Raw genomic sequence first — 57,671 nt, 5'->3', positions numbered from 1 at the left:
TCGTAGACGAGATTGGCAATGGAAGTTAGCCCATGAGTTAACCGATCGGTTTGATGTTTTGTACTTTGAAACCTTAAACCTGAAAGGGATGCAACGACTTTGGGGTAGAAAGATCGGTGATTTAGCACTGGCTGAATTTCTTTCCATTCTTGAATGGGTAGCTGCCCAAAAATCTAAGCGTGTAGTTTATATTGATCGATGGTTTCCCAGTTCTAAAACTTGCTCGGAATGTGGACATGTACTCAATGAACTGAACTTAAAAGAGCGTCAATGGTCTTGTCCTTCATGTTCAACTAAGCATGATAGAGACTTAAATGCGGCTTTAATGATTAAATCAGTTGGGGCATCAACTGATTCGTTAGGCGATGTCAGACAGTCCTAGACTGCTATTGCTGTTTGAGCGGAGAATCCCCTTACCTTCAGGTCGGGGAGTATGTCAATCTTGTGTCTATTATGAGCATAGCAATGGGGGAATGGGGAGTGGGGAGGATATCGCGATCGCCGTCTATGAATTTCACGGTATGATCAATAAATCCTATCAATCAATGGTGAAGCAATCGGGAGTTAGCCTATGCAAGCAATCCTTTTAAGTCGTGAAGAAGTCGCTCAACGTGCCCATCAATGGTATGAAAGGAAAATCCGGCCACAAGTAGAAATTGAAGAAAATATCGGTAAGATGGTCATCATTGACATCGAGACCGGTGATTACAGAGTTGATGACAACGGCTTACGTGCTGCTGACGACTTGACTGATAAACATCCTAATGCCAGACTCTTTGGGATCAAAATTGGGTATAACGTTGCGGCGGCTTTTGGTGGCGGTATTATGGAACGTATAGTCAAGTGATTTCAGGTATCGTAGCTGACGGACACGCAATTATTACGATCTCATTTCGGATTCCCAATCGTGCTGACTTTCCGATTCAATTTGTAGTAGACACAGGATTTACAGATGAGCTTTGTTTACCACTAGAAGCAGTCGCATTATTAAATCTTCCTTTTAAGTATGATATGCAGGTAAATTTAGCAGATAACAGCCAGGTAATGCTTCCCGTTCACAAAGCAATGATTCTTTGGGATGGGGAAGAGCGAGAAGTTCGTGTGTTGGCGACAGGGCGACGACCTTTAGTTGAAACGGCTTTACTCGGTGACTATGAACTGGATCGCCAGTTCATAGAAGGTGGATTAGTAACGATTGATGCGTTGTAGTGATGAACACTTGTAAGGAATATTCTGATGACAACTAATGTAGAACAACCGATTTATCAAGGTCAATTTGGTAGCTTTACCATTACTGAAGAAGACCGCCAAGAGGTGGTTATTTATCGTGCTGGGTTAACCGTTTCGGCTGTGTGTATGGCGATCGCCACTACCCTCACTCTCTGGCCGAATCATAACCCAGAAACTCTCTTCTGGCTCACTCCCCTCTATTTCCTCTTCTGTCTCGCATTAGGGGTTAGCCTGCTCACCATCCATATTTATATGGCCTTTCTCCATCGTCTCTTACAATTATTTCTGATCGTTGGCACAATTTCTGGCTTAATCCTCACCTTCAGCAGTTCCCAACCCCTTGCCCTTACGGTATATACTCAACCCCTGACCTTATTCGGTATTGGATTTACTTTTGCTGCCCTCACCGGCATTTACTTCAAAGAAGGATTCTGTTTCCATCGTCTAGAAACTAAACTACTCACCCCCCTAGTGCCCATTCTCCTCCTGGGTGTTCTCTTTGGTACTCTTCCCCTGCAAGCTCAACAAATTATGTTAGCGGCCTGGAGCTTCCTATTTCTGATTTTTGCCGGGCGAAAACTAATCCAACCCATTCCCCCAGACATTGGCGATAAATCGGTTTTTGAATACCTGAAAAATAATTAATACAGCGTCTCGCTGTTCGTAATTAGAATTAAAGAAATGACTAAGATCGATCAATTGAGTGATCTTTATGAGATCGATAATGAGGAATGGTTCTCTCAAACCTTGAAACTCTTAAAAAACAAAAAACTCGATCGTCTCGATTTAGATCATCTGATTGAGGAATTAGAATCCGTGGGTCGCGGAGACAGATTAACTGTTGAGAGTTTTCTTGAACAAATTGTCAGACATTTACTTCTTCTCCAATATTGGCAAGAAAAATATGATTATAATGCCAATCATTGGCAAGCTGAAATTATGAGTTTTAGAACCCAACTTCACGAATATTCAACCCAAAATCTACGAAATCATTTGGAAGAAAACCAGTCAAAAGTTTATCAAAAAAAATTAAAATATGTCAGGGAAATACAGGAATGGCAGTCAATTTCCCTGAAGACTGTCCTTACAATCTTGAACAATTACTCGATCAAGACTGGCTTCCTTAGATTTACGAGGAAAAATTCTGAGATATTATTTCGTAAAACGATCGCTCCTTTGAGGGGATTTTCTCCTTCAATTGACCGAAGTTCGGCTTAAGGGCCTTACGACAAAAAAACCAGCTAAAATCTAGCTGGCATTGAATCGATATCATCAATATCAATTGTCGTTTCCGAAAATCCTGACTGCGCGTTCCCACAACACGAGGAGGATCGGTCTCTTTTGTCTCTCTTTACCAATCGTAACAGAGAATCCGATTTTTTTTAATAAAAGTTCATACTTAACGGTTTCTCTTTCGATAACTATTTATAATCAGAGGTTGGGGTTATGATTCGAGCGCTGCTTCTTGGGGACACCCCCAAAGAATACGCTCATGCTTATAGACAACCATTCCAGGTTGAGCGCCTTTCGGTTTATACACCGATTTCGGTTCTGTGTAAACCACTGGAACCTGCTTACTTTGCCGTCCTTGGCTATAATGGGCGGCTAGATTAGCCACAAACTGGAGGTCTTCGGTATCCGGAACCTGTCCTGGATCGACTCTCATCAACACATGACTGCCAGGAATCTCTTGGGTATGAAACCATAGATCGTATGCTCCAGCTAGTCTAAAGGTTAAGCGATCGTTTTGGCGATTATTGCGACCGACGAGAACTTCAAACCCGCTAGGGGTTTGGTAACGATGGGGTTGGGAGCGGTTGGAGTTGCGTTGATAGTCGGATGCTGGAGAGTCTAAATACTTCTGTTCAATTAATTCTTCGCGCACTTCCTCTAGAGTCGATAAATCCTCAGCCGTGCCATACTCCGCAAGTTGCAGTAGGGTAGTTTCTACTTGTTCGAGATAGCGTTGTTCGGTTTCAACTGCTTCTAAAAGGGGTTGGACGGCAAGTTGAGAGCGCTTAAGTTTTTGGTGTTTTTTGTAGAGCGCTTGGGCATTTTGTACGCCATTTTTTTCGAGATTGAGGGGAATTTTAACCGGTTTTCCGGTTTCAAAATCGGCTAATTCGATCGCCTGCATCCCCGGTTGCCACTGGTGTAAATGAGCCATCAATAAGTCGGCTAAATACCGGTAGCGATCGGCATCTTGGGATTGATTTAACCGTTCTCGGAATAGGAGCGCCTTTTGATGGAGCTTGCCTAAATGCGATCGCACCTTTTGCTGCAATTGATAATGTAATTGACTAAATTCTTGGCGATCAAGATGCTCGTTATAATACCCACTAATCAAATTCTGTACGGATTCGACTACCTCCACCCGATCCCAAGGCATCACCGTATACCCTTTTTTTGTCCATCCCGGTGTAAACGTTCCCTGCTGCAAGCTGTGTAACCAATGCTGCCAGCGATCATACAGCAGAGACCAATCAGCATCACTTAAAGTATCTGTGGGTTGATGGAGAGCGATCGCCGTCCCGGATAGCCAAGATTCAATCAACCGGGGACTCAACCCCCGATAACTTTGCAGTAATTGCCGCTTGAGCGGCCCCGGAATCAATCCCACCCGCCCCCGAAAATCACTGAATGACTCTTCTAGACTAGGTATCCGATTCTTTAGAGCTGGAGGATTCACATAGGGTTGTCCCGTCAAAATGGGGCGTACACTCGACTGTTGTTCGCTCACCTGATGGGCAGCGGTAACAATTATATTTTCCTGATTGACCAAAATCACATTACTATACTTCCCCATCACCTCCACAATTAAGTGCCAGCGAATCGGATCGCCTGGTCTTTGGGCAAACTGCAAATCAATTGCCCGCTCCCAAGGGGCAATTTCGGCAATGGAAACCAGAGCTAACCCATTAAGCTGATGGCGCAACTGATCGCTAAATGTAAACGTATCCGGTGCTTTTGGGGGAGGGCTGCTCATGGCGATATGGGCTGCCTGTGGATGCCAACACAGCGTTAACCATCCCCGCCCCTGAAGCGTCCGCAGGGCAAGGGATAGCCTGAAGCGATCGCGTTGAAAAACCTGCTCTAAGCGAGCCGGTAAAGAGCGATCGCGCAAATCGGCACAAATAGCCATTAAAGTCGTAAAATCAACCGGTTGCACAATGAATTGTCTAACTAACCAAGATTTCTAGTATAGCCCGTTCCCCGAACCTATATTTCTTGGGCCAAAGTTAAAACTTGTTCATAGAGATGATTTGAAATCCTTGTACCCCGATTTTGCATCTGCTCTAGAACATCCTTAACATTAGGAATCAGGCTCTGGCGCTTTGCCAATACTAAAACACCCATGGTTCCAATTAAGGGTAACTTTCTTTCTAGTGCCACTCGTCTAGCTGCCCGTTCATCAATCAGTAATTGATCGGCTTTAGTTTCTTCAGCTAAGGCGATCGCTTCTGACTCTCCTAAGTCTAAATGAAAAGACTCCTGTAACTCCTCTACAAGCCGCTGATTATTGACGGTGACCACTTGTAGCCATGACAAATCCTGTACTTGTTGCGCTGCTGGATGATCTCCCACAAGCAACTCATTAAAAACGCCCTGGGGAATCATCAGTTTCCCAAAGAGTTCAGGTAATAAATACAAATAATTGACCTTAGCTAATTCACTAATAGAAGTAGTATCTGAAACAATAATTATGGATTAAATTGATTGATTTAATCTTAACTCAGCTTGCTCCACTTCCTGACGGAATTCCTGTAAATCTTGTGAATCATCAAAGACAGAAATTCCCCATTTATGCATTCGATCGATCATCTCTAAGCGGGAAATGCCTAGGATTTTTGCAGCCCGTCCGCTACTGATTTCTCCAACTTCCAACAGCGCCATTACATAACCTTCTTTGGCTTTCTCCATAGCTCTTTGGCGGACTTGCTCCGAAAGCTCAATATTGGCTAATTGCTCATCTAAAAAGGTGAAAATCATAAGCGGTTGTGTGGTGATCCATACTATGACTATAGTCTTTCCTGTGGATTACCGCAAGCAGACATGGATGCAAACAAACAAGGGCTTGTAGAGTACGATAAAATCAAGAGCAACTGCAAAGTAAACAGATAAGGTTTACGCTTATCCTATGTTCTCTGGCAAGAGGAACAAGTAAGGAGAGTCAACAAGATTGCGCCGATCGCGCAAAAGCAGTGGTTGAAGAAAAAGATCGCACTATTCAACAGCTAAGAGAGAGCCTAGCGCAACTGGGTATCAATCCAGATACTCTCAGTTAGAGGAGTAAGCTATCGCCGTGTCTCCGTGTCTGTGCGTCCCCCGATCTTCCCGACTCCCCACTGTTTACTCTTTGTTAAGACAGATTCTTATACTGTGGGCAGGTTGCATAATCTCGGTTAATCTAAAATAGAGTAGAGCGGCTCTCTCTTAGGCATGTTGCATAATGTCCCCTAATTTATCTGGTCGTAAACTTAAATTCAAACGCCGTCCCCACTTGGCGATCGCTGTGCTTCCTGATGTCGATTCAGCATTTGCTGCCTATCGATTACTCTATAGCGAAGGGATATCCCCCGAATACTTAGCCATTGTGGGGCGAGAATTTAATCCTCCCGAATGGGTAGGATTGTATAAACCCATGAAGATTATCTTTGCTAAGGCCTATCGACTGGCCCTATTATCCGCCTTGGCTGGGAGCGCGATCGCGGCTATCCTCCTATGGGTCTTAAAGCTGGAGATTTCCAATTTTGCTCACCTCCATATCGCTCTAGTCATTTTATCAGCCGGACTCATGAGTGGTCTATCGGGTAGTCTTGTGGGCGCACTGATTGGCTTTTTTGGTGAAGGAAATACTTCTAGTATCTATCGCCATCACCTGCAACAGGGGCGATATCTGCTGATGATTGAAGGACCAGAACACATGGTAAGGCGCTCCAAAGAAGTGCTAAGTCAATATTCGACTTCGCCCTCTTGAGCCATGGAAAAGGGTGGATCGGCTATTCTAGTATTTTCAGATGACCTACCCACGCCCAGATTCCAGAGAATATTGCCATCAATGCCATGCTTCGTGTTAAGCAACGGTTTCATCGACTGTTCCAAACTGTACCCTTAGGAGTGGCCTTAATTGTGCCTTTTCTCCTGCAAATTGCGATCGCAGTGGGCTTAACTGGATATTTCTCTTGGTACCATGGCAAAGCAGCCGTTGAAAATGTCACCAGTCGCTTACAAGCAGAAATCACGGCTCATCTCGACGATCGTCTCGTTAATACTCTTTCCATTGCGCATCAGATTAATCACGTTAATGCTAATGCCATTGCTTGGGGAGAAACAGACCCAAACAACCTTGAGCAGTTAAGCCAAAAATTTTACGAACAACTCCAGTTATTTCCCCAGATCCGTGAAATTCAATTTGCCAATTCCCAAGGCGAATGGGTGAGTGTGCGTCATTCTCAGAAGGATAATTGGAGCCTAGAACTGGCGATCGCGTCCTCTACAACCGATGGTCAATTCCATATTTATTCCCTCGATCGAGGAAAACGGGGAGCGCTGTTGCGATCGCTTCCCAACCGCGATCCTCGTAAATCGTTTTGGTATCAAGAAGCCACTCGCAACGCCATTATCAACAACAATTCTCGCCAATCTTGGACAACGCCCTATCTCTCAAATACGGGACAGATGAGTCTAGATGCCGTCTTACCGATCTATGGCAGGAATCAAACCCAACTGGGTGTCCTATCTACTTCCATCTGGCTTTCTAAACTTCAGCAGTTTCTACAAACCTTGAATAAGCGACTAGATGCGCAGATTCTAATCTTTAGCAATACAGATGGAAGTATTGCGCCTGTAGTCACCCCTTTGGAGTCAACCTATCCTCTGATCAATAGTGCGACGGACTATCTCCAAACCTATTTAGTCCAGCACCCTCAAATACAAGAAGCCATTGACCTCCAGGTTAGCCTTCTTGATACTCCCTACACTCTGCACTTGAGTGCCCTAAGCGATCATCAAGACTTAAATTGGCTCATGGCGATTTTTGTCCCCCAAGATCCCTTTCTGGAGGATATTCACCAAGGAGGCCATGTTACCGCGATCGTCGGTTTACTGGCGTTGATCGCTGCCACTGTACTCGGTTGGCTTATCACTCGTCACATTATCCGACCGATTAAGCAACTCTCGCAAGTGGCGATCGCCCTTTCCGAAGGGGACTGGTATCGCACAGCCGATCCTTGGTACAATCGCACCGATGCCCTAGGAACTCTGGCTCTAGCCTTTGAGCGAATGCGCTATCAGCTCAAGCGCTCCCATCGTCAACTGCAATCCTATTCTCGGTCTTTAGAAGCTAAAATCCAAGCCAGAACGGAAGAACTCGAACAAGAAATCCGCGAGCGGCAAACGATGGAAATTGCTTTACGAGAATCGGAAGAAAAATTCTCCAAAGCCTTTCGTCGTACTCCCCACCCCATTACCATCACTTGTTTAAGCAGTGGCAAACATCTGGAAGTCAGTGATAGCTTCCTCAGTTTAACTGGCTACAGCAATGACGAAGTGATTGGTCGTACCGCGTTAGAGCTAAACCTTTGGGTTCATGTGGAAGAGAGGATGCACTTGTTTCACCTGATTCAGCACAAGAAGCAGGTGAAAAACTATGAATTTACTTATCGCACAAAGGCTGGAGAATATCGGGTGGCTCTACTCTCATCGGATGTGATTACGGTGAATGACAAACCCTGTTTACTTTCGGTGACCACTGATATTACCGATCGCAAACAGCTCGAGGAAGACTTACGGCGATCGCAACAATTCCTCGACAGCATCATTGATCATATTCCCCTAGCCATTTATACTAAGGATATTACCCACAATTTCCAACATCTAATTTGGAATCAAGCCAGCGAAGCGATTTTTGGTTTAGGGAGCGATCGCGTGATTGGCAAAACCGATGCCGAAATCTATCCCCTAGAACAAGCAACCCAATACAGTGCCTATGACTTGCAAGCCGTGCAACAAGGGAAACTTCTAGAGATCGCCGAGCATCCTTTTCAATCCCTCACGCGGGGCAAAATTCTACTCAGAACCCTCAAATTGCCCCTCTATAACCGCCACGGAGAAGCCACTCATTTACTCTGTATTTCTGAAGATATTAGCGATCGCAAACAAGCAGAAACTGCCCTTCAACAAGCCAAAGAAGCTGCGGAAATGGCTAACCGCGCCAAGAGTGAATTTTTAGCCAATATGAGCCATGAATTACGCACACCTTTGAATGCTATTTTGGGCTTTAGTCAATTAATGGCCAATAACCCTAAATTTGCGGCTGGAGCTTCAGAAATTAATATCATTAACCGCAGTGGAGAACATTTACTTGACCTGATTAATGACATTCTGGAAATGTCTAAAATAGAAGCAGGTCGGATGACATTTGTGCCAACCGCTTTCGACTTAGAGCAATTATTACAAACTTTAGAAGGAATGTTACATATCCGGGCAACTTCTAAAAGGTTAACGTTGACCTTCGATCGCCCCCCGGATTTAGTACAATATATTCAAACTGATGAACAAAAATTACGCCAAGTGTTGATTAATCTCTTGGGAAATGCAATTAAGTTTACAGAGCAAGGGACAGTCGAATTACTCATATCTCAGGTACGAGAAGATCCTTTAATTCGTTTGCAGTTTGCCGTTCAAGATACGGGAATTGGGATTGCAGAAGATGAATTGGAGCAATTATTTAATCCTTTTGTACAAACTGAGTCGGGAAGACGATCGCATCAAGGAACCGGATTAGGGCTTTCCATTAGTCAAAAATTTGTCCAACTCATGGGGGGTAACATTGAAGTTCAAAGTATCCTGGGGGAAGGCAGTTGTTTTCGATTTGAAATTCAAGCTACCCTTGCTAGTGCGGAAGGAGTCGATCCCGTTATTGTACGCAATCGAGTAATAGGTTTAGCACCTGGACAACCTCGATATCGGATGCTAATTGTCGATGATATCCCCGAAAATCGTCTGTTATTGGTACGCTTATTACACCCTTTGGCATTGGAGATCCTTGAAGCCGAAACGGGAGAAGAGGCGATCGCCCATTGGCAGCAGTATCATCCCGATCTGATCTGGATGGATATCCGCATGTCAGGTATGGATGGATACGAAACCACTCGACGGATTCGGGAACTAGAAAGTCAAGCCTCCCCAACCCAAAAAAGCATCATTATTGCCCTGACTGCCAGTGCCTTTTCCCAAAAACGAGAGCTAGTCTTTGCTGCTGGATGTGATGACTTTATTGCTAAACCTTTTCAGGAAGAAACGATCTGGAATACGCTAGCCAAACATTTGGGTCTAGAGTACATCTATGAGGAAGCCTTACCCCCAACTGATAGCCCTGAGCCATTTACCCTTACGCCCAATCAGCTTAAAATAATGCCATCGGAGTGGATTGAGGCCGTACATCAATCGGCTTTAAGTGGCGATGATGAGAGGATTATCCAACTCATTGCCCAAATCCCTCCCCATTACCAGGGTTTAATTAACACCCTGTCTGATTTGGTGCATCATTTCCATTTCAATACTTTGTTGGAATTAACGGATGAACAGTAAAGTTCTAGCCGATGTGTTAATTGTAGACGATACGCCCAACAATTTGCGTTTGTTATCGTCGATGTTAACGGAAAAAGGTTATAAGGTGCGTAAGGCGATCGATGCTAAAGGGGCGCTCAAAGCCATTGAGGTGCTAAAACCGGATTTAATTTTGTTGGATATTCGGATGCCGGAAATGGATGGGTATCAAGTATGTCACATTTTGAAGGCTGATACTCGGACTCAAGATATTCCAGTAATTTTTATTAGTGCTTTAGATGAGACGGTGGATAAGGTGCGAGCATTTAATGTGGGGGGAGTAGATTATATTACAAAACCCTTTCAAGCGCCGGAAGTGTTGGCGAGGGTAGCGACTCATTTGCAGATTCATCAATTACAACAGCAGTTAGAGACTCAAAATACTCAGTTGCAAGCGGAAATTGTGGAACGGCAAAAGGCGGAAGCCGGATTAAAAGTTTTGTTACATGCGGTTTCCCATGATTTGCGGAATCCGGTAACCGGGATGTTGATGGTGTTTAAAAATTTGTTGAAGCGGGATTCGTTTGCTTTAACCCGATCGATGGTAGAGCGGATGGCAGATAGTTGCGATCGCCAGTTAAATTTAATTAATTCTTTGATTGAAACCCAACACAGTGAGATTTGGGGGGTGTCTCTCAATTGTGAATCCTTATCATTATCTACATTAACTGCTCAGTTGGCAGCAGATTGGGAACCGATATTGAGTCAAAATCAGGCGACTTTAGAAGATCGGATAACGTCTACTTTACCCCTAATTAACGGCGATCGCCAGCAACTGTGGCGGGTATTTGAAAACCTGTTCGCCAATGCCCTCAAGCATAATCCCCCTGGTTTAAGCCTGACTCTCAGCGCTAGAGTAGAAGGGGATTGGGTGCGGTGTACCGTGGGAGATAATGGTACAGGAATGAGCAAAAAACAGTGTGAAACGCTGTTTCAACCCTATACAAGGGGCGATCGGGAAACACGCAAAACCGGATTAGGCTTAGGATTATATTTATGTTCCCAAATCATTCACGCCCATGGCGGCGAAATCGGAGTAGATAGTGTTGTGAATGAAGGCACCAATTTCTGGTTTACGTTGCCGACGCTATAGCGCTTCGTGCTGGGGAATAGGCAATAGGCAACAGCCAATAGAGAACGAAAATGTCTGAACTCTCTCGTCTCTTGCTATGAGAGTAAATCTACGGAAAAAAGCAATAAATTCTGCTCTTAACTAAGCATATTTATTGATTTAAGTCAGGGACGACAGGATGGACAATCCGCAGGCCAAAGGTGCAATATCGATCGCCAGCATTGCGGTGGTTGCGATCGGCACTACGACGGAATATTGAATAGGTGAGAAACCAAGACCCCCCTCGTATTACCCTTCTGGTCCATTCATTGCTATCGAGCCATATACTACCATCGGCAGGAGCGCGATCGTAACGATCATGCCAATGGTCGGCACACCACTCCCACAGGTTTCCATGCATATCATATAAGCCAAATCCATTGGGCGGAAAACTGCCGACTGGGGTGGTCTTCGCACGATTTTCACCTTCCGGGTCATCTATATCACTATAGTTGCCATCATAATTAGCCAGGTCAGTCGTCAGGGTTTCGCCAAAATGAAAGGGCGTTGTTGTTCCTGCCCGACAAGCATATTCCCATTCTGCTTCAGAAGGCAAACGATAGGTGTTTCCCGTATATCGAGATAGCCGGGCGCAGAATTCTTGGCAGTCGTACCATGAAACTTGTTCTACAGGCAAATTCTCTCCCTTAAAATAAGACGGATTAGACTCTAGGGAAATATTCACCTGGGGAAATGAAGCTACCCTGTGCCATTGAGCCTGCGTGATCAAAAACTTCCCCATATAAAAGGGGGGCACAGTTACTAAATGCTGGGGTTTTTCATCATCCGATCCTTCTCCCTCTAGTGAACCCATGAGGAACTCTCCCCCAGGAATAGCCACCATATCTAAAACTATTCCTTCTCCCAAGTCCTCCTGGAAATACTGCGCTTCTCGATTTTCCTGCTGAATGATTTTGCCCCAAGCATTAACTGTCACGACCTCAAAGCTAAATTTAGAGAGTGACCCTTGGTAAGGTTGGGGTACAGATAGGAGAGTAGACTTTAAAGATTCGAGTTGAACTGTTTTGAGATGAGCTTTGTCAATGACTTGGGTTGACTCTGGTTTGAGTTGCACCATATCCATAGCTGGAGTCGGTACTGTTGAAGTCTGGAGTCTGTTAACTTCTTCTAAAGCTTCCTGAGCTGAAACATAGCGATTATTGAAGTGATACCGGATCATATTCTGTAGGACTTCCCGCAATCTTGGACTGGAATGAGTAGCAAAGGGTTGCCAGATGATTTCTAGAGTTTCTGGGTCTGCTGGTAGACTGAGGGCTGGTTTTCCCGTGAGTGCTTCAATGGCGATCATGCCCACAGCATAGATATCGCTACAAAATTTAGGCTGTCCTACCGCTTGTTCACTGGGCATATATCCAGGTGTACCAACACGAACTGTCCGTTGATTTTTCTCTCCCAATTGAGTTAACTCAGACAGGTGTTGCTTGACTGCGCCAAAATCAATCAGTACCAGGGTTTGATCGGGCTTACGCCGCATCAAGTTATTGGGTTTAATATCCCGATGAATGACTTGATGATCGTGCAAAAACTTTAAGGGAGTGAGGATATCTTGTAATAACTGAATCACTTGCTCCTCTGACCAAGGTTGTCCCGGGTGTATTTCCTGGCTTAACTCATGACCTTGGATATATTCCTGAACCAGATAAAATTCTCCTTCTTCCGTAAAATAGGCCAGAAGTTGGGGAATTTGAGGATATTTTCCTAATTTTTGCAGAGCCTTTGCTTCTGTCTCAAATAAGCGCTGGGCTGTCTTTAGTTGTTTTGGACTCTTGAACTGGGGCTTCAGTTGCTTGACAACACAGAGGGGATATCCTGGAAGGTGCAAGTCTTGTGCCAGGTAGGTGAGGCCAAATCCTCCTTTACCGAGTTCCCGTTCTATCTGGTAGCGACCCGCAAGCACTGGTGACATGGTTCAATTCAAAATTCAAAATAAATTGAGTTGTGGGTGGGTGACTCCAATTGTAGTATAAGATGATCGCCCTTAATCGAGACCATTGCCAATTAAAATAAATGGGGCCCAATAGTAGGGATGTTGAAAAGAGGTGGGATCGAGGTTATCTGTTTGGGGAAGTTGAGCGTTAATGAAGCTCAATTGGGCTTGGCGAATGGCTTGGGCTAGGGTGATATCGGGATCGGTATCGAGATATTCATAGAATTGATCCATTAAAACTTGGGTTCCTCGATCGTCAACGTGCCATAGGGTGGCGATCGCCGCTTTTGCACCTGCTTTTTGCATCTGATAGCCTAAACCGAGGATTTCTTCGCCATTCCCCAGAATTTCACTAATCCCTGTCTGACAAGCACTGAGGACAATTAAGTCCACGTCGGAAAGGTTCCAATGCTCAATATCTCGTAGGGTAATGCGATCGCCATTTCCTAATAAAATAAATGATTCTTCTGGCTCTCCTTGAACGAATGCTGCATGGGTGGCTAGATGCACGATCTGATGTTGCGGGAGTTCTGGCACGGTGGCATCCCGATTAAAGTCTTGATTCCACAGGGTAGTATGATCGGGGAAGCGCTGGATCAAATTTTGTACTTCCTTCTGGGCAAAGGGTAATCCAGAAAAGTCAAATTGGCGATCGCCGACTTGGACGTGATAATTGCCTTGGGTAAACGCTCCGGCTAAAATTTTTCGTTCTCGATGGGTTTGGGGGGCAAAGTTTTGTAAGCTGGTGGCTGTAATATAATTAATCTCAAACTGTTGAATTAACCAATTCTGACCATCATATAAAGCACTGAAGGGCAAGTGGCGCAATTGACCATCTGGTGCGTACACTAAGGCCTCAATTCCAGCTTGATTTAAATCCTCTTTAATGGGTTGCACTAACCATTCATAAAGCTGTTGACCGAGTAATTGTACCCGGGGTAAGGGGTATTTGCGCGTAATCGTTGTTCTAAATTCAGTAATTTTTTGTTCAAGTTCCGACTGACTCACGGGTACCGTACGTCTGATTGGTGGGCGATCGGCAAAAACCACGATTATTTCTAGCCGATCTTCCCACATGAATGGATAGACAAACGCTGTCTGATGTTCAAACTGTTGGAGTAGACTCTTCAATCCTTGAATATGAGAATTCCACTCTGGATTTGCCGAGTTGTAATCAGCCATTCTCTGCCTAATTGGGTTGATACGAGATGATTCTAGAAACGGCTTGAAATTCTGATGTAGACTCTGATACAATAAGTTAATTTGGTTTAATTTTTCAGTTTCCTCCACCGTGCGATCGCCTTCTGGAATCGCCCTTAATTCTTCTAAGTCTTCAATCCAATCTACACCCTGAGTCTCGGCTTCAAGGAAATCGTTGAAAATATCCTCTTCCACGGGATGTAAACTTAAGGTTGGCAATTGATGATCCCCTTTAACACTGTGTAAATATTCATCCAGTTCTTGCAATTTCAGCAAGTCCAGAACTTGATGGGCTTCTTCTGGGCGGTTATTTTGAAAGAGTAGATTCGCTAAATGGCGATAGCGCTGAGAAACCGTTGCCAGAAATGCCTTTTGTTGTTCTAGGGAAAAATCAGTAATTTGGCTATGAATCAACTGAAGCTCATTCATCGACTGCTTGTAAAATAGAATAGCTAACTCTGCTTGTTGCTGGGACTCGAATAGACGACCAATATTATGGAGTGTAGCGGCATAATTTTCTGTTTTTTCTAATTTTTTCCAGATCAAAAGTGCTTGATAAAAATGGGAAAGGGCAGGTTCAAACTGATTTTGTTCAAGATCGACAAACCCTAATCCATTGAGGCTATTCGCTACTCCGACTTTATCTCCTAGTTCGCGAAAAATAGATATGGCTCTATGATAAGCTTGACTGGCTTTAGCATCCTGATGAAGGGTGGTATGAAGATGTCCAAGATGATTATATAAATGTCCCTGTTCTTCTTTTCGATCTAAACGTTGATTTAAGGCTAAAGCTTGTTGGGCAGTAGCTAAAGCACGATTCGGTAAGTTTTGCTTTTCATACAGTAAGCTTAAACCAGTTAAGGCTTGAATTTCTGTGGCGCTATCTCCTCGCGATCGAGAAATCGATCGAGCCTGATTCAGCAACTCTAGGGCAGTGTCATAATCTTCTAAATTGATTTCAACACTGGCTAAATTAATCAAAGTCTTCGCTAATTTTCTTCGATCGCCAATTCGTTGTCGTAATTTCACTACCCTCTGATAAAACTGCTGTGCAGAAAAAAAACGTCCCTGTGCATAGTCTCTTTTACCCCAGTTTTCTAGGGTATCGGCTTCACTGACTGGATCGGTTTGAACTTCCACAGAGCCAGACTCTGAAGTTTGTGCGATCGCCGGTAATTCAAGTGTCAACACACTGCTGATCGCGATCGCCGGTAATTCAAGTGCCAACACACTGCTGATCGCGATCGCCGAAATCGTCCGAACCAAGCTTATACTCATCATCATCAATCCGAGAACTCATCATTTACCAGCTTGGCAAATGTCCCTTAAATTTGGGGAATTCAGAGGTTAAGCAGTGAACTCGTTAAGTTAGGTTAGCCGGACTTGAACAAATACTTCGGCTAAAATGACTTGTAATTTAGTCAGGACAAGGAAATTAGGTCGAAGGATAAAAAATGTCTGAAACCCTTTCCCTGACTGGCTCAGAGTCGATCAAAGCCTTGTTCTATAATAGCTTTGGGGCACGTCTGAGTCTCCCTATCACAAGTGTTTTATATTTTTCTGAGAAATAAATGAGCAAAAATAATCTTTGCGTTACAACACTAGGTGACCGAGCATTAAAACTTGGAGACATAGTTGAAACTCTTTCACTAACCCCAGACGGCAAACTTTTAGTTTGTAGCTATCATGATGCAAGGATTAAAGTTTTTGATTGGAGAATAGGACAAGAAGTTTGTCTTTTTAGAGGACATATAGAAAGTATTCGTTCTTTGGCTATCACTCCAGATAGTCAGAGAATTATCGTTCTTGGATATCATCCAACAATGAATAAAAGAACAATGAGATTCTGGAATCTTCAAACCGGACAACAAGTAGAATCTTTATGCATTGCCTACTCAGGCTATGTTCGGTCTTTTCTTCTCACTCCAAATGGCCGAAACTTGATTATCGATAGTAATGATTCTAAAATCACTTACTGGAGTGTTGAGACAGGTCAGCTAATGGGCACTCTTGAGGATTCAGATTCATTCACAATACGTATATTAAAAGTTTTTGATATGTCAGGTATTTCACTTTTGATTGCCAGCGATGCCGGTCGTACTCTAACAATATGGAATTTAAACAAAGGGCAATTATTACATATACTAGAAGGACATAAAGAGGAAGGTTTATGTGCTGATATCAGTCCTGACGGAGAATTTTTAGTTAGTGGTGGTAAGGATGCAATGATTAAAGTATGGGATGTGGAGTCAGGAGAGGAGATATACACTTTCAAAGGGCATTCAGATTATATTACCAGCATTGCTTTTAGCCCTAACGAGAAAGCCTTTGCTAGTGCTAGTTGGGATAAAACCATAAAAATATGGAATTTGGATACAGAGGAGAAAATATATGAACTGCATGGTCACACAGACTATGTAACTTCTATTGCTTTTAGTCTGGATGGACAATATTTGATGAGTGGCAGTTGGGATGGAACAATAAAGGTATGGGATGTAGATTTAGCGATCTGAAAACCTGAATCTAATTAGCCGTAGGACACACCAATGGTCAGCAATTACAAATTATGCTAAATACAGAAATGGATTAATATTAGCCCATTGTTCTATTTGTTACCTTGCATAGACCAGCTCAGGCTGAAGATAAAAAAATTAAGCAGAAAACTAATGATGACAATGTTTATGTTGCAGTTGCACACATTTGGAATAAGACCTTGAAACAAAATAGATAAATGAATAAGAAAAGTGATCAAAATGAATACTCTCTGTATGAAATTCTCGATCTAGCTAGAGATGGAAGTAGCCAAGAAATACAGAGGATTGTCTCTTTCAACAATAGTCTTATTCATATACAAGATGAAAATGGCACAACACTCCTTATGGAGGCATCAATGCATGGAAACTTTAATTTAGTGAAGTTTTTAGTCGAAGTAGGAGCTGATGCTAATCAAATTGATGTAATGGGTATTTGTCCATTATTTTATGCAGCTCAGGCAAAATGTTGGGATATTTTTGAATATTTATTTGACTTGACTAATCAAGACTTAAAAGAGGTTTCTGTGTCTATATCTGCAATAGATGGGGAATTAAAAGTTCTTGAAGCCTTGATCGATAAACAAGTTAGCGTAGATGCTTATCGGGAGAAAGGAGTATGGAGCAAGAATGGTTTTACAGCTTTAATTTCAACAGTTCAAGAAGGTCTTGTTGAAGTAGTAAAAATTCTCCTACATGCCGGTGCAGACCCTAATTTAGCTGAAGAGGATACAGGTGGAACTCCTTTAATGTATGCGGCCAAACATGGATACTTAGAAATCCTTCATCTATTGTTAGAAGCTGGTGCAGATCCAACTCTTAGAGATTATTCTAATGAAACGGCTCTAATGAAAGCCGAGAAATTTAATAAGAATTCTATTATTGAAGTTCTTCTCGATGCAAGATCACAATAATAGAAAGTCAGCGCTGTATCTGCCTCAAAACTATACAGAACAAGACTTTTATCTCGATTGAGTCTCGCACTTACTGTCTATCAATACCGACGATTCCCCAGTGCGAAGCGCTATCGCTATACTTTCTGGTGTTGGGCAATCAGTTGCCACGCGCGGAGGGTTTCGGCTACACTCCAAGCTTGGGCGATACAGCCTCTGGGGGTAAAGGGAGGATCGCCATCAAAGATTTCACTGATACTTCCCATGCCGTGAGTGTATAAATGGTGCGCCATGGGAGTGAGGAAACTCAGCGCTCGATCCGGTTGGTTGTAGACTTTGAAGTGGGCGATCGCAAATGGCCCTAATAACCAGCCCCATACTGTACCTTGATGATAGGCTCCATCTCGATGGGCCAAATTGCCTCCATAATGACCGATATATTGGGGATCGTCTGGACTGAGCGATCGCAACCCATACGACGTTAGCAGAGATCGCCCACAGGCCTCCACCACTCCCCGTTGCTGTTCTGGAGTTAGGGGACTTTGGGGTAAGGAAACCGCAAAAATCTGATTCGGTCGCAATTTCGGATCGTTCCCTATAGTTGTATCAAGTACATCATAGCAGCATCCTGCCTCAGCATTCCAAAAGCGAGCAAATCCCTTTTTTGCTTGTTGTGCGAGCGTTTCGTACTCCCGATCTTCCTTCCCTAATTTACGAGTAAACGCGACCATGGTACGCAGTGCATTATACCATAAAGCATTCACTTCCACCGGTTTTCCTTGCCGGGGAGTAACCACCCAATCTCCATATTTAGCATCCATCCAAGTCAGTTGGGTCATTGCTTCTCCCGCATACAGGAGACCATCATCGGGGTCGCGGTGGATTTGATACCGAGTTCCGCGACAATGCCAGTCAATAATGTCCGCTAAAACGGGGAAGAGTTCAGCTAAAAAGGGGCGATCGCGGGTTGCTTGATAATATTGGCGAACGGCTTCAAAATACCATAACGTCGCATCGACGGTATTGTAAGCGGGGTCTTCTCCTCCATCGGGAAAGACATTGGGCAACATTCCCCGATCCACATATTGGGCAAAGGTTGCCAATAATCTCTTTGCCACTTCCGTGCGTCCTGTGGCAAGGGTTAAACCAGGTAGACTAATCATGGTATCCCGTCCCCAGTCTGTAAACCAGGGATAGCCAGCGATCACCGTTTTCCCATGGGAGTTAGGGGACAGGGGACGACATACAATAAATTGATCCGCAGCGAGAATTAACTGTCGAATCCAGTCCGGAGCCTTTTCTGTGTTCAGATAGGGTGTGGCTTGCCAGCGTTCGAGGTGTTGCTGTTCATAGCGGTGTTGCTGCTGTAGCGCCTCTTTGCCGTCTAGATTCGCCTGAGGCTCGGTACTGGCAACTAGGGTGAGGGAATCTCCGGGACTAAGGGATGCGGTGAGGGTGCAGGCATGAAAATGGTTATCTTGATGGCCATCTCCCCGATAGCGTTCCATGGGGAGATCGTAGCCTTGTATCCAGGTTCCTGAAAGGGTGAATTCACCTCCAGAGCTGAATAAGTACCAGGGGATAGACTCTCCTGGCGTTTCTAGTTTTATGCCAGATTCAATCCGTTGGGTATGGATGGTAAAGTCTAAGTCCTCTTGTAGAAGATTGTAGGGCCGAGTGTTAGCGATCGCATCAATCTCTAAATCCACAGGGGTACTACACCGCACCAGATCGTAGCGAATGTAGGTGGTATTTTCCCGCTGCCGCATCCAGATCCGTTTTTCCAGCAGCATATCCCCGCAGGCAAATGTCCATACGGGGGTTGTCCCTTCTAAACGGAAGCTTTCGAGATGGCGATCTCCATTTCCGTCCACTTTACCGCCCACCCATTGGTTAGTGAACAGGGGATAGGACTTTTGGCCATAAGTAACGGTTTCATCGAGTTTGGTTAACAGCAGAGTTCGCTGTAGTGGGGGTTTCAGTGCCGCCACTAATAACCCATGATAACGGCGCGTCAGGCCAGAGGCGATCGTCCCCGATGCGTAGCCCCCAATGCTGTTGGTAACTAACCATTCACGAGAGAGGGCAATTGCTGAATCACCACAGATTTCCCGTCCTACCTCAATCGCCATATGATTTTTCTTCTCCGCGATCGCGACCTGAATCTTTCCAGGACTCTAGATTACACCATTTTCCATGGCATGATACTCCTAGGCATGGATTTTGCCATCTGGCATCATCGCGCCTTCTAAATTTGCTCCTTGCAAATCAGCTCCCACCAAAGCCGCATCCCGCAGACTAGCACCTCGTAGATCGGCATCACGCAAACAAGCCCCATCTAAATTAGCGCCCCATAGATACGCCCCGCGCAAATCGGCTTCACTCAGATCCGTGCCTCGCAGATCTGCTAAATTCAGATTCGCTTCCGTTAAATCGGCTTTACGCATATCCGCTTCACACAAATTGGTTTTCATCAGATTGGACTGAATAAACTTACCGCCTTTGAGGATCGTTCCCTGCATATCAGCTTGTTTCAAATTTGCTTGATCGAAGTCAGTAAAACGCATTTGGGCATTACTGAGGTCAGTTCCCACCAAATTAGCGCCTGCCATTTTTGCGCCATTTAACTTCACTGAATCCAATTCCAAGCCACTAAAATTCATCCCTTGCAGTTTCAATCCATTCAAGAATGCACCGCTCAGTTTCACCCCATTTAAACCCGCTCCTTGAAGATTGGCTCCACTTAAGCGCGCTCCGGATAAATTCGTCCAATTCAGATTAGCACCCTCTAGATTCGCTCTTCGCAAATTAATCCCATTCAGGTTTGAACCACATAGATTCACTCCTGGCATTTTTGCTCGAAACAACGTCACCCAAGTCAAGATCGCCCCAGTCAATTTGGCTCCCGTTAAATCCGCTTTCCCCAAATGAGCGCCCCGCAAATCTGCTTTTGTTAAGTCTGCTTCGATTAACACGGCTCCTTGCAGTTTCACATAGCTCAAATTGGTACCATACAAGAACGCCCCATTGAGATTCGCCTCTTTCAGAAAACACCGTTCTAAATAGGCTCTCGCCAGAGACGCTTCTTTTAAGTTTGCACCTGACAAGTTAGATTTAGGTAACTCCACACCGGTTAAGTTAGCATAGGTCAAATCCGAGCCACGAAAATCCCGTTCACCGTGAATATATCGTTGTAATAGTTCATTCGCATCCATGATATTACTCTCCTCAATTCCTGACCGTTTTGTCAGTCAACGTATTTTCTTTGACACCTTTACCTGCAAAATTTCTATTGCTTACCCTCCCTAACCGATCAAACGGGTATCCGGTAAAGCCCCTAGCTGCTCAGGTTGACCTCTTTTGGAGTTCAGAAACGATTGAGTCCAGAAATACAGTCTCGATTTTAACGTTTACTTATGCTGAAGACTGGTCTTTCTGCACTTTAATGAAGGGCTTTACGTTAGACCTTATTATGGTATTACACCCATCCTCTACTATTCCATTAACTGTAACAAACCTTTAGAAAGGGAAAGAAATAGTTCTATTCACCCTTAAGATTCTCGGCCAGATGTCCAATGGTCTCTCCATTTTACAGTTCCTTCACTAGCAACCACCCAGCGCCGAGAAACTATATTTTCTCTCAGGGGAGATTGACCTTCACGCCACAGTGCATATTTATAATTAATTAATTTTCCTGCACTTTCATTGAAGGGAATTTCAGCAAACCAGGTATTAGAATTAATGTACTCTAAAGGATAGGCTTTAGCTATATCCCAATTCCCCAATTCTGGACAATCTCCAGTGACAATAATACGTTCTCCAGGCTGGGTATTAACACCATTGAGTTGGACGCGAACAATGGTTTTTCCGGTGACTCTTTCCGCCACATGACTAAGAATAATCACTTGATTTTTTTCTAGGGTCAAATCGGACAGTATACTCGACTCAACCCTATATTTTTCCAGGGACATGATATCCGTATGCTCACCATCGGGTAATTCCGTATCGATGGATTCTACAGTTACGCTTTCCCCTCGATTCATCGCCACAAACAGAATCGAATCTCGATACCGTCGCACATAGCAATAGACATCAGGAGTAATGTATTTTTCCCATTGTCCTCCCATGGAAACGGCTGGATTTAAGCGACGCACACCAGATAATAAACGAATGGTCCAATAGAGTTTAGTATTGGTATCCCAGCGCTTCATGAGGGGACGATTATAGGGGTCATTATTTCCAAAGGGATTGTCTAAATCAACCTGGGTATTATTATAGAGATATTGTTCTGTTCCGTAGTAAATACAAGGAATACCCCGGCTGGTCATTAATAGGGCGATCGCTAAATGTAACACTTCCGGATCGTCATTCAAACTCTGGAAGCGGTACATATCATGATTGTCGATAAAGGTAATTAACTCGGTTGCCCCAGAATAGCGATAATCTTGATCGAAAACATCCTTGATCCGGTAAAACCCATCCTCTAAACCTAACCCTAATGCTTCCCGAATTGCCGTGCATAGACCAAAGTCTAAAATCGTCATCCCGGAATTATTGGCAAACTCTACAGAACGATCGTCAAGAGGATGGGAATAAATCCATTCTCCAAACACAAAAATATCAGGTTTATGGGTTTGAATTTCGGCATTGAATTCTTGCCAAAACCAAATAGGCATATGCTTAACGGTATCGACGCGCAGGGCATCCACCCCCCGATCAATCCATTGTTTAATCGCTGCTTTAATATAACTGCGGTATGCTGTATTATTTTCATTAAATGTAGCTAATCCCGCTAACTCACAATTTTGGATTTGCCACTCATCTTCCCAGTCTTGAACTTCACCATAGTGATGATACCAATGATCCGGGTCATTGTTGAAATCGGCAATTTTCACCCCGTCATCATAGAGAATCCCCTTTTTGCCGCTAATATCGGGATTGCTATGGTTACAAACAACATCCAAAATTAACTTCATGTTGCGCTTGTGAATTTCTTCAATGAGTTGGTCGAATAGGGTATTTTTCTCTTCTTGAGTTTGGTTCAAAGAGGGATTATCTTCTGGGCGAATGAAGCGGGGATTGATGCGCTTAAAGTCTTGAATCCAATAGCCATGTATAGCGGCACTTTCAACAAATAAGTTCTCAATTTGTTCAAATAAAGGAGTCAGCCAAATCGCTGTTACTCCCAGGTTTTTCAAATAGTCGAGTTTGTTGATTATTCCTTGTAAATCTCCACCCCAATATTTGCCCCAATCTTCATGGGTGGGATCGTAGAGTTCGGGATTTGGCCCTTCATTATTGCGCGGATCGCCATCACAGAAGCGATCGACAACAATAAAGTAAAGGGTTTCTTGGCGAAATTCAATATCGCGAGTATAGAGAAATTCTAGGTCTAAGTCTTCCTGTGAGTTAGGAGACTGTGCTGATGGGTTTAATGGGTCTTCCGACTGAGGATCTGAGGGGGTATACTGGCTCTGGGAAACCTCTGATAAGTAGGGATCAGTCATCACAGCAGCACTTCCTCGTTAACACTGGGCTACTCTAGAATAGCAGAAGCATAGACCTCTACAGGCGCTGAGAGGCGATCGCCCATTCGGCCTAAGTGACTTAAGTTTAAGAAACTTAATGTAAACGTTCATCAAATCGTTCTAAGGTAGCTATATAGAGGCTGAGAAATCAACCCTAACCCTTTGTGGAGACTTGCCCAAAGGATTTTTTAGATCGTCTTTCATTTTCAAAATCGGGAACTGTTTTAGGATGAGTACCAATTTAGCGACTAAGCTCCGCGAGGGCACGAAAAAAGCCCATACCATGGCGGAAAATGTGGGTTTTATCAAATGTTTCTTAAAAGGAACGGTAGAAAAGGAGTCTTACCGCAAACTGTCAGGTAACCTTTACTTCGTCTATTCTGCCATGGAAGAAGAGATGGCTCGTCACCAGAATCATCCAATTCTGGGGAAACTCTATTTTCCTGAACTCAACCGCAAAGAGTCTATTGAACAGGATTTAGCCTTCTATTATGGCAGTAACTGGCGCGAGGGAGTATCCTTGTCTCCAGCAGGTCAAGCCTATGTAGACCAAATTAGAAAAGTCTCCAATGAAGAACCGGAATTGTTGATTTCCCATCTGTACACTCGGTATATGGGGGATTTGTCTGGTGGGCAAATTCTGAAAAAGATTGCCCAAACCGCGATGAATTTACCAGAGGGACAAGGAACTCAGTTCTATGAGTTTGCTGATATTCCAGATGAGAAGGCATTTAAGAATAACTATCGGCAAACCATGGATAGTTTACCGATTGATGAAGCAACAGCCGATCGCATCGTCGAAGAAGCTAATGCTGCTTTTGGCATGAACATGAAAATGTTTAATGAACTTGAAGGTAGCTTAATTAAGGCGATCGGACAACTGTTGTTTAATAGCCTCACTAGACGGCGTACTCAAGGCAGTACAGAATTGGCAACTGCTACTGATAACTAAACCCCTCCACTCATAAGTAGTGATGATTGCTGTCACTCCGTTGCTCTTATAAGCCTCGACTGAAAGGGTTTGAATGGTAACGGGTTGACAGCATTGTTATATCAATTAAACATTTAAAATGGGTATTTTAGATCATGAATGAAGAGGAAAGGCAAGCCTATTGGCGAGAAAATACGACGCTAATCCGCAATCTATTAATGGTTTGGGGTCTGACTTCCCTGGGATTAAGTATCTTATTGGTGACTCCCCTGAATTCCATTACCCTGGGGACACTTCCCCTAGGATTTTGGTTGGCACAACAGGGAGTAATTTATGTATTTGTGGTTTTAATCTTTGTCTATGCGATACAGATGGACAAAATCGATCATAAGTATAAGAGAGACGAGTAATGTTGGAATGGGGGAATGGGAAGACACGGAGACGCGGTGAGTTGTTCCCCAGGGTAAGGGGAATTTTTTAAGATCAGAATCATTGAGAAATAGATATCAGAATCATTGAGGAATAGATATGGGTGTAGAGGTTTGGACATTTTTGTTTGTAACCCTATCGCTTTTGCTTTATCTCTATATTGGTTGGAGATCGCGAGTTAAGGATACGCAAGGGTTTTTTGTGGCGGATCGGGGGGTTCCGGCGATCGCCAATGGTGCGGCAACGGCAGCAGATTGGATGTCAGCCGCTTCGTTTATTTCGATGGCGGGGTTAATCTCGTTTTTGGGCTATGATGGCTCGATTTATTTGATGGGATGGACAGGGGGCTATGTATTATTAGCGTTGCTGTTGGCTCCCTATTTACGCAAGTTTGGGAAATATACGGTTCCTGATTTTGTGGGCGATCGCTATGATTCCAATATCGCCCGACTGGTTGCTGTAATTGCGGCGATTTTCGTTTCTCTCACCTATGTCGCCGGACAGATGCGCGGTGTGGGGATTGTCTTTAGCCGGTTTCTACAAGTGGATGTGAGTACCGGGGTAGTCATCGGCATGGCGATTGTTGCCTTTTTTGCTGTCCTCGGTGGGATGAAAGGGATTACTTGGACGCAAGTCGCCCAATATGGCGTTTTAATTATCGCTTATTTGATTCCGGCGATCGCCATTGCCTGGTATCTGACGGGTAACCCGGTTCCCCAACTGGCGTTTACGTTCAGCGATATTGTCGATAAGCTCAATCAAGTGCAAGTGGATCTGGGGTTTGCCGAATACACCCAACCCTTTGCTAATAAATCCATGTTGGACGTGCTGTTTATCACCATTGCTCTGATGGTGGGGACGGCTGGACTTCCCCATGTGATCGTCCGCTTCTATACCGTTCCCAACCCTCGTGCCGCTCGCTATTCCGCCGGTTGGGCGCTTCTGTTTATCGCTATTTTATATACTACGGCTCCCGCTTTAGCCGCCTTTGCACGCTATAACCTGATTGATAGCTTGCACAATAAAACGATTGAAGAGGTGCAACAGTTAGATTGGGCGACGAAATGGGAAAATACGGGCTTGCTGGCGTTTGAAGATAAAAATGGCGATGGTTTGATTGAGCTAACCCCCAATCCGGAAACCAACGAAATTACCATTGACCGCGATATCATTGTTCTTTCGACTCCAGAAGTGGCAAAATTAGCACCGTGGGTGATTGCTTTAGTGGCTGCGGGGGGGTTAGCAGCTGCCTTATCTACGGCTTCTGGCTTACTGTTGGTCATTTCTAGTTCCATTGCCCATGATGTGTATTATCGTCTGATCGATCCGGGGGCTTCTGAGTCACGCCGGGTGATGGTGGGGCGGATCATGGTCGGTTTTGCGATCGCCGTTGCCGGTTATTTTGGCGTTAATCCTCCCGGTTTTGTGGCTCAAGTCGTGGGGTTTGCTTTTGGGTTAGCCGCAGCTAGCTTCTTCCCCGCGATTATTTTAGGCATATTTGACAAGCGTAACAATAAAGAAGGGGCGATCGCCGGAATGGTCTCCGGTTTAGTCTTTACCAGCTTCTATATTATCGGGGCAAAATTCTATGGGATGCCCCTTTGGTTCTTTGATATCTCCGCCGAAGGCATTGGTACAGTCGGCATGATCCTTAACCTGATGATTGCCCTAACTGTTTCTCGATTAACCCCACCTCCCTCGGCAGAGATTCAAGAAATGGTCGAAAATCTCCGCACCCCGGATCATGGCCCTCCTGCTCTGGCGGACATTGGAGAAGATCAGTTAGATTAAGCTGATCATATCAAGTCCGTGCGCTATCCCTTAAACGGTTGCATAATCTGTATATTGCCGGATCTCGGGATCGTGAAACCCCAGCACAATTTGGTCTTTGTCCACCCCTCGATCGACTAATTCTTGAGCGACTCTCATTTCCGTCATATTGTGCTGAACCCAAATCTTGCGGTTGATAATATCGAGGTGCAGCACACAACCATAGACGCGGCGATAACCATCCCATCCTACATTTACCACTTGATAATGGTCTTGTTGGGTATCAAAAACGGTGTAGCAATCAATCTCCCCGTTAGCAATGGGAATTGCAGCATACTCGGTTAATAAGGACTGAATGATCTGGCGATACTGTTCTAGGATATCCATCGTACAATTACCTCTTTTTCTGGATCGTAAATCATTTGTTTTATTTGGTATCGTTCTAGGGAAATTTGTGTGAATTCTCGCTTAAAAAAGCCTTCATGGGTTCTTGCCGGTATAGCCAAATATAAAATCCTGCTTGGATCGTTGAGTTCCAGGGCTAGTTGATAATTCAAAAACTGTCCTAAGGCTGCATGATAATCCGTCAGGGGTGAATCGCTCAAGAATGTCTTAATTTCAACGGCAATTTTTTCTTCTCCTCGCTCTGCAGCTAACAATTGCTCCGCACCTAAATCAATTTCAAACTTGGTTCCACCAACTTCTAGTCGTAAGGGATCATCAGTGATCCTCCACTGCTCCTTTTCTAGGGCAATTCTAACCGCAGAATGATATTTATCTTTAGCTGCCATCAGGATTTTAGTTCTAGAATGAACAACTTTTTGAAGAACAATACTTTAGCTATCTTGATCGAAAAATTCATTATATCTTAACTTCTAATGGGTTCGTAAATTTGAAGTGCCCTCTCCCTAAATTCCTCTCCCACTCCGAGAGGGACTTCTCCCAGAATAGAGGATAGAGTTAATTATATTTTAGGGCGATCGCGGCAACCCATCGCCTAGCAAAACTAGAAACTGGGTTTCTCGCTGATCTGCTCGTTGATTTCCTTCCACGTTCGTGCCCATCAACCCCTGTCCTGCTTGCCATTCTCAGCCAGTTGACGCATAGTAAGTAACAATTCCTGTGCAATTGCCAACGTATGTTTCTGTGAGGAGGGCTGACGGATGAAATTAGGCGAGCTGCTGGCTAAAGTGAGTGGGTTAGGGGAAGTGCCTGCCCATCCTGCCTTAGACCTGGAGATTAGGAACTTAAGCACGAATTCTCATTCTTGTCAAGCTGGAGATCTGTTTATCGGAATGCCCGGAACCCGTGTGGATGGGGGAGAGTTTTGGCCGAGTGCTGTGGCTGCGGGGGCGATCGCGGCGATCGCTTCGGAATCTGCTCTAACTAAGCATCCTCTAGGAGACAGTTGTGTAATTTCCAGTACAAATATAGCGAAGGACTGTGCGGAAATTGCGGCTGCATTCTATAACTATCCCGCCCAAACCTTAAAGCTAGTTGGAGTTACAGGAACCAACGGGAAAACCACCACCACTCACTTAATTGAATCCTTTTTAACTCAAGGACAAAAGCTGACGGCTCTCCTGGGAACCCTCTACGCGAAATGGCCAGGATATCATCAAACCGCTATCAATACCACCCCCTTTGCGGTTACCCTGCAAGCACAGCTCTCCCAAGCCGTTGGAGCCGGATGTGAGTATGGGGTGATGGAAGTTAGTTCCCATTCCCTAGAGCAAAAACGAGTTTGGGGATGTCCGTTTGAAGTGTCTGTTTTTACGAATCTCACCCAAGATCACTTGGACTATCACCCCACGATGGAAGCTTATTTTGAAGCTAAGGCACTCCTGTTTAGTCCAGATTACTTGAAGGGAAAAGCGATCATTAATTTTGACGATCCCTATGGAAAACGGTTAATTGAGCGCCTACCCCAAGAACAGGTTTGGAGCTATAGCACTGAGAATCGTTCCGCTTCGTTGTGGACAAGCGATCTAGAATACCAACCTAAAGGCGTGAAAGGAATTTTACATACGCCCCAAGGTGAGATTACCTTTGAATCGCCCTTAGTCGGTCAATTTAATGTCTCCAATCTCTTAGCCGCCATTGGTGCTGGCTTGCATCTGGGCATTCCCTTAGAAACTATGGTATCGAGTTTACCTGATTTCTTGGGCGTGCCGGGACGGATGGAGCGCGTCAGCATCAATCCCGATCAAGAGATTACAGTGATTGTAGACTATGCTCATACCCCTGACAGCCTAGAGAATTTATTGAAAGCCTCCCGTCCGTTTATTCCAGGGCGGATGATTTGCGTGTTTGGCTGTGGGGGCGATCGCGATCGCACCAAACGCCCCATAATGGGTAAAATTGCCGCCGAATTATCCGATGTGCCGGTGGTGACTTCTGATAACCCGCGCACGGAAAACCCAGAGCAAATTCTGCAAGATATTGTCGCTGGTATTCCTGAATCTGCCCAACCAATGGTGATTGGCGATCGCGCCGAAGCCATCCGTCATGCTATCCTAGATGCAAAGCCTGGAGATGGCATTTTAATTGCGGGTAAAGGTCACGAAGATTATCAGATTTTAGGCACAGAAAAGATTCACTTCGATGATCGAGAACAGGCGAGATTAGCTTTAGGGGAGCGAGCGTAAATGAGTAATGAGTAAATCCTTTCTCTTTTGCGTGAAGTATAGCCCTCACCCCCAACCCCCTTGAACAGGGAACAGTTTTAAGCCCTCAGAGGGTGACAACCGGCTTGAATTTATAGATACCCTTGGCTTTGAGCGTTTAAGATGGCGAAAAAAAATCAGCGATTTTTTGGGCAAGCAACCCTCTAACTTGATGTTAGGGTTATGCGATCGCCACCTTTCAGTTGAAGTTTTCAGCAAAATACAACCTCAAAGGTTGTATAACAACCTTTGAGGTGCCTTGTCACCCCTTGAGTCCTCAGGGTTTGATCCCTGTCAAATAAATAGATTCTTGTTGGCGCGATTTCAAATCCGTTTCATATAGAAGACCTTCTTGAAAAGCAACTTCTTTTACGTCACTAAACCCAGCTTTTTCCATGAGGGCGGTCAATAGTTCAGCATCATACATAAACTGATGTCCCCAACTGTAGATTAAGCTATTTTTAGCTAACATCTGGTTTGTTAACCCTTGATTCGGGGGCAATGAGGCCAGATCGTATGCTCCCAAATACGGTACGCTAATACGCATACATCCACCGGACTTAAGATAATCTAGGCAATTGCATAGCGCGCCGATTGCTAAGGTTGGGGGCAGATGTTCTAAAACATGAGACACCACAATGCCATCAGCACAGTTTGATAAATTTCGGTCGTAATAAGGTAAATTAATCAGTAGGTCTAACTCCCACTCTTTTTTGCCCGCGATAACTTGAGCAACTGTTGACAGGAGGGGAAATAAGTCAGCATTAATATAGCTACTATCTGTTATAGTTCCACAGCCAATATTTAAGATCAGCTGTTCCCCTTTGAAATTAGCAATTGTGCTTTTGTTGTATCCCAAACCTTGCAGCAAAACTGTCATGTTTAAGGATATCCACCTCCCCAGACTTTGTCTAATTGCAGTTAAACCAGTCGGAGGTGTAACCCGGCGGGCAACTCTATTAAACTCTTTTAATAAAACTTTCTGCTTGTCAAGTTCCATATTAGACCTCTTGCAAATTAATTTTATGATACGATGAAAAGCTATTTATTTCAGAAGCCAACTTCTGCTTACAACTTGCAAAGCAAACCATAACGGCAACGACGATTGCGATTGTCAAGAGAATAGCTGGTGGAAAATTGAATAGCTATTATAGCTATAACACAAAAAAATTATGCGAGAGGTCTATTGCTCACAAGACTGCTACATAAAATAGGAGCAACAGTAAATTCATCGACTTGGTGGATGACCTGTTGAAGTGTGAGCATGGTTACCAGCAAAGGGTATTTCTCTGGGAGAGCGAGATGCCGTACAAGAGGCATCCCTTATCTCTAGCTCTGAGTTGTGGAATGCAATGGTCTATAAAGTTGAGATTACTCAGTCAGCTCCCTAAGCTCGGGTTTGACATTGCTGTAATTGACTGTGCAATTCCTCCACAGAGGTTGCCGGTTTTTTGCAAGACAGACCTTGGCAAACTAAGGCGATCGCTCCTTCAGGTAATTCGGGGACTTTCTGGATCAGAACAGTCGGTAAATATAACCCCCGTAGCTGCTCGAGTTGCCCCTCCACAATCCGTACTAGGGTACAATTGCGATACCAGTCTAACGCTGCAAATAGGCTAGGACAGGCTTGAGGCGATTTCGATAGAATTGTGCTGAACGCCAGTAAACCTTGTTCAGCGCGATCGAAATAATCCAAATTTTCAGTTAACAGGAACAAGCGCACTAAATTCGCCATTGCAATGCCATTGGCTGCGGGAGTGGCATTATCCAAATAGCTCCGTTCTTGGATAATTAAATCATCACTTTTGACACTATTATAGTAGCCGCCTAATTCCACACTCCAGAGCAATTCATCAAATTCAGCTTGAATTTGGATCGCTTTTTCCTGTAGATTGGGCAGTTCTAAACTGGGAGAACACCACAAACTCGCCTGCTGAATATCCAAGAGAGCCTTAATCAACAGCGCATAATCTTCAGCTTGGGCTAAAACGTCCGGTTCCCCCTCGTAGTTGAGACGATGATAGCGCCCCTTAACCCATTGATTTTCTAGAATAAAATTAGCGCCCTGAATGGCTAAATCCAGATAATCGGGACGTTGCCAAACTTTTGCGGCTGCGGCTAACCCGGATAACAGTAAACTATTCCAGGATAAGATCATTTTAGTATCGGTAACCGGTGGAATTCGTCCGGGCCAAGTTTGTTGTTTTGCTTCCTGGTTATTGCGAGCAGGGGGGAATGTGGGGAGGGAGTCGCGATCGCTGCCATAGCGCAAAGTGAAAAGTTGACTTAATCCAGTTTCTAAGCGATCGGAAAGTTGCCCTTTTTGGGTGCGCTGCAATACAAGCTTACCTTCAAAGTTCCCGGATTCGGTAATATCAAACTGTTGCTGAAGGTCTTGAAATTCTTCTGGGGTGAGTTGACTCTCTAATGTGCCATAATCCCAGATATAAAAATCTCCTTCTTCCGGTTCTAAAGCCGTGGATGAGGTGAAATTATCGGCATCTTGAGCTGCCCAAAAATAGCCTTTGGGATCGGTCATTTCGCGCTTTAACCAGGTGACAGTAGTAGCGATCGCCCTCTCTATCGCCTTATCCTGCACCCCTGCATCCCACAAATGGGCCAGATATTCCATAATTTGACCATTATCATAGAGCATCTTTTCAAAGTGGGGAACCGTCCAAGTCCCATCCACCGTGTAGCGATGGAACCCTCCAGCTACATGGTCAAAAATGCCCCCCAGCACCAGGTCATAGCCCCTCTGAGCGCAGCTTTCCAGGGCATTGTAGGGGGACTCTGGAGTAGTGAAACGGGTTGCTCTGAGGGCCGTTTCAGCGTAGGGAATCATGGGAAAATTGGGCCCCATATCCCGTGCAGTGAGGATACCGACGCTGGTTTCTAAGCCTTGGTGCAAGAGATCTTCGCCCAATTCTCCGGTTGCGGGGATAGTCGCTGCTTGATGCAAAGCTTCGGCGATCGCCTGTTTGCGACTGGCTAATTTTTCCCCCTCCTGATCGTAAAACATTCGCAAGGCTTGCAACACTCGTAAAAATCCGGGCCGACCATACCGAGGTTCCACGGGAAAATAAGTACCGCCATAGAAGGGAATGCGATCGTCTGGAGTAAGGACAATATTTAACGGCCATCCCCCTTGTCCCGTCATCATTTGCAACGCTTGCATATAAATACTATCCACATCGGGACGCTCTTCTCGATCCACTTTAATGGGCAGAAAATTAGCATTCATATATTCAGCAATTTCTGCATTACTAAAGGCTTCCCCTTCCATCACCGTACACCAATGACAGCTTGAATAGCCAATCGAGAGAAAAATCGGTTTATTGTCTTTTTTTGCCGTTTGGTGTGCTTCATCACACCACGGCCACCAGTCTATCGGATTTTCAGCATGTTTGCGGAGGTAGAGACTTCGGGATTGAGCCAAACGATTGGTCATTGATCTATGATGGATGAAGATAACAGTATCTTCTGCATTCTAATACTAATTCTCAGAAACTGTACAATTCACGATTGACTGACAATTCCCTTAGAACCAATTGCTTCTTGAAGGTAGCATCATCACGGCTGGGAATAACTCAAATTGAGACGCAATTTTCTCTTCTGGAGATTGAATGAACTATGATAAAACCTATCCTAACTATTTTGTTTTTTAATGCTCTAACTTTTCTGCCTTCCGTCAGTTGGGCTAATCCGGTGGATCAATTGCGCCCAGTTTATGAAAATATTTTACAAACCTATCCCCAGGAGTTGGAGCAAGCCCAGCAATTAGGCAATCCGTTGTTTGAATTAAGTGTCCTCAATAAAGCAGCTATTGCCCATCAATATCTGGGTCAACTGGAGAAAGCGATACCTCTCTATAAGCGGGCACTTCAATTAGCCCGTCAATTACAAGATGAAGATCTTGAAGGGAGTATTCTCTGGAGTTTGGCGACTGCCCATAGTCAACTCGGAGATCCCTATGGCATTGACTTTTTAGAATCCCAGTTGCAAGCAGCTCGCACCCCTTCGGGCCGTAAAGTTATTCTCAAATATTTGAGCTTGGCTTATCTACAAGCTGTTGATTATGAAAAGGCGATTTTTCTGCGCCAAAATCACCTAGAAATTGTCCGTAAAATTGGCACCCAAACCGAAGAGATTGAAGTTCTGAATGATTTGGGATTAGCTTACTTTGCCAACCGCAACTATCGTCAAGCTATTCAAATCCAGGAAGAAGCCTTATCTTTAGCTAATTCTACTGGTGAATTTCAGCTTAAAGGCGATGTTTTGTTTCACCTGAGTATTAGTTACAGTTGGGCCAAACAACAGGAAAAAGCCTTAAAAACACTCGAGGAACTTTTAGCCTTGGGTGAGGCAACGGATAATCTGGTCCAAGTGAATCAAGCCTTGAACGGACTAAGTGAATATTATACGATTCAGGAAGACTACGAGCAAGCCATTACCTTACAAGAAAAACGCTTGAATGCTATTCGAGAACAAGGTCATTTTACATCTGAGTCCTTTGCCCTGCAAGATCTGAGTAGAGTTTACTACTGGTCAGGAAACTTAGAGCAGGCGATCGACCTTCAGACTGAAGCTCTCGATCTTCTAGACCAGGGATTTAAACAACAACAAGAGTCTCCAGATGCCGCTGAATCCCTGGAAATTTCTCGTGTGGCTGCCCAAGCGATTGGTCAGGAAAAGCTAGGTTTTTTACTGCTACAATCCCAACAATTAGAAGCAGCAAAATCTAGATTTTATAAAGCGATAGAAGGTTATGATAGCCAGCGAAAAGTAACACTATCGAATCTGAGCTTTACGAACTTATCTGAAGATGAATTCAAAATATTTAGCTACGATCAATCTACGGATATTTATCGCCTCTTACAGCAAATTGCAATTGAGCAAAATCAAATCCTTGAAGCCTTAGAGCTTTCAGAAGCGGGTCGGGCTAGAGCCTTGGTCGATTTGTTGGTGAGTAAATTAGAGACTCATCCCAATTCGATGGAGACTGAACCGCCAAACATAAACCAGATCAAGCAAATTGCTCAACGGGAAAAGACGACTTTAGTCACGTATACGGTGCAATATGAATACGGACGGTTTTATCAAACTGGGCCGGGAGAATGGTTGACTTCTCATTCATCAGAAAGAAAAGCAACTCAATTATATGTTTGGGTCATTTCTCCCCAAGGAAATATTGAATTTCGCCAGGTTCCTCTAAATTTTGATTTAGATCAATTGGTAAAAAATGCACGGGATTTTATTACGTTAACGGGCTTATCCCGTCGCCACCTGCCTCCAGGAGAACCCTTGAAAGAATTGCATGAGTATTTGATTGAACCGATTGCCGATTTACTGCCCAAAAATCCGGAGGAGCGCGTAACGTTTATTCCTCAAGATTCGTTGCTTTTAGTCCCGTTTCCTGCTCTCCAGGATCAACAGGGGACTTACTTGATCGAGAAGCATACATTGATGACTTCTCCCTCGATTCAAGTGTTAGATTTAACTCGTCAAAATCAACAGCGCAATCAAAATCAAGGCTCTAGCGTTAATCCTCCTTTAGTGGTGGGTAATCCAACGATGCCCGAAATTGAGTTAGAAGGGGGTAAAAGTACACTGCAACTGGAGGATTTACCGGGAGCGGAACTTGAAGCAGAGGCGATCGCCACTTTACTCAATACAGAACCGTTAATTGGCGATCGAGCGACTAAAGCTGTGGTAGTCTCTCAAATGCAATCTAGCCCCATGATTCATCTGGCGACTCATGGACTGCTCAATGATCTAGGAGGATTTTTGAGTTCTTTAGCTCTAGCTCCAACTGCTGGCGATCCCGGTTTTCTCACGGCAAAAGAAATATCTCGACTCTCCCTGAGAGCAGAATTAGCAGTACTGAGCGCTTGTGATACAGGACGGGGCAATATTAACGGTGATGGTGTAATTGGACTCTCACGAGCCTTTGTCAGTGCAGGAGCCGAAGGAGTATTAGTCTCCTTATGGGCAATTCCCGATGAACCCACCGTCACAGTGATGACTAACTTTTATCAACAAATGCAACAAAGACAAGATAAAGCCAGTGCCCTCCGTGAAGCCATGTTACTGACCCAAAAAGAGTTCCCTGAACCTCGGAATTGGGCAGCATTTACCTTAATTGGAGTATCTGAATAAGATCGGAATTTAACACCCATAGATCGTCTTCTCTTGCAAGTATTCTTGAATTTTTAAAACGATTCAGGTTTTCCAAAATCAGTCTGGGTAGGAAAACTGACCTAAATTTGATATAACAGAAAGCAAGCGCCAAATTGCACAGACACTTGATTCTACAGGATTCATTTTGAATAGTAAACGTGGCGTAAGCCCCGGACTCTCTGGCTATTATGCACCAGTCTAATTCTCAAATCGTGACTCTTGCAGAGGAGCGGTGGATTGATTATCATCCTCTAACTCTAGAGCCTCAGATGCTATTGTCAGAGGCGATCTCTCACTGGCAACTCTATCAGCAGTCCCAAACTGGGCAAGTTCAGCCTTCCTTAGCATTAGTTGTTAAAGAGCAACAGTTAATTGGCTGCGTGCATTTGTCTAGTTTTTTACCTTATCTTACTTCGTCAGAGAGTGCTGAGAAGATGACTGTTGAGCAAGTCATGCAACCGGAAGGTATTACCCTAGAAATTGCTGAGTGGGAAACGTTCAGTAGTCAGGATAAGCTTGCAACTCTCCTTGAATTGGTTAAGCATCATCAACTGACCTCTCTCCCTTTAGTCACCTCAACTCATCAATTAATTGGTCTAGTTCATCTATCAACTTTATTACAAAACCTGAGTAGCGATCGCGGAACACAACAAACTCGACCTGCTCAGACGACTTTCGATCAAACCTTTGCCCAAGCAGTCATTGGTATGGCTCATATTGACCTACAAGGAAACTTTATTCAAGTCAATCAGAAATTTTGTGATTTGGTAGGGTCTTACAGTTCAGCCCTGATTAATCACTCTTTTTTTGAACTCATGGTTCCTCAAAATCTCCAGAGCTTAGAAAATCACAATTACCAAGATGTTACTCGCCGCTACTTAGACCGACTTCTCAATGGCACATTACCGTTTATTAACATTGAAAACAATTATTTCACCCAAACTGGACTGCAAAACTGGGTGAATATCATGATATCTTTGGTGCGTAATTCATCTGGAGAACCGGCATATTTTCTCAGTGTTATCCAAGATATTAGCGATCGCAAACTTTTAGAACAAAAGTTACATACTTCCGAAGCAGAACTGCGATCGGTTTTTGCAGCAATGACCGAGATCGTCTTAGTGATGGATCGGGAAGCAGAAATGATCAAACTTTCTCCCACTTGTCCAGCCATATATCAGCAAGAAGGCTACGATCTGATTGGAGAAACCATTAATCAAATTATTTACGGAGATTATCGTTCAGAATTGATGCAACATTTACAAGATGTCATACATCAGAAAAAAAGCCTTAATTTTGAATACCATTTAACCCTCCCTCAACAGACTTTTTGGTTTTCAGCGACCCTCTCTCCCATGCCAGATAAAAAGGTTATTTTAGTCGCTCGTGATATCACGGAAAGAAAACAGAATGAAGAACAACTCAGACTGCTCAAGAGATCCGTAGAAATCTCGGATGATGGCATCATTATTAGTGATGCTCAACAAGCCGATATGCCGATTATTTATGTTAATCCTGCCTTTGAAAAAATCACGGGCTATTCCCCCCAAGAAGTCATAGGACAAGGACTGTTAAGGTTCTATAAAAACAAATTTTATCAACATCCCTATGAATCGATAAAAAGACACATTCGCCAAGGCAAAAACTTTCAGTTTAGTTGTCCAAGCTATCGTCGAGATAATAAGCTGTTCTGGAGTCACTTATCGTTGTATCCCTTACGAGATAGAACTGGAGAACTGACTCATTATGTGATCCTTCAATCTGATATTACAGAGCGAATCTCAGCAGAACAAGCCTTGAAAAAGAGTGAAAAACGCTGGCAACTTGCACTCAAAAGTAATAATGATGGTATCTATGATTGGGATTTGGAAAATAATCGGATCTTTTATTCTGCTCGATGGAAAGAAATGTTGGGATTTTCAGAGTCAGAAATTAGTGATAAACCGAGCGAATGGATGACCCGTTTACATCCGGATGATTTTGAACAAGTGATGTTTACCAATCTTCGATATCAGCACAGTCAAAATAATCCTTTATTTACGATTGAATATCGAATGCGCTGTAAAGATGGTCGCTATAAGTGGATTTTAGATCGAGGCCAGATTTTGTATGACAATCAGGGGGAAGAAATTCGGATTATTGGCTCATACACCGATATTACAGAACGAAAAGAATCTGAAGAAAAACTGAGAGACTCTCAGAAGCGCTTGGAATTTTTAGTGGATCAAACGCCTTTAGGTGTGATTGAATGGTCGGTGGATTGGAATATTGTAGAATGGAATAAAGCGGCTGAACGTATTTTTGGTTATCGTCGCCTAGATGTCTTATCTTCTCCTCATAGCTTTGAGATCTTGTTTTCCGATGCTCAAAAAAACAAAGTTTATCAGTTAATGCAAAGCTTGGAATCGGAAGAAGATACCACCTATGCAATTTGTGATAATATCAGGAACTCCGGAGAAACCATTGTCTGTGAGTGGTACAATACCGTGTTGATGGATAGACAAAATCATGTGATCGGATATGCTTCAATGATTGCTGATATTACCGTGCGCAAGCAAGCAGAAGTTGCTTTAATTCAGGCTAAAGAAGCTGCTGAATCCGCAAACCAAGCCAAAAGCAACTTTTTGGCGAATATGAGCCATGAGTTAAGAACGCCATTAAATGCTATTTTAGGCTTTACTCAGTTAATTGACCGCAGTTCTAACCTGGACTCTGTCCATCGCGAGCAATTGGGGATCATTAATCGTAGTGGTGAGCATTTATTATCCTTGATTAATGATATTTTAGAAATGTCGAAAATTGAAGCCGGCAAGATCACACTCAATGAGAGTGAATTTAATTTATGGATGCTGTTAGATACTCTCAAAGAAATGCTACAAATCAAAGCAGAAAGTAAAGGGTTGAGCTTGGCTTTGGTGTGTAGTCCGCAAGTCCCAGAATATGTGGAAGGAGATGAAAGTAAATTACGTCAAGTTTTATTAAATCTTTTAGGGAATGCCATTAAATTTACAGAACAAGGAGAAGTCAAATTATCCATTTCGGCGATCGCCCCCCCAGAAAACAACCCCCTTAGACTCGCCTTTGAAGTGAGCGATACGGGTCCGGGAATTGCCCAAGAAGACCTAGACACTTTGTTTGAACCCTTTGTGCAAACCGCAGTGGGCCGACAATCTCAACAAGGAACAGGTCTTGGATTACCCATCAGTCGTCAGTTTGTACAATTGATGGGAGGAGATATTCAAGTTTCCTCTCAAGTGGATGTAGGCACTCAATTTACCTTTGATTTGCCTCTCGAAGAAGTCTTGCATCAACCTCAAACCATCAGAAGCTCGAGTCGAGTGATTCATCTAGCCCCCAATCAACCCAACTACCGAATTTTAGTCGTTGATGACTCGTTAGATAATCGCCTGCTTTTAGACTCCTTATTAAACAGTGTCGGCTTTGAGGTAAAACAGGCCAGCAATGGAGAAGAGGCTATTTCCATTTGGGAAACCTGGAATCCCCATTTGATCTGGATGGATATTCGGATGCCTGTTATGGATGGACTTCAAGCCACTCAATACATTAAATCTCATCCCCAAGGTCAATCCACTCGCATTATTGCTCTCACTGCAAGTGCCTTTACGGAAGAACGTGAACAAATCCTGGCTGTAGGGTGTGATGATTTTCTCAGTAAACCCTTCCAAGACCAAGAGTTATTTGAGAAAATGACCCAACATTTAGGGGTCACCTATGTCTGTGATTATCTCGATCCGGCCTTGCCATTATCGCCCCCAATCTCTAATTCCCTAGAATCAGTAGATGAGGCTTCTATCAATTGGGAATTGATGCCCAAACCCTGGTTACACAATCTCTACCAAGCTGCCCTAGAAGCTGATGCTGAACTAATTTTAGAGTTGATCGAAAAAATTCCCAACGATCAAAGAAATCTGGCGAGATATTTAAATGATTTAGTCGATAATTTTGAATTTGAAGTGATCACTCAAAACTTAAATTCAGTGTTATATTAAATCTAGATAATAAATAACCATCAATAATAATCGGTAAACTTATGCTTGAATCTCTTGCAGGAAAATACAATATATTGCTGGTGGATGACACTCCAGAAAATTTACGTCTTCTCTCAGATTTGCTGAGTCAGCAGGGCTATAAAGTTCGCAGTGTTATGAATGGCAGAACAGCAATTAAAGCATCTCAAGCCAAACCTCCTGACTTGATCTTACTGGATATTAATATGCCCCAAATGAATGGTTATCAAGTCTGTCAGGAACTCAAAACACTCGACCGAACCCAAGAAATACCGATTATATTTATCAGTGCATTAAATGAAGTGTTCGACAAAGTAAAAGCCTTTAGGGTAGGGGGATGTGACTATATCAGTAAACCCTTTCAAATCGAAGAAGTTTTAGCCCGCGTCAAGCATCAATTACAACTGAAAGCTGCCCAAACCCAACTTAAAGACTTAAACTTACAACTAGAAGCACGAGTTCAAGAACGCACCCAAGAACTCCAAACTACTAATCAAGCTTTAACCCAAGAAATTCAAGAACGCAAGCGAATTCAGCAAAAACTTCTGGATATGGCCCTGCATGATTCCTTGACCGGGCTGCCCAACAGGGCCCTATTTATGGAACGACTAGAATCAGCCATTCAAAAGCTCAAAGTTAGTGCGGATGAACCCTTTGCCGTCCTCTTTTTAGATTGCGATCGCTTCAAGGTGATCAACGACTCCCTCGGCCACATCGTGGGCGATCAATTGCTCAAGGAGATCGCCAAACGTATTAACTCCCTCCTAGAGGAAAACATGCTCCTCGCTCGCCTAGGAGGAGACGAATTTACTATCCTCGTAGAATCTTGTGCCAACCTAGAAGATACCAAAAAACTGGCAGCAACTATCCTCAATAGCCTCTCCTATTCCTTTCAACTCGAACTTCACGAAGTCTTTATCAACGCCAGCATTGGCATTGTCCTCAGTCATGCCGACTACCACAAACCCGAATATGTCCTTCGGGATGCCGACACTGCCATGTACAAAGCCAAATCTATGGGTAAAGGACAATACCATGTCTTTGACCCCACCATGCACCAACTCGCCCTTAAACGACTCACCCTAGAAACTGAACTCCGCAAAGCCATAGAACACCAAGAATTTCTCGTTCACTACCAACCCATTATCAACCTGCAAACCGGCAGAATTAGTGGATTTGAAGCCCTCGTGCGCTGGCAACATCCCCAAAGAGGACTCGTCAGTCCAGCCGACTTTATCCCTATTTGCGAAGAAACCGGATTGATTAACGATATTGGCTATTGGGTCTTTCAGCAAGCCTGCAATCAACTCAAAATCTGGCAACAAACCCTCAAAAACGACAGCCTCAAAATCAGCATTAACCTTTCCGTCCGTCAATTCTCCCAAATGAACCTGATGGAAAAAGTCGTTGAAACTATTGCTAAAACCCAGGTTGTCCCCCAATCCTTAACCATGGAGATTACCGAAAGCGCCCTGATTGAAAACCCTGTACAGGCTCGCACTCTCCTCCATCAAATCCGAGATCAAAACATTCACATTTCCCTAGATGACTTTGGTACAGGCTATTCTTCCCTCTCCTATCTCCATACCCTACCCATCGATATCCTCAAAATCGATCGCTCCTTTATCAACACTCTCAGCCAAGAGCCACTAGATCTCGGTCTCATTCCCCCCATCATCCAAATCAGCCAAACTCTGAACATGCAAGTGGTTGCCGAAGGGATAGAAACCCCAAAACAAGTGGAAATCCTCAGACAGCTCAACTGTGATTTTGGCCAAGGCTATTGGTTTGCCAAACCTCTGAACATCAGAGAAGCGACTGCCCTCCTGCAATCCAATCCCCAATGGTGAAATTAGGATAAGCTAGAACCGTAATCATGCCCCCTCATTCCTAGCGTGAAGTCCGTAAAAGCATGTCCAGATTTTCCTTCTTGCCCATCCTTTTAGTCACTCCGTTATGCGCCTCAAGTGCGATCGCCATTGGAGTAACCGCATGGGTGTATTCAAGAACCGGACTCCCCATCCCTCCAGTCATCGGGTTCATCTGGATCATCTTGCTCTTAACGACAACATTAGGAATTAAAAGCGCCTATAGTCTTCACCGTCAACTTAGCCAGCAACCTCAAACGCTCCCCGAAAGCGAGCAAACCGAACAACCCTTCCTAGACCATCAATTCCCCAATCCGTCTCCCAACCTCCTTCTAGCCCTAGAACAAACCTTAAATACCACCTCTGACTTCTCCAGTGCCCTGCACCTAATCCTAGAGCAAATTTGTCAACTGACGGGTTGGAGTTATGCAGAAGCTTGGATTCCCACTGCTGACAAAAGTGCCCTCCAATGTAGCCCCATCTGGTACAAAAATCCCCAAACTCTTTCCCCAGAGCATATAAGTGCGCTACAAGACTTCCGCCACTACACCGAAGGACTCATCCTCCTACCTGACGAAGATATCCCTGGACGAGTCTGGTATAGCAATAAACCCCAATGGTTTGGTAACCTTGCCCAAGACAACGATATTTTTTCCAGGGGAACTCTGGCTCATCAAGTTGATCTAGGGGCTGCCTTTGGTCTACCCATCCCCATCCCCGCCGAAGAATCTTTAACCCCTAACCTGATTCCGAGACGTTCAGCCAGCTTGGGGATTTTAGTCTTCTTCACCCATTATTCTTCCGTTCAAGATCAATACTGGGTACAACAACTCTCCTATCGCGCCCTTGACTTTGGTCGAATTCTGCATCAAAAACAAGTGACCACAGAATTTAAAACGCTCTTTAGTGCGATCTCCGATCTGATTCTGATCTTTGATGCCCAAGGCTACATTGTCAATATTGCGCCCACTACCCCCAAACCCCTCTACCAGATGCCATCAGAGTTGATCGGTAAAAGTGTACAAGATATCTTTGAACCCGAGCAATCCACAACCTTTATCCATTTGATCTGGCAAAGCCTCAATACTCAAACGACCCTACAAACAGAATATCAACTCACCATAGAGGAGCAGAGCTTTTGGTTTGCTGCCACCATTGCCCCCATTACGGATGTGTCTGGAATGGGCGATTCTGTGATTTGGATTGCCCGTGATATTACGGAGCGAAAAGAAGCAATGGAAGCCTTGTCTGCGGCTAAGGAAGCCGCAGAAAATGCAAATCAGGCCAAAAGTACGTTTTTAGCCAAAATGAGCCATGAACTGCGTACTCCTCTCAACGCTATTCTAGGCTTTACTCAGGTGATGATCCGCCATCTGGGCGATACGTCTTCCACTGTAACTCCAGCTCGAATTGAAGAGCATTTTGGTTATCTGAAAGTGATTCATCATAGTGGCGAACATCTATTAGATCTGATTAACGATTTGTTGAATTGGTCAAAAATAGAGGCCGGGAAAATGGAACTCCATCAGAATCGCTTTAATCTATACGATATGCTCAGTAGCCTCTATCAAATGTTCAAGCTCAAAGCAGAGCATCAAGGGTTAAGCTTATCTTTTGATGTTTCTGCCAAGGTTCCCCCTTTTATTGAAGCGGATTCGGGGAAATTACGGCAAGTCTTTATTAATTTATTAGGAAACGCCTTAAAGTTTACTCCCCAAGGGGGAATTCAAGTTCAGGTTGATTGTGCCAATCATGGGTCAGAAAATAATGCTACTTTAATCTGTGAAGTTCAGGATACCGGCATTGGGATTGCCCCCAATGAGTTGTCTCGCTTGTTTGAACCGTTTGTGCAAAGTTCGAGCGATCGCGGGTTTCAAGAAGGTACAGGTTTAGGCTTACCCATTAGTCAACAAGTTGTAGAATTGATGGGAGGTAAGCTAATGGTAGAATCTGAGGTAGGCAAAGGGAGTAAGTTCCAGTTTACCTTACCCATAAAACTAGACATGGGTTCTGAGCCTACTCTGACTTCAGAATCAAGGCAATATACTATACCGGCAGATCTAAAACTCCTAAATGCTCCGTTAGCCATCAAACCGCAAGACCTTGAACCGGAAGATCTCAGCTATGTTCAGTCCTCAGATTGGGTCAAACTTCAACAGGCAACCCTAGCTGCGGAAGAGGAATTACTGCTCAAACTAATTGACGAAGTTTTTCCCTCCAATTCGCGAATGCGAGATTGTCTCACAGAATGGGTTCATGATTTTCAATTCGATCGAGTGCATCAATTAATTAGTGAGAAACTCTCTGAAAAGGTTAATTGATGATGAAACTGGGCCACATAACTCATAAGATCAAGAAAGGGTGGGAACGAATTCGATCGGGGCGTATCCGACACAAAATTGGATCGGGTTATGCATTAGCCATTGGTACTGGCTTGGCGGGTTCGTTGATTGGGTTAGTCGTGGCTGATTATTATCAAGGACAGGGCATTGTCCAATTAGCGGATGCCAATATTCAAGCTCAATTGTTGGTTCACTTTCAGGTCGAGATCGAACGAGCGGAACGATTAGGCGTTTTACTGGGGACAGTCGTTGGCGATCGCGAAGCCTCACAATTGTATCAAAAGAAGCTTGATGATAACCTGGTTGAAATCAAAGCGACCCAAGAAGAGCTACAAACGTTTATCACAGGAAATCCAGCCTGGTTAGCCATTTCTGTAGATACCTTCGAGCCATTTCTAGATCGCTATACTCAAGCCTTAGTTGAATATAGCGATCGTATCCAACAGATTATTAATCAACCGAATATTGGTTTAGAAGAACAGCAAAATCAACTCAGATCTCTGGTGCTATCCGAGAGACAACGAGAATTAGACCAATTAGGGGCGACTCTCGATCAAATCCTAGCCACAGCCCAACAACAAGCTCGACAAGCGGAAGTCGAGATGGAAAATGCTCAAGGTCTGGAAAAAGGTATCATTATTTTCAGTAGTTTATTCGCTGTAGCGATCGCCGGTTGGATTGCCCTAGGCACAACTGAAGATATTATCGGCCCCCTCGAACAACTTACTGACTTAGCTGCCACCGTTACCGAAGAAGAAAATTGGCAACTGCGAATGCCCATCAGTACCCAAGACGAAATCGCCTCTTTAAGTAAAACTCTCAACGCCCTCATGGAACGAGTTCACCAACGTACCGATCAACTCTTGGAAGCCAAAGAATCCGCAGAACGCGCTAATCAAGCTAAAAGCACATTCCTAGCCAAAATGAGTCATGAATTGCGTACCCCTCTACATGCCATTCTCGGATTTACGCAAATTATGGTCAAGGACAATGCTTTAACCGATAAACACCAGGAACAACTCCAGATCATCTACAGCAGTAGCCAACATTTACTCGGCCTCATTAATGACATTTTAGATTTATCCAAAATCGAAGCTGGAAAATCCGAACTTTTACCTCACGACTTTAATTTACTCACCTTCGTTCATCATTTAGAAAGTATGGTAGAGTTCAAAGCGAAAAAGAAAGGCCTCCATCTGAGCATGGAAGTGCAAGAAAATGTTCCCCAGTCCCTCTACACCGATGAACAAAAACTGCGCCAAATCTTACTCAATTTACTTAGTAATGCCATCAAATTCACCCGTCAAGGTAATGTTTCCCTGACCATCACAGTTGCGGATCAACCCGACACTCTACAATTTACCGTCACCGATACCGGTATCGGTATAGCCAGCGAAGAATTAGACCAACTCTTTCAGCCCTTTGAACAAACCCAAAGTGGCAAACAATCTCAGGAAGGCACTGGACTCGGATTAACCATCAGCCAACAGTTAGTCAATCTTCTGGGTGGAGTGCTGAGTGTATCGAGTGAAATCAACCAAGGGAGTATGTTTACCTTTGACTTACCCCTGCTCCCTGTCTCAGGAGAAGCAGAAGCCCTGTCTCAGGTTGAGCTTAAGGTGACCGGAATTGCCTCCACAGAGAAAACCTACCGTATTTTAGTAGTCGATGATAAATGGGAAAACCGCGAAATTCTCCGCTCTTTACTCACCCCTTTGGGGTTTGAAGTGCTAGAAGCCACCCAAGGAGAAGAAGCCCTGACTCTCTGGGAACAAGAAACAATCAATCTGATTTTAACGGATATTCGGATGCCGGTCCGGGATGGTTATAGCATGACAGTTAGTATCCGTGAACGAGAACACGAACGTGGTCTTCCCCATGTACCGATCATTGTCACTACTGCCAGTACCTTTGAAGAAGAGCGCCAACAGATGTTAGCCATAGGATGTAATGACTTAGTGCATAAACCCTTTCTCGAAGCCGTGATTTTAGAGAAAATTGCCCAGTATTTAGAATTGGAATATACTTATGAATCAGAATCTGAACGCGATCGCCTCAGCGATCAGTCCTATGATCCCCTCAACGATACCGAGGATTATCCTCTCTCTCAACCCCCTCCCCTTTCCTCTAAAAACGCCAGATCCTTTCTCTCAGATGCCATGGCTCAACAGCCCATAGAATGGATTGCCGCCTTACAGAAAGCAGCCACTGAAGCCGATGCCGATCTGATGTTGCCCTTGATCGACCAACTGTCAACCTCTCAATTACAATTAAGACAACAGTTAGTTGCTTGGGTTGATAATTTCCAGTTTGAAGCAATTTGTGAGATAACAGAAGAGTGCATTCTCCAAGAAAGTAACCAGTTTATTGCTCGCTAATTTATACAGTTGTTCAAGTTCATCGTGCCGCCTAACTTCCTTGCCCTCCAATGAATCACTCTACTGATCATCCAGAACCCGCGAATATTTTGCTAATTGATGATATGCCCAACAATCTCCGGTTGCTGTCGAGTTTGTTAACCAAGCAAGGGTATAAAGTCAGAAGTGTGATTAATGGAGCCATGGGATTAAAAGCGGCTCAAGCTAAACCACCCGATTTAATTTTACTTGATATTAATATGCCCGACCTCAATGGCTATGAAGTGTGTACCAAACTCAAAGCCAATGAAGTGACCCAGGAAATACCGGTAATTTTTTTGAGTGCCCTGGATGATGTTCTTGATAAGGTCAAAGCCTTCCGTGTCGGTGGATCGGATTATATTACTAAACCCTTTCAAATTGAAGAAGTGATTGTGCGAGTACAAAATCAGCTCAAGCTTCGCCAAGCTCAACAAATGCTGGCCGAGCAGAATGTGGTTTTGGAGCAGGAAATCCGCGATCGCAAAAAAATTCAGAGTTCCCTAGAAGACCGCGAAATGCAGCTTAAACAACAAACTGAACGATTAGAAGCTGCTTTGACCAAAATACAAAACACTCAATTGCAACTGATTCAAAGTGAAAAAATGGCAAGTTTGGGACAGCTTGTTGCCGGAATTGCCCATGAAATCAATAATCCGATTAGCTTCATTTACGGTAATGTTCATTATGTGAATGATTATTTGGATAATTTAGTCAGTACGATTAAAATGTATCGAACAAGTTATCCAAATCCGACCGAGAATATCAAAGATTTCACAGAAGATATTGATCTAGATTTTGTCATTGATGATCTCAAGAGTATGATGGATTCTATGAAAACTGGTGTAGAAAGAATTCATGCTATTGTTTTGGGGTTGCGGACGTTTTCTAGACTCGATGAAGCAGACATTAAATCTGTAGATTTGCATGAAGGGATTGAGAGTACCTTATTAATTGTGCAACACCGATTACAAGAAACCGATCGTCATCCTCCGATTCAAGTGCTTAAACACTATGGTGAACTCCCTAATGTTACCTGCTATTCCGGGCAAATTCATCAAGTTTTTCTTCATCTGATCGAAAATGCCATTGATGCGATAGAAGATAAAAGTTTTGATCCCTCACTTTCTGAGGACTTCATGCCAACGATAGAAATCCGTACAGAATTTACTGACGATCATCAAGTGATCGTTTGTTTCCAAGATAATGGAATTGGCATTATTGATGATATAAAAAACCAAATTTTTAATCCATTTTTTACCACTAAATCTGTGGGACAAGGCAGTGGATTGGGTCTTTCTATTTGTTATCAAATTATTGTGGAGCAACATCAAGGGCAACTGAATTATTCTGCATTACCAGAAGGTGGCAGTCAATTTACCATTCAAATCCCTGTTCATCGGAAAGACGAAAGTTAAGTTAAACTCCAAGTTTATTCAAGCCTTTCAACCAATGGGGTGAGTTCCAGGATAAACGGCATGAATAGAGCGACTTCCAGAGTGGGGTAGACTACGTTGATAGGAGGCTTCTGTAGGTTGTCCCCAACCGAGTTGCAACACTATCTCTAAATAGGAAGGATTTTCCCATTTGTAAATGAGGGCCCATTGGGTGCGGTGGGAAATCAGCTCAATATCTTGATGGGTAATTTTTTGATAGCGGCGACCATCAGCAATAAAGATATCCATAGCAACCGTTACTTGATGCCAAAAATTGAGAATGTCAGGTTTGGCCTGTTGCAGGATATCTAAATCTTGGGGTAAGGCAATCAGTTGGTCGTGAATTGTTGGATAGTGCAACGTTTGTTGATGAATGAGGATTTCTTGCCAGATAATGCCGGAAACCTGGTACTCTCTCTGATACTGATGAATGGTGGATTGAAAATCTTTGTAGGCAATAAAGTTTTGAACCCCTTCAACGGCTACAAATTGGTCAATAATGGGATGACCAGAGAGCTGACTATTGAGATTTAGGCGCTCCCCTCTCATACACGCTTGACGCTCTTGGGCCAATATGGCAATTAAATCTTCAGTGCTGTAAACCTTGGACATAGCAAAGGAGTTTATTGGCCATAAGTTCATGGAGGTTTTGTTGGTGGTGTTGGGCTACCTCTTGGGAAGGTTAAGAGGTGGAGGTAAAAAGGAGACAAGGTTAAAAGCTAGACCTACTGAGTTAATTCCGTAACAGTTTGCTGCAGTTGAGCGATCGCCTGTAACTGCCGATCGTTGGTTGATTGAATCCCCGCAATTCCCTGTTGGAGTTGCTCTATTTTCTCCCGATATTGGGCCAGTTGGTCTTGCAGGGGTTGGAGCATCTGCTCATAAACCCCAAGTTTACCTCTGGCTTCAACCCACTGTTGCTCTTGTTGAGCTAAGGTTTCTTCCAACTGCTTAATTTCATTGCGTTTCGTTTCTTGAGCCGACATTTGGCTATTGACCAAGTCCTGAGCTTGCCCGATCGCCGATTGAATCTGGCTAATTTCCGCTTCCATCCGTTGCACTTGTTCGCTTTGTAAGTGCCGTTGGCTCTCAGCCGCTTCTAGAGCTGGCCCAAAATCGAGCAGTCCCTCCTGTCCTGGTTCGGCGGGATAACCTTGTCGTTGGCGAAGAATACTTTCATGGACTTTAAACACAAATTCTCGTTCAGCTAAATTCCGGCGAGAACCCACCAACGATTCATTCAAGAAATCATAACTTTCTTGTTCACTGGATAATTCCGTTTCTAAACTGAGGCGATCGTATTCACTTGCTTGTTCAATCTTCTGCTTAAGTTCCTCGATCGCCTCTAACTGATACCCTAATTCCTCTTCCTGATCCTTCACAAATCCCGATGCCCGTTTCAAATCTTCTTCCAACTGGCCCACCTGTTGTTGTAGCTCATCAATGGGCATATTTTCCAGAGCCTGGCGATCGATGCTCACCGTAGGTTTTCCCGAGCCTTCCGCCAGTTCCTGAAGCTGTTGACACAACTGCTCCGTCTGACTCAATTGACTTTGCATCGGTGAGAGTAAATCTTGCTTGATTTGTAAGAGACTCTCTTGAGTTTTCAAATCAATTTGCGCCTTTTCCAGAACCCCTTGCGCCTCATTCCACTCTTGCCAACGGCTATTAATCGTCGTCTTTAATTGGTTAATTTCCCCTTCCTGTTCACTCGTTTGTCCTTTCGACTCCTCCAATCTTTGCCAATGTTGATCGAGGACTTGTTGCTCTTCGGACATTGTCCCAGACATCTGCTCCACCGCTTCTCGGAGAGTTTCCGTCGGTGCTAGAGCCTCCGACAAAGACTGCAAAGACTGTCGAATTTGGCCCGCCTTCTCGTCATCGAGTACCGTCGCTGCCGAGAGTTCCCCCTGCTGTTCCTCTAGCCGTTGTTGCTCACCCCGTAAATGGGCCCAGGCTCCTTCCAACTCCTGGCTTTTGCGCTCAAACTCCTCCCGTTGTCGTTGAGCTTCGTCCGATAACGACTCAATTTCCTGCCGCTTCTCCTCTAATTTCTCTGCCTCTTCCTCTAACTGGGCCAATTCATCTTCTCGTGCCACCAGTTCCATTTCTCGACGATTCAACTCTTGAGCCTGAAACGTCAAGGACTGTTTCCATTGTTCAATTTCCTCTTCTTGGCCTTCAAATTTTCCCTGAAGGGTAGAAAACTTCTGCAAAATCCCAATCAGAGGACGAGCCGCATCTTGAGGGGGTCGTTGAATCTTCTTATTGGAAACCTCAACCAAAACCAGCGCTCCATCTTTTAAGGTTCCTGGTTCTGCCAATTCAATCAGTTCTTCTGAGACCGAACTCCAATTTTGTTCACTGCGCTGACACGCCAGCAGTTTAATCATGGCTTTATTGCCCATGAACCCCTTCTGGATTTGTACTTCCGCTAGATAAAGCACGCTGATAGTCCTCGTTTATGCGTCCATCAATCAACCGATCCTGGGGTAAACTCTCCCTGATCTTTATTTTATTTTGACTGCTCTAGGCAATTTAGGGAAACCCCTACCTGGGTTAGTTTTACCGATCGCACCTGAACTGAGCATCAGGTTTAGGTATTTAGCCATCTTATACAGTCCATTGAACCTGGCTTTTGCTTCAATCCCTATCCTGATTACAGCCCCAACCCACTTTACAAAATTTATTACTGTTTGGGTGAATGGTGTACTCTCCCAAGCTCAGATGCAGTATGATTGAGCAGCTCATTGGGGCAGGGCATACCCAGGTGGGGTCGAACCCTTTTTAAGGGATGATTAAGGGTTGATTGCCCATTGCCATTTAGTTTAGCTTAAAACTCACCTACCCTTATCAACACCGTGGCTTTTCCTTTCCTGTAGACAGGAACGGTGACCCCTGCCTTCTACTCATCCGATTCAAAGCCAATACCTGCGATCATAAGGACTTACAATAGCTTTAGGGCCATGGGTTCTAAGAAAGAGGATTCAGCCTGGACTTAAGCGGTAGCATGTAACCAACAGAATGAAGACCTAATGCAGGGACACTTAAGCGAGATTGACATTCGTAGCATTTTCCAGCTCATTGAGTTAGGACAGCGCACGGGGGAATTGTGTGTTGAGAGCTATAGTCCTCAACCTCAGTTTAATCGAAGCGATCGCCCCCAGCGTCTGCCCCCTCAATGTTGGTTTGTCTTTTTTGCCAATGGCAAAATCATCTATGCCGGTTCAGACACCGATAGTTCTCTGGTGCGCCTACGTCATCATCTTCATCGTTATGGAGTCGCTTCTGCCCTCGATCTGCTTAAAGTTCCCACCATTGCCGCCACCAATGCCCCCGAATACGGCTACCTCTGGGCGATGCTAGAAAACCATAGCCTTACCCCAGCCCAAGGACGCAGTATCATTAAAAGCATGGTTCAAGAAACCCTCTTTGATCTATTTTCCCTGCACAATGGATCATTTATGTTTGAACTTGGCCCTCCCATAGCCCCCCAACTGACTCCCCTCGAAATTGGGCCCTTAGTGACCAAAGTCCTCAAACAGGTTCAACAATGGAATCAACTTCATCCCCAGATTCAATCTCCCGATCAATGTCCCGTCCTTTGTGATGCCGCAGAACTGAGCCAACACCTGAATGAAAAGCGATTTAAGATTCTTGCTTCCTGGGCCAATAAACAAACCTCCATCCGCCAAATTTCCCGCTACTTAAATGGGGATATTCTCACCGTCGCCAAAGCCATTTATCCCTTTGTGCAAAAAGGCTGGGTTCAACTGAGCTATCTCAGTTCGCCAGAACCGGATTGGATACCCGAAGACCTCAAGCCTATGCGCCCCCCCCGTGTTGTTTTTATTGATGATGGGGTAGCCTTATGTAAAGCAGTCGAACAAATTCTGCAAGCGAGTGGTTACGAAGTGGCTGGCATTACCAATCCTCTGCGGGCCTTGAGTTTAGTGTTCCAGCTCAAACCGGATTTAATTTTGTGTGATATTGCCATGCCAGAATTAGATGGTTATGAAATCTGTGCGATGTTACGGCGATCCAACCGATTTCGGCAAACCCCCATTGTCATGCTCACCGGCAGAGATGGGTTTATCGATCGCCTGAAAGCACGGATGGTAGGAGCGACTGATTATCTAACCAAACCGTTTGGCCAGGGAGAATTATTGATGGTTTTGGAAAAATACATTGGTAAAGGAGGAAAAACTGACCCCTCTCCCGATCGCATCCTTGATGATGCGATCGCCTCAGAACTCGATTTAGAACCCCTTACACCTCCCTCTGGAGACTTAGCCAATTCCTAACCTCTTACCCTCCCCCGAATCTCCAATAAAAATCCCATCAAGTGGCCAGATAAGGCACTTTATTCGATAAATTAGAGATACTTGGAGAGCTGACCCATTGTTATGTTAGTCAGACCTTCAGCCCCAACCTAAAGAACACGATAGCCCAGTAGTAGGATAATCTTATGAGTAGCGTTTTAGTAGTAGAAGATAGCCCCGCCCAGCGACAGATGATTACCGATCTCCTTACAGACAGTGGTCTCAAAGTCAGCATTGCCAGTGATGGTGTAGAAGCGATAGAAAATATTCAAAATAATCTTCCTGATTTAGTGGTTTTGGATATCGTTATGCCCCGTATGAATGGTTATGAAGTCTGTCGGCGAATTAAAAATGACAAGAAGACTCAGCATGTCCCTGTGGTCATGTGTTCCTCCAAGGGAGAAGAATTTGACCGCTATTGGGGCATGAAACAAGGGGCAGATGCTTACATCGCCAAACCTTTTCAGCCCACTGAGTTGGTAGGGACGGTTAAACAACTCTTACGCAGCTAATGGCTCTCCTCAATTCAATCCCTCAGCCCCTAAACCGATAAACATTATGGTAGGTAATACTGAATTCTTCCATGAGATAGACTCCGAGCAAGTCACTGAGTTTCAGGAACTCCAAAATCCAGAAGGAGAATTACATCTGAGATTTTTTCTCCCCTCTGGCCATGAACTGGCTCTGAATGCCATTGGCATTAAAGAAGTCTTTGAATCTCCCCCAGATCGGATTACTCCGATTCCCAATGTTTCTCCTCTGTTGTTAGGAACGATGAATATCCGCGGACGGGTGATTTGGGTGGCCGATTTGGGACAATTCTTAGGGGAGCAGACTCCCTTAAATACCGATCGCTCCGAACTCCCTGTGATTGCGATCGAAGACCAAGATACTATGCTAGGTTTGGCCATAGATCGTATGGGGGGGATGGATTGGCTCGATGCGGAACAACTCCAACGAGCGACTAATATCGCTGATACCATGGAACCGTTTGTGCGTGGAGAATGGGTGATTGATGAAGAAAAGAACCAATATCTATGGTTGCTCAACCAAGTAGCTATTTTGCGATCGGCGAGGTGGGCAGCCTAAAATTGGGATAACCTAACTGGATAAAACTCCAGATTAATACGCTTAACTATCAATCGGGGATCATAATATAGTCAGCAAGTAGATTAAATTAACCAGTCAAACTATCGTGTTTTGGGGGGCTATGGGATGGATTACGCAACAGAGTATCAACAAGCAGAAACTGCTTATGTTCAAGGACGCTATGAAGATGCGGCCTCAATTATCGATCAGTTGGTAGAACACTTTCCTGACGATCCAAACTCGCATTTACTCAGAGGTCATATTTATTGTTATGGATTACAAGAATATACGGTAGCACGTCAAGAGTATGAATCCGTTTTAGAAATTACTTCCGATGAAGTATTTATGGATTATGCCAATCAAGGATTAGCAGATGTAGACCAATTCTCAACGTATCATACCGTGGGGACGGATTTGCAAGACGATTCGAGTCAAATCCCACCTATGGAAGAGTTAGATGAAGAAGAAATTGCTTCAGAATGGCAAGATTTAGAACTCAGTGAAGACGAGAGTGAAGAAGAAGTTATCCATACAGAAATGATCGGCGATCTAAGTATGGATACAGAAAGTCTAGAAGAGAACAATCTCCAAGAAGAACCCTCCTTAGATTACGCCTCTTTAGAGTCTTTGGATGAAGAGGATGATTTTGATGATGAAGAGTTGGCTGATGATGACCCCTTTACAGTCGCTCATGAACAACTAGAAGAATTGCAGCAAGAAACAGAACCCTTAGAAGATGATATCTTTGCTGGAGAATCCTTAGCTGAATTAGAAGAAGATTCCTACAACTTAGAAGAAGAATCCTTCTCCCCCTTTGCCACAGATATAGATTTAACAGATGAAATGGGAGCCGTACTTGAAGCAGATGAAGGGATTGCCTTTGATCCATCGGAATTCCCAGACGATCAGGAAGCGTTTAATTCTTCTCACCCACAAACCCTAGGGCTAGAGGACTTAACAGAAGAATCTCTAAAACCGGAGCCTTCAGAATTGATAGAAGATTTACAAGGCCCAGGATTAACCATGGAAGAGAGTCCGACCCTATTTGTGGGTAGCTCACCTGGATCGGTGAATGGTCATCATGAGAGAACTGGAGAACTATCTCTGAGCCAAAATGGGCGTAGCAGTAGTACCCTCACCAGCGATCAAACCCTCTCTGATAGTCATCTGTGGCAAGGAATTGGAGATGAGGATAGTTTTAATACGAATGGGACGAGTGGCGAGGCGATCACTGATTTTACAGAATCTGGATTTCAGACTCAATCTGGGTTTCATACAGAAAGTTTTGGATTTGATGAAGGTTTAGATCAATTTGAAACCGATTCAGGTATCTCAGAAGCCCAAAATGGTAATGGGGCAGTAGACTTCCTTGATGAATTTGATGCCTTTGATGATAAAGTTCTCGATGAGTTTTCTGGCTTTGATGACCCTTCATCTGAGCTATCGACCAACTTCAAGAGTAATTCTATGGCTGGGATGACCAACAGTGGAATTACTCTGGATGAGGATTTTGATCCGAGTGATGATAATTCTGCATTACTCGAAGAAGAGATGTTTAGCATCTCTAGTAGTAATACAGATACCATTCCCACCTTTACCGGTAAATCTCAACGGCCAGTAGAACCGAGTGTGTCGGTGGATCAAGGCCCATTGAGCTTTTTTGATAATGCTCCTCTGATTACCAAAAATTTATATAGCGCGATTGGCACTGGGTTGAGTTCTGCTTTTGCGATCGCTGCTGTGATTTATGCAACGGCGAGTGATGCCAACGCCTTTCACAAACTGGCGATGATTCTACTGCCGGGAGGTCTTTCCGGTGCAACCACTTATGTTTTAGGTAAAAAAGCAACCAATCAGGTCAAGCAGACGACGGACGAACTGCAAGCCCAATTTGAAAAGGTCGCCTCTGGACAACTGGGAGCGCAAGCCACAGTCTATGGTGAAGACGAAATGGGCTATCTGGCAGAGAGCTTCAACGTTATGGCCAGAAATGTCCTCACCACCATGAGTGAGTCCCAACGCAAAGCGGCTGAAAACGAATCAGCAAAAGAAGACCTTCAACGCCAAGTGATTCGCTTACTCGACGATGTAGAAGGAGCTGCTCGCGGAGACCTAACCGTTCAAGCTGAAGTCACGGCTGACGTACTCGGAGCGGTAGCCGACTCCTTTAACCTCACCATTCAAAACCTGCGGGAAATTGTACAACAGGTAACGGTAGCCGCTCGGCAAGTCAACAAAGGCTCCGCCGATAGTGAAACCTTTGCCCGGGGGTTAGCCGCAGATGCTTTGAGACAAGCAGAAGAACTAGCGGTAACCCTGAATTCAGTGCAAATGATGACGGACTCTATTCAACGGGTAGCAGAAAGCGCCCGCCAGGCAGAAGCAGTTGCCCGTTCTGCGAATGACACAGCTCGTAAAGGTGGAGAGTCGGTAGAGCGAACAGTGGCGGGTATTTTGGAAATTCGAGAAACGGTGGCAGAAACCACTCGTAAAGTGAAACGGTTAGCCGAATCTTCCCAGGAAATTTCCAAGATTGTGGCTTTGATTGCCCAAATTGCCTCACGAACCAACTTACTCGCATTGAACGCCAGTATTGAAGCCGCTCGTGCGGGAGAAGCGGGTCGGGGATTTGCGATTGTTGCCGATGAAGTCCGACAGTTGGCAGACCGGGCGGCCAAAGCATCGAAAGAAATTGAGCAAATCGTGTTGCAAATCCAAAGTGAGACGGCTGGGGTAATGCAAGCGATGGAAGAAGGGACTCAACAGGTTATTCAGGGGACAAACTTGGCTAAGGAAGCGGCGAAATCCCTGGAGGATATTATTCAAACCAATAATCGGATTGATGTTTTGGTTAGATCGATCGCGGCTGATACAGTAGAACAAACGGAAACCTCAAGAGCGGTGGCTCAGGTTATGCAATCTGTGGAATTGACCGCCCAAGAAACCTCTCAAGAATGCGGACGGGTATCACAAGCATTGGCGAGTCTGGTGAATGTGGCACGAGATTTGCTCACCGGTGTGGAACGATTCAAAGTCGATCCACACAAGAGTCGTTAGGACTAAGATTAAGGTTAAGGTGGAGTGAAACAGTGAAGCAGTTTAGGGCGATCGCTGTTAATGACCGGAATGTTGGGGGAGAGCAACAATTATGGCTCAGGAACAGGAAAACTTAGACCGGATTATGGGGTATTTCCTAGAGGAAGCCAAAGACAATCTCACCATTATTGAGCAGGGATTGTTGAATTTAGGAGCCACAGTCCAGGATTCAGAACTGATGGATGAGATTTATCGGGCGGCTCATTCCATTAAAGGCGGAGCTGCCATGTTGGGAGCGAGCAGTATTAGAAAAACGTCCCATAAGTTAGAGGATTATTTCCAAGTTCTCAAAGAACGCCCCCCTAAAATTGGTCCCAAATTAGAATCCTTACTGCTACAGGTCTTGGATGGATTGACTGTATTAGTAGAAAATTTAGAACAAAGTGAGTCAGAGGAGTTAACCACTCGCAAAAATGCAGAAGTTAAGCAATCTTTGACTCCCTGCTTTGAAACCTTGGATCGGATGATGCAGGTTAAGAAAAATGGAGCCGATCCTCAAGCAGAAGAATCTACAGCCGCGATCGCTCCCTTGCCTTCTAGACCAAGTGGTGCTACGGTTGAACGTCGCTCCTCCAATCTCCCCGATCCAGAAGAGAGTGCCAAACATTTGGTATTTCAGAGTGATGTGCCCACTCAATTACGTCAAATGCTACAAGGGTTTAAGCAACCCGATACAGCAGACAGTCGAGAACAGTTAACCCAAATCTGCATCAGTCTAACGCAAGCTGGCGAAAACTTTAACCTTTCGACCTGGGTAGACTTAGTAAAATTAGCTCAAGGGGCGATCGCCAACCGAGATAACCTCTATACCCATCTGGCTCCTGTAGTGATCAAGGAACTTAAAAGAGCCAGAGACTTGGTTTTGGCTGGAACTCCTGACCAGATTAAACCCAGTTCAACTCTGTTAAATCTTCAACCTCAGCAATCCCTAACCGCAGACTCAGTTGATCGAGAACTCGATACCTTGTTAAGAGTCGGAAGGACTCCCACAGAAGAATCGCCCAGGGAGGAGGGTTCCATGAGCGATCGCTCTTACAATAGTCAACCTCCAGTCGATCCACCTACCCCTTACTCACAACGCATAGGGCCAGATGTTGGACTCAGTGAACTCAACACACTAGCCGATCTCTTTAAAGGAGAAACATCAGATATTGAATTAGCTTGGGAAGCCGAAATTTCTTCTGCTCCCCCAGAAAACAACTGGGGCTTAGATTCCTCAGAAATGGATGAAATGGGTGACCTCTCAGACTTCTTAATCCATGAATCTTTCAATGATGTTTCAGAAAACATCAATGATAATTGGGAGTTGAATCTATCTAAAAACGAAAAGAGTAACGTAGATTCAGAAGATCTAGAAGATGACTTAAAAGATTTATTAGAAATTGAACCCACTGTTATGTCAAATAATCCAAAGAAAAATCAAGCCGATGAATTGTCTGATTTGTTTTCCGAGCATCCAGATGCAACATCTACTGATCTGGATGAATTGTTACAAATCAATTTAGACTCACCAGAACAAAATCAGTCCTTAGAAAACTTGGATCTAGACATGCTGGACACCGAAGAGACTGACGATCTGGCTCTGGATTTGGATTTAGATTCCAATTGGTCTGAAGGTGAAGAATTAGAGGAATCTTCTGAAATGAATAGCCTTTTTGAGGACTTATCTCTGACAGAAGATTTAGACAGCAACAGTGAAGAAGAAGATATATTTGGCTTAGATGAGAATGTTGAAGCTCTAGTCTTGGATGAGTTGGATGGAAATGAATCTCTAGAAAACCTATCCCTCACGGAAGAAGAAGATATATTTGGTTTAGATGAAAGTGCTGAATCTTTAGCCTTGGATGAGTTGGATGGAAATGAATCTCTAGAAGACTTATCTCTTACAGAAGAAGAGGATATATTTGGTTTAGATGAGAATGTCGAATCTTTAGCCTTGGATGAGTTGGATACCAATGAATCCTTAGAAAACTTATCCCTTACAGAAGATTTAGACGAAAGCAGCAGTGCAGAAGAAGATATATTTGGTTTAGATGAGAATGTCGAATCTCTAGCCTTGGACGAGTT

The 57,671-nt window shown here is 44.2% G+C and carries 40 protein-coding genes (1 of these 40 running past the window's edge); 26 read left to right on the top strand and 14 right to left on the bottom strand.

What is annotated here, in order from left to right:
- The 6 genes in view from J7529_RS00200 to J7529_RS00175 are tightly spaced (at most 36 nt apart) and all read left to right on the top strand, a layout consistent with a single transcriptional unit that may run on beyond the window.
- On the top strand, positions 1 to 382 hold the 3' portion of the coding sequence (locus J7529_RS00200) for a transposase (protein WP_318727324.1). The gene continues 722 nt to the left of window position 1, outside the view; the window shows 382 of its 1,104 coding nt (coding positions 723-1,104); its start codon lies off the left edge, out of view; its stop codon occupies positions 380 to 382.
- Entirely contained in the window at positions 366 to 590 is a 225-nt protein-coding gene (locus J7529_RS00195; protein ID WP_318727323.1) for a hypothetical protein, read from the top strand. The genes J7529_RS00200 and J7529_RS00195 overlap by 17 nt, the downstream gene beginning before the upstream one ends.
- The gene (locus tag J7529_RS00190; protein WP_271937531.1) at positions 572 to 847 is read left to right on the top strand and encodes a hypothetical protein; all 276 of its coding nucleotides are present in this window, start codon (positions 572 to 574) and stop codon (positions 845 to 847) included. Before J7529_RS00195 ends, J7529_RS00190 begins: the two co-directional genes overlap by 19 nt.
- Positions 844 to 1,209 carry a clan AA aspartic protease gene (locus J7529_RS00185; protein ID WP_318727322.1) on the top strand — a complete coding sequence of 122 codons (366 nt, stop codon included), beginning with the start codon at positions 844 to 846 and terminating at the stop codon, positions 1,207 to 1,209. The genes J7529_RS00190 and J7529_RS00185 overlap by 4 nt, the downstream gene beginning before the upstream one ends.
- A 27-nt stretch (positions 1,210 to 1,236) precedes the next feature.
- Positions 1,237 to 1,875, top strand: coding sequence for a DUF2301 domain-containing membrane protein (locus J7529_RS00180; protein ID WP_318727321.1), 639 nt, complete (start codon positions 1,237 to 1,239; stop codon positions 1,873 to 1,875).
- A 36-nt stretch (positions 1,876 to 1,911) separates the two neighbouring features.
- Positions 1,912 to 2,448: a DUF29 domain-containing protein gene (locus J7529_RS00175; RefSeq protein ID WP_318727320.1), complete on the top strand. Its 537-nt coding sequence runs from the start codon at positions 1,912 to 1,914 to the stop codon at positions 2,446 to 2,448.
- A 226-nt stretch (positions 2,449 to 2,674) separates the two neighbouring features.
- Here the strand turns inward: J7529_RS00175 and J7529_RS00170 are convergent, their stop codons facing one another.
- The 3 genes from J7529_RS00170 to J7529_RS00160 are packed head-to-tail and all read right to left on the bottom strand — an operon-like array spanning position 2,675 to position 5,220.
- The gene (locus J7529_RS00170) at positions 2,675 to 4,399 is read right to left on the bottom strand and encodes an NFACT family protein (RefSeq protein WP_318727319.1); all 1,725 of its coding nucleotides are present in this window, start codon (positions 4,397 to 4,399) and stop codon (positions 2,675 to 2,677) included.
- A gap of 50 nt (positions 4,400 to 4,449) precedes the next feature.
- On the bottom strand, positions 4,450 to 4,881 hold the full coding sequence (locus tag J7529_RS00165) for a DUF3368 domain-containing protein (RefSeq protein ID WP_318727318.1): 432 nt from the start codon (positions 4,879 to 4,881) through the stop codon (positions 4,450 to 4,452).
- Between the two features lie 57 nt (positions 4,882 to 4,938).
- Complete coding sequence (locus J7529_RS00160) at positions 4,939 to 5,220, bottom strand: UPF0175 family protein (RefSeq protein WP_318727317.1); 282 nt, start codon at positions 5,218 to 5,220, stop codon at positions 4,939 to 4,941.
- A 460-nt stretch (positions 5,221 to 5,680) separates the two neighbouring features.
- Here J7529_RS00160 and J7529_RS00155 point away from each other — a divergent pair, with 460 nt between their 5' ends.
- The 3 genes from J7529_RS00155 (at position 5,681) to J7529_RS00145 (ending at position 10,933) form a co-directional block, all read left to right on the top strand.
- Positions 5,681 to 6,208, top strand: a complete 528-nt coding sequence (locus J7529_RS00155; protein ID WP_271937541.1) for a hypothetical protein — start codon at positions 5,681 to 5,683, stop codon at positions 6,206 to 6,208.
- 86 nt (positions 6,209 to 6,294) lie between these two features.
- On the top strand, positions 6,295 to 9,822 hold the full coding sequence (locus J7529_RS00150; RefSeq protein WP_318727316.1) for a PAS domain S-box protein: 3,528 nt from the start codon (positions 6,295 to 6,297) through the stop codon (positions 9,820 to 9,822).
- Complete coding sequence (locus tag J7529_RS00145) at positions 9,812 to 10,933, top strand: hybrid sensor histidine kinase/response regulator (RefSeq protein ID WP_271937544.1); 1,122 nt, start codon at positions 9,812 to 9,814, stop codon at positions 10,931 to 10,933. The genes J7529_RS00150 and J7529_RS00145 overlap by 11 nt, the downstream gene beginning before the upstream one ends.
- Positions 10,934 to 11,063: 130 nt before the next feature.
- Here J7529_RS00145 and J7529_RS00140 read toward each other — a convergent pair whose 3' ends face one another.
- Complete coding sequence (locus J7529_RS00140) at positions 11,064 to 12,878, bottom strand: bifunctional serine/threonine-protein kinase/formylglycine-generating enzyme family protein (RefSeq protein ID WP_318727315.1); 1,815 nt, start codon at positions 12,876 to 12,878, stop codon at positions 11,064 to 11,066.
- Between the two features lie 72 nt (positions 12,879 to 12,950).
- Complete coding sequence (locus J7529_RS00135) at positions 12,951 to 15,383, bottom strand: CHAT domain-containing protein (RefSeq protein ID WP_318727314.1); 2,433 nt, start codon at positions 15,381 to 15,383, stop codon at positions 12,951 to 12,953.
- Between the two features lie 287 nt (positions 15,384 to 15,670).
- Here J7529_RS00135 and J7529_RS00130 point away from each other — a divergent pair, with 287 nt between their 5' ends.
- The gene (locus J7529_RS00130; RefSeq protein ID WP_318727313.1) at positions 15,671 to 16,612 is read left to right on the top strand and encodes a WD40 repeat domain-containing protein; all 942 of its coding nucleotides are present in this window, start codon (positions 15,671 to 15,673) and stop codon (positions 16,610 to 16,612) included.
- Positions 16,613 to 16,830: 218 nt separating this feature from the next.
- Complete coding sequence (locus J7529_RS00125) at positions 16,831 to 17,544, top strand: ankyrin repeat domain-containing protein (RefSeq protein ID WP_318727312.1); 714 nt, start codon at positions 16,831 to 16,833, stop codon at positions 17,542 to 17,544.
- 116 nt (positions 17,545 to 17,660) lie between these two features.
- Here J7529_RS00125 and J7529_RS00120 read toward each other — a convergent pair whose 3' ends face one another.
- The 3 genes from J7529_RS00120 to J7529_RS00110 form a co-directional block, all read right to left on the bottom strand.
- On the bottom strand, positions 17,661 to 19,655 hold the full coding sequence (locus J7529_RS00120; RefSeq protein WP_318727311.1) for an amylo-alpha-1,6-glucosidase: 1,995 nt from the start codon (positions 19,653 to 19,655) through the stop codon (positions 17,661 to 17,663).
- A gap of 78 nt (positions 19,656 to 19,733) precedes the next feature.
- Positions 19,734 to 20,738 carry a pentapeptide repeat-containing protein gene (locus J7529_RS00115; protein WP_318727310.1) on the bottom strand — a complete coding sequence of 335 codons (1,005 nt, stop codon included), beginning with the start codon at positions 20,736 to 20,738 and terminating at the stop codon, positions 19,734 to 19,736.
- Between the two features lie 336 nt (positions 20,739 to 21,074).
- Positions 21,075 to 23,030: an alpha-amylase family glycosyl hydrolase gene (locus J7529_RS00110; RefSeq protein WP_318727309.1), complete on the bottom strand. Its 1,956-nt coding sequence runs from the start codon at positions 23,028 to 23,030 to the stop codon at positions 21,075 to 21,077.
- A 250-nt stretch (positions 23,031 to 23,280) separates the two neighbouring features.
- On the opposite strand from J7529_RS00110, the gene J7529_RS00105 reads away from it, so the two are divergent.
- The 3 genes from J7529_RS00105 (at position 23,281) to J7529_RS00095 (ending at position 26,202) form a co-directional block, all read left to right on the top strand.
- Entirely contained in the window at positions 23,281 to 24,003 is a 723-nt protein-coding gene (locus J7529_RS00105; RefSeq protein ID WP_271937553.1) for a heme oxygenase (biliverdin-producing), read from the top strand.
- A 134-nt stretch (positions 24,004 to 24,137) separates the two neighbouring features.
- Positions 24,138 to 24,392: a DUF4212 domain-containing protein gene (locus J7529_RS00100; RefSeq protein WP_271937555.1), complete on the top strand. Its 255-nt coding sequence runs from the start codon at positions 24,138 to 24,140 to the stop codon at positions 24,390 to 24,392.
- Positions 24,393 to 24,510: 118 nt separating this feature from the next.
- On the top strand, positions 24,511 to 26,202 hold the full coding sequence (locus J7529_RS00095; protein WP_318727308.1) for a sodium:solute symporter family protein: 1,692 nt from the start codon (positions 24,511 to 24,513) through the stop codon (positions 26,200 to 26,202).
- 30 nt (positions 26,203 to 26,232) lie between these two features.
- Here the strand turns inward: J7529_RS00095 and J7529_RS00090 are convergent, their stop codons facing one another.
- Both J7529_RS00090 and J7529_RS00085 read right to left on the bottom strand, forming a co-directional pair.
- Entirely contained in the window at positions 26,233 to 26,568 is a 336-nt protein-coding gene (locus J7529_RS00090) for a XisI protein (RefSeq protein ID WP_271937557.1), read from the bottom strand.
- The gene (locus tag J7529_RS00085) at positions 26,556 to 26,972 is read right to left on the bottom strand and encodes a XisH family protein (RefSeq protein WP_271937559.1); all 417 of its coding nucleotides are present in this window, start codon (positions 26,970 to 26,972) and stop codon (positions 26,556 to 26,558) included. Before J7529_RS00085 ends, J7529_RS00090 begins: the two co-directional genes overlap by 13 nt.
- Positions 26,973 to 27,344: 372 nt before the next feature.
- Between J7529_RS00085 and J7529_RS00080 the strand changes: the two genes are divergently transcribed.
- Positions 27,345 to 28,829 carry a UDP-N-acetylmuramoyl-L-alanyl-D-glutamate--2,6-diaminopimelate ligase gene (locus tag J7529_RS00080; protein WP_318727307.1) on the top strand — a complete coding sequence of 495 codons (1,485 nt, stop codon included), beginning with the start codon at positions 27,345 to 27,347 and terminating at the stop codon, positions 28,827 to 28,829.
- 295 nt (positions 28,830 to 29,124) lie between these two features.
- On the opposite strand, the gene J7529_RS00075 is transcribed toward J7529_RS00080, so the two are convergent.
- Together J7529_RS00075 and J7529_RS00070 are read right to left on the bottom strand one after the other, a co-directional pair.
- Positions 29,125 to 29,847 (bottom strand): hypothetical protein, encoded by a 723-nt coding sequence (locus J7529_RS00075; protein WP_271937563.1) that lies wholly within the window; start codon positions 29,845 to 29,847, stop codon positions 29,125 to 29,127.
- A gap of 387 nt (positions 29,848 to 30,234) precedes the next feature.
- On the bottom strand, positions 30,235 to 32,298 hold the full coding sequence (locus J7529_RS00070) for a thioredoxin domain-containing protein (RefSeq protein WP_318727306.1): 2,064 nt from the start codon (positions 32,296 to 32,298) through the stop codon (positions 30,235 to 30,237).
- Between the two features lie 182 nt (positions 32,299 to 32,480).
- Here J7529_RS00070 and J7529_RS00065 point away from each other — a divergent pair, with 182 nt between their 5' ends.
- From J7529_RS00065 to J7529_RS00040, 6 genes are all read left to right on the top strand, one after another.
- Complete coding sequence (locus tag J7529_RS00065) at positions 32,481 to 35,006, top strand: CHAT domain-containing tetratricopeptide repeat protein (protein WP_318727305.1); 2,526 nt, start codon at positions 32,481 to 32,483, stop codon at positions 35,004 to 35,006.
- Between the two features lie 233 nt (positions 35,007 to 35,239).
- Positions 35,240 to 39,037: a PAS domain S-box protein gene (locus J7529_RS00060; protein ID WP_318727304.1), complete on the top strand. Its 3,798-nt coding sequence runs from the start codon at positions 35,240 to 35,242 to the stop codon at positions 39,035 to 39,037.
- Positions 39,038 to 39,078: 41 nt separating this feature from the next.
- Positions 39,079 to 40,905, top strand: a complete 1,827-nt coding sequence (locus J7529_RS00055) for an EAL domain-containing protein (RefSeq protein ID WP_318727303.1) — start codon at positions 39,079 to 39,081, stop codon at positions 40,903 to 40,905.
- A gap of 62 nt (positions 40,906 to 40,967) precedes the next feature.
- Positions 40,968 to 43,244 (top strand): ATP-binding protein, encoded by a 2,277-nt coding sequence (locus J7529_RS00050; protein WP_318727302.1) that lies wholly within the window; start codon positions 40,968 to 40,970, stop codon positions 43,242 to 43,244.
- A complete protein-coding gene (locus tag J7529_RS00045; RefSeq protein ID WP_318727301.1) occupies positions 43,244 to 45,643 on the top strand; it encodes an ATP-binding protein in 2,400 nt (799 codons plus the stop codon). Before J7529_RS00050 ends, J7529_RS00045 begins: the two co-directional genes overlap by 1 nt.
- A gap of 50 nt (positions 45,644 to 45,693) precedes the next feature.
- Complete coding sequence (locus J7529_RS00040) at positions 45,694 to 47,079, top strand: response regulator (RefSeq protein WP_318727300.1); 1,386 nt, start codon at positions 45,694 to 45,696, stop codon at positions 47,077 to 47,079.
- A 27-nt stretch (positions 47,080 to 47,106) separates the two neighbouring features.
- On the opposite strand, the gene J7529_RS00035 is transcribed toward J7529_RS00040, so the two are convergent.
- Together J7529_RS00035 and hmpF are read right to left on the bottom strand one after the other, a co-directional pair.
- Positions 47,107 to 47,709 (bottom strand): hypothetical protein, encoded by a 603-nt coding sequence (locus tag J7529_RS00035; protein ID WP_271937575.1) that lies wholly within the window; start codon positions 47,707 to 47,709, stop codon positions 47,107 to 47,109.
- 113 nt (positions 47,710 to 47,822) lie between these two features.
- Complete coding sequence (hmpF, locus tag J7529_RS00030; protein WP_318727299.1) at positions 47,823 to 49,544, bottom strand: pilus motility taxis protein HmpF; 1,722 nt, start codon at positions 49,542 to 49,544, stop codon at positions 47,823 to 47,825.
- A 588-nt stretch (positions 49,545 to 50,132) separates the two neighbouring features.
- Here hmpF and J7529_RS00025 point away from each other — a divergent pair.
- The 5 genes from J7529_RS00025 to J7529_RS00005 form a co-directional block, all read left to right on the top strand.
- Entirely contained in the window at positions 50,133 to 51,401 is a 1,269-nt protein-coding gene (locus J7529_RS00025) for a response regulator (RefSeq protein ID WP_271937578.1), read from the top strand.
- A 164-nt stretch (positions 51,402 to 51,565) separates the two neighbouring features.
- Complete coding sequence (locus tag J7529_RS00020; protein ID WP_271937580.1) at positions 51,566 to 51,931, top strand: response regulator transcription factor; 366 nt, start codon at positions 51,566 to 51,568, stop codon at positions 51,929 to 51,931.
- A 46-nt stretch (positions 51,932 to 51,977) separates the two neighbouring features.
- Positions 51,978 to 52,508, top strand: coding sequence for a chemotaxis protein CheW (locus J7529_RS00015; protein ID WP_271937582.1), 531 nt, complete (start codon positions 51,978 to 51,980; stop codon positions 52,506 to 52,508).
- 126 nt (positions 52,509 to 52,634) lie between these two features.
- Positions 52,635 to 55,565 carry a methyl-accepting chemotaxis protein gene (locus J7529_RS00010; protein WP_318727298.1) on the top strand — a complete coding sequence of 977 codons (2,931 nt, stop codon included), beginning with the start codon at positions 52,635 to 52,637 and terminating at the stop codon, positions 55,563 to 55,565.
- A gap of 91 nt (positions 55,566 to 55,656) precedes the next feature.
- Positions 55,657 to 57,671: Hpt domain-containing protein (locus tag J7529_RS00005; RefSeq protein WP_318727297.1), on the top strand; the 2,015-nt coding region annotated here is incomplete at its 3' end.

The organism is Roseofilum sp. Guam, assembly GCF_017746735.1.
GTDB classification, from domain to species: domain Bacteria; phylum Cyanobacteriota; class Cyanobacteriia; order Cyanobacteriales; family Desertifilaceae; genus Roseofilum; species Roseofilum reptotaenium.
This window is presented reverse-complemented; position numbering and strand designations above follow the sequence as displayed.

What these genes read in the sequence shown, in the direction of transcription:
- J7529_RS00195 (WP_318727323.1), top strand. Translation starts at nt 366, where the DNA reads ATGTCAGACAGTCCTAGACTGCTATTGCTGTTTGAGCGGAGAATCCCC.
- J7529_RS00190 (WP_271937531.1), top strand. Translation starts at nt 572, where the DNA reads ATGCAAGCAATCCTTTTAAGTCGTGAAGAAGTCGCTCAACGTGCCCAT.
- J7529_RS00180 (WP_318727321.1), top strand. Translation starts at nt 1,237, where the DNA reads ATGACAACTAATGTAGAACAACCGATTTATCAAGGTCAATTTGGTAGC.
- J7529_RS00175 (WP_318727320.1), top strand. Translation starts at nt 1,912, where the DNA reads ATGACTAAGATCGATCAATTGAGTGATCTTTATGAGATCGATAATGAG.
- J7529_RS00160 (WP_318727317.1), bottom strand. Translation starts at nt 5,220, where the DNA reads ATGATTTTCACCTTTTTAGATGAGCAATTAGCCAATATTGAGCTTTCG.
- J7529_RS00155 (WP_271937541.1), top strand. Translation starts at nt 5,681, where the DNA reads ATGTCCCCTAATTTATCTGGTCGTAAACTTAAATTCAAACGCCGTCCC.
- J7529_RS00150 (WP_318727316.1), top strand. Translation starts at nt 6,295, where the DNA reads ATGCTTCGTGTTAAGCAACGGTTTCATCGACTGTTCCAAACTGTACCC.
- J7529_RS00145 (WP_271937544.1), top strand. Translation starts at nt 9,812, where the DNA reads ATGAACAGTAAAGTTCTAGCCGATGTGTTAATTGTAGACGATACGCCC.
- J7529_RS00140 (WP_318727315.1), bottom strand. Translation starts at nt 12,878, where the DNA reads ATGTCACCAGTGCTTGCGGGTCGCTACCAGATAGAACGGGAACTCGGT.
- J7529_RS00135 (WP_318727314.1), bottom strand. Translation starts at nt 15,383, where the DNA reads ATGATGATGAGTATAAGCTTGGTTCGGACGATTTCGGCGATCGCGATC.
- J7529_RS00130 (WP_318727313.1), top strand. Translation starts at nt 15,671, where the DNA reads ATGAGCAAAAATAATCTTTGCGTTACAACACTAGGTGACCGAGCATTA.
- J7529_RS00125 (WP_318727312.1), top strand. Translation starts at nt 16,831, where the DNA reads ATGAATAAGAAAAGTGATCAAAATGAATACTCTCTGTATGAAATTCTC.
- J7529_RS00120 (WP_318727311.1), bottom strand. Translation starts at nt 19,655, where the DNA reads ATGGCGATTGAGGTAGGACGGGAAATCTGTGGTGATTCAGCAATTGCC.
- J7529_RS00115 (WP_318727310.1), bottom strand. Translation starts at nt 20,738, where the DNA reads ATGGATGCGAATGAACTATTACAACGATATATTCACGGTGAACGGGAT.
- J7529_RS00110 (WP_318727309.1), bottom strand. Translation starts at nt 23,030, where the DNA reads ATGACTGATCCCTACTTATCAGAGGTTTCCCAGAGCCAGTATACCCCC.
- J7529_RS00105 (WP_271937553.1), top strand. Translation starts at nt 23,281, where the DNA reads ATGAGTACCAATTTAGCGACTAAGCTCCGCGAGGGCACGAAAAAAGCC.
- J7529_RS00100 (WP_271937555.1), top strand. Translation starts at nt 24,138, where the DNA reads ATGAATGAAGAGGAAAGGCAAGCCTATTGGCGAGAAAATACGACGCTA.
- J7529_RS00095 (WP_318727308.1), top strand. Translation starts at nt 24,511, where the DNA reads ATGGGTGTAGAGGTTTGGACATTTTTGTTTGTAACCCTATCGCTTTTG.
- J7529_RS00090 (WP_271937557.1), bottom strand. Translation starts at nt 26,568, where the DNA reads ATGGATATCCTAGAACAGTATCGCCAGATCATTCAGTCCTTATTAACC.
- J7529_RS00085 (WP_271937559.1), bottom strand. Translation starts at nt 26,972, where the DNA reads ATGGCAGCTAAAGATAAATATCATTCTGCGGTTAGAATTGCCCTAGAA.
- J7529_RS00080 (WP_318727307.1), top strand. Translation starts at nt 27,345, where the DNA reads ATGAAATTAGGCGAGCTGCTGGCTAAAGTGAGTGGGTTAGGGGAAGTG.
- J7529_RS00075 (WP_271937563.1), bottom strand. Translation starts at nt 29,847, where the DNA reads ATGGAACTTGACAAGCAGAAAGTTTTATTAAAAGAGTTTAATAGAGTT.
- J7529_RS00070 (WP_318727306.1), bottom strand. Translation starts at nt 32,298, where the DNA reads ATGACCAATCGTTTGGCTCAATCCCGAAGTCTCTACCTCCGCAAACAT.
- J7529_RS00065 (WP_318727305.1), top strand. Translation starts at nt 32,481, where the DNA reads ATGATAAAACCTATCCTAACTATTTTGTTTTTTAATGCTCTAACTTTT.
- J7529_RS00055 (WP_318727303.1), top strand. Translation starts at nt 39,079, where the DNA reads ATGCTTGAATCTCTTGCAGGAAAATACAATATATTGCTGGTGGATGAC.
- J7529_RS00050 (WP_318727302.1), top strand. Translation starts at nt 40,968, where the DNA reads ATGTCCAGATTTTCCTTCTTGCCCATCCTTTTAGTCACTCCGTTATGC.
- J7529_RS00045 (WP_318727301.1), top strand. Translation starts at nt 43,244, where the DNA reads ATGATGAAACTGGGCCACATAACTCATAAGATCAAGAAAGGGTGGGAA.
- J7529_RS00040 (WP_318727300.1), top strand. Translation starts at nt 45,694, where the DNA reads ATGAATCACTCTACTGATCATCCAGAACCCGCGAATATTTTGCTAATT.
- J7529_RS00035 (WP_271937575.1), bottom strand. Translation starts at nt 47,709, where the DNA reads ATGTCCAAGGTTTACAGCACTGAAGATTTAATTGCCATATTGGCCCAA.
- J7529_RS00025 (WP_271937578.1), top strand. Translation starts at nt 50,133, where the DNA reads ATGCAGGGACACTTAAGCGAGATTGACATTCGTAGCATTTTCCAGCTC.
- J7529_RS00020 (WP_271937580.1), top strand. Translation starts at nt 51,566, where the DNA reads ATGAGTAGCGTTTTAGTAGTAGAAGATAGCCCCGCCCAGCGACAGATG.
- J7529_RS00015 (WP_271937582.1), top strand. Translation starts at nt 51,978, where the DNA reads ATGGTAGGTAATACTGAATTCTTCCATGAGATAGACTCCGAGCAAGTC.
- J7529_RS00010 (WP_318727298.1), top strand. Translation starts at nt 52,635, where the DNA reads ATGGATTACGCAACAGAGTATCAACAAGCAGAAACTGCTTATGTTCAA.